This is a genomic window from Neobacillus solisequens (assembly GCF_051233465.1).
GTDB lineage: Bacteria > Bacillota > Bacilli > Bacillales > Cytobacillaceae > Neobacillus.
This window is the reverse complement of the sequence record NZ_JBKFGJ010000022.1, coordinates 57672-115342: the sequence shown is the minus strand read 5'-3', so window position 1 is coordinate 115342 and position 57671 is coordinate 57672. Positions and strand designations below refer to the sequence as shown.

Annotated in this window: 55 protein-coding genes and 1 riboswitch (2 of these 56 cut by a window edge); of the genes, 17 read left to right on the top strand and 38 right to left on the bottom strand. The window is 38.2% G+C overall.

The window, feature by feature from the left end; all coding sequences use genetic code 11:
• Positions 1 to 410: the 3' portion of a hypothetical protein gene (locus ACI3K6_RS20690; RefSeq protein ID WP_435556319.1), read on the top strand. It extends 73 nt beyond the left edge of the window; the window shows 410 of its 483 coding nt (coding positions 74–483); the start codon falls outside the window, past its left edge; it ends in the stop codon at positions 408 to 410.
• Positions 407 to 934 carry a permease gene (locus ACI3K6_RS20685; protein ID WP_435556318.1) on the top strand — a complete coding sequence of 176 codons (528 nt, stop codon included), beginning with the start codon at positions 407 to 409 and terminating at the stop codon, positions 932 to 934. Before ACI3K6_RS20690 ends, ACI3K6_RS20685 begins: the two co-directional genes overlap by 4 nt.
• 158 nt (positions 935 to 1092) lie before the next feature.
• Here ACI3K6_RS20685 and ACI3K6_RS20680 read toward each other — a convergent pair whose 3' ends face one another.
• From ACI3K6_RS20680 to ACI3K6_RS20625, 12 genes are all read right to left on the bottom strand, one after another.
• A complete protein-coding gene (locus ACI3K6_RS20680; protein ID WP_435556317.1) occupies positions 1093 to 1686 on the bottom strand; it encodes a dienelactone hydrolase family protein in 594 nt (197 codons plus the stop codon).
• 240 nt (positions 1687 to 1926) lie between these two features.
• Positions 1927 to 4533, bottom strand: a complete 2607-nt coding sequence (gene ppsA / locus ACI3K6_RS20675; protein WP_435556316.1) for a phosphoenolpyruvate synthase — start codon at positions 4531 to 4533, stop codon at positions 1927 to 1929.
• A 686-nt stretch (positions 4534 to 5219) separates the two neighbouring features.
• Complete coding sequence (locus tag ACI3K6_RS20670) at positions 5220 to 7109, bottom strand: ABC transporter ATP-binding protein (RefSeq protein ID WP_435556315.1); 1890 nt, start codon at positions 7107 to 7109, stop codon at positions 5220 to 5222.
• Positions 7106 to 8833, bottom strand: coding sequence for an ABC transporter ATP-binding protein (locus ACI3K6_RS20665; RefSeq protein ID WP_435556314.1), 1728 nt, complete (start codon positions 8831 to 8833; stop codon positions 7106 to 7108). The genes ACI3K6_RS20670 and ACI3K6_RS20665 overlap by 4 nt, the downstream gene beginning before the upstream one ends.
• Positions 8834 to 8854: 21 nt before the next feature.
• Positions 8855 to 9295 carry a MarR family winged helix-turn-helix transcriptional regulator gene (locus ACI3K6_RS20660; RefSeq protein WP_335481624.1) on the bottom strand — a complete coding sequence of 147 codons (441 nt, stop codon included), beginning with the start codon at positions 9293 to 9295 and terminating at the stop codon, positions 8855 to 8857.
• A 131-nt stretch (positions 9296 to 9426) separates the two neighbouring features.
• Positions 9427 to 10182 carry a hypothetical protein gene (locus ACI3K6_RS20655; RefSeq protein WP_435556313.1) on the bottom strand — a complete coding sequence of 252 codons (756 nt, stop codon included), beginning with the start codon at positions 10180 to 10182 and terminating at the stop codon, positions 9427 to 9429.
• Between the two features lie 97 nt (positions 10183 to 10279).
• Positions 10280 to 12718, bottom strand: coding sequence for a DNA topoisomerase IV subunit A (parC, locus tag ACI3K6_RS20650; RefSeq protein WP_435556312.1), 2439 nt, complete (start codon positions 12716 to 12718; stop codon positions 10280 to 10282).
• Positions 12715 to 14694 carry a DNA topoisomerase IV subunit B gene (gene parE, locus ACI3K6_RS20645; protein WP_435556311.1) on the bottom strand — a complete coding sequence of 660 codons (1980 nt, stop codon included), beginning with the start codon at positions 14692 to 14694 and terminating at the stop codon, positions 12715 to 12717. Before parE ends, parC begins: the two co-directional genes overlap by 4 nt.
• Before the next feature lie 288 nt (positions 14695 to 14982).
• Entirely contained in the window at positions 14983 to 15396 is a 414-nt protein-coding gene (locus tag ACI3K6_RS20640) for a CoA-binding protein (protein WP_435556310.1), read from the bottom strand.
• A 94-nt stretch (positions 15397 to 15490) separates the two neighbouring features.
• Positions 15491 to 16333 carry a sensor histidine kinase gene (locus ACI3K6_RS20635; protein ID WP_435556309.1) on the bottom strand — a complete coding sequence of 281 codons (843 nt, stop codon included), beginning with the start codon at positions 16331 to 16333 and terminating at the stop codon, positions 15491 to 15493.
• A gap of 90 nt (positions 16334 to 16423) precedes the next feature.
• Positions 16424 to 17329 (bottom strand): diguanylate cyclase, encoded by a 906-nt coding sequence (locus tag ACI3K6_RS20630; protein ID WP_435556308.1) that lies wholly within the window; start codon positions 17327 to 17329, stop codon positions 16424 to 16426.
• Positions 17330 to 17568: 239 nt separating this feature from the next.
• The gene (locus ACI3K6_RS20625) at positions 17569 to 19302 is read right to left on the bottom strand and encodes a glycosyl hydrolase family 18 protein (protein ID WP_435556307.1); all 1734 of its coding nucleotides are present in this window, start codon (positions 19300 to 19302) and stop codon (positions 17569 to 17571) included.
• Between the two features lie 425 nt (positions 19303 to 19727).
• Here ACI3K6_RS20625 and plsY point away from each other — a divergent pair, with 425 nt between their 5' ends.
• Positions 19728 to 20342: a glycerol-3-phosphate 1-O-acyltransferase PlsY gene (gene plsY, locus ACI3K6_RS20620; protein ID WP_435556306.1), complete on the top strand. Its 615-nt coding sequence runs from the start codon at positions 19728 to 19730 to the stop codon at positions 20340 to 20342.
• A gap of 106 nt (positions 20343 to 20448) precedes the next feature.
• Positions 20449 to 20619: a hypothetical protein gene (locus ACI3K6_RS20615; protein ID WP_435556305.1), complete on the top strand. Its 171-nt coding sequence runs from the start codon at positions 20449 to 20451 to the stop codon at positions 20617 to 20619.
• A gap of 36 nt (positions 20620 to 20655) precedes the next feature.
• Here ACI3K6_RS20615 and ACI3K6_RS20610 read toward each other — a convergent pair whose 3' ends face one another.
• The 10 genes from ACI3K6_RS20610 to acnA form a co-directional block, all read right to left on the bottom strand.
• Positions 20656 to 20823 carry a hypothetical protein gene (locus ACI3K6_RS20610; protein ID WP_335480457.1) on the bottom strand — a complete coding sequence of 56 codons (168 nt, stop codon included), beginning with the start codon at positions 20821 to 20823 and terminating at the stop codon, positions 20656 to 20658.
• Positions 20824 to 20974: 151 nt separating this feature from the next.
• Positions 20975 to 21268 (bottom strand): hypothetical protein, encoded by a 294-nt coding sequence (locus ACI3K6_RS20605; protein WP_435556304.1) that lies wholly within the window; start codon positions 21266 to 21268, stop codon positions 20975 to 20977.
• Between the two features lie 24 nt (positions 21269 to 21292).
• Positions 21293 to 21721 (bottom strand): acyl-CoA thioesterase, encoded by a 429-nt coding sequence (locus tag ACI3K6_RS20600; protein ID WP_335480453.1) that lies wholly within the window; start codon positions 21719 to 21721, stop codon positions 21293 to 21295.
• A gap of 14 nt (positions 21722 to 21735) precedes the next feature.
• The gene (locus tag ACI3K6_RS20595) at positions 21736 to 24012 is read right to left on the bottom strand and encodes an AAA family ATPase (protein WP_435556303.1); all 2277 of its coding nucleotides are present in this window, start codon (positions 24010 to 24012) and stop codon (positions 21736 to 21738) included.
• Between the two features lie 124 nt (positions 24013 to 24136).
• A complete protein-coding gene (gene tlp, locus ACI3K6_RS20590; RefSeq protein ID WP_335480449.1) occupies positions 24137 to 24367 on the bottom strand; it encodes a small acid-soluble spore protein Tlp in 231 nt (76 codons plus the stop codon).
• A 129-nt stretch (positions 24368 to 24496) separates the two neighbouring features.
• Positions 24497 to 24637: an acid-soluble spore protein N gene (locus tag ACI3K6_RS20585; RefSeq protein ID WP_173068168.1), complete on the bottom strand. Its 141-nt coding sequence runs from the start codon at positions 24635 to 24637 to the stop codon at positions 24497 to 24499.
• 66 nt (positions 24638 to 24703) lie between these two features.
• The gene (locus ACI3K6_RS20580; protein WP_335480444.1) at positions 24704 to 24835 is read right to left on the bottom strand and encodes an FbpB family small basic protein; all 132 of its coding nucleotides are present in this window, start codon (positions 24833 to 24835) and stop codon (positions 24704 to 24706) included.
• A 170-nt stretch (positions 24836 to 25005) separates the two neighbouring features.
• The gene (locus tag ACI3K6_RS20575) at positions 25006 to 25542 is read right to left on the bottom strand and encodes a redoxin domain-containing protein (RefSeq protein WP_435556302.1); all 537 of its coding nucleotides are present in this window, start codon (positions 25540 to 25542) and stop codon (positions 25006 to 25008) included.
• Positions 25543 to 26055: 513 nt separating this feature from the next.
• Positions 26056 to 27750 (bottom strand): ribosomal protection-like ABC-F family protein, encoded by a 1695-nt coding sequence (gene abc-f, locus ACI3K6_RS20570; protein WP_435556301.1) that lies wholly within the window; start codon positions 27748 to 27750, stop codon positions 26056 to 26058.
• Positions 27751 to 28439: 689 nt separating this feature from the next.
• Positions 28440 to 31145 (bottom strand): aconitate hydratase AcnA, encoded by a 2706-nt coding sequence (gene acnA / locus ACI3K6_RS20565; protein WP_435556300.1) that lies wholly within the window; start codon positions 31143 to 31145, stop codon positions 28440 to 28442.
• A 331-nt stretch (positions 31146 to 31476) separates the two neighbouring features.
• Between acnA and sspO the strand changes: the two genes are divergently transcribed.
• On the top strand, positions 31477 to 31626 hold the full coding sequence (sspO, locus tag ACI3K6_RS20560) for a small acid-soluble spore protein O (RefSeq protein WP_335482552.1): 150 nt from the start codon (positions 31477 to 31479) through the stop codon (positions 31624 to 31626).
• 40 nt (positions 31627 to 31666) lie between these two features.
• On the opposite strand, the gene ACI3K6_RS20555 is transcribed toward sspO, so the two are convergent.
• Positions 31667 to 31936, bottom strand: coding sequence for a hypothetical protein (locus tag ACI3K6_RS20555; RefSeq protein ID WP_435556299.1), 270 nt, complete (start codon positions 31934 to 31936; stop codon positions 31667 to 31669).
• 110 nt (positions 31937 to 32046) lie between these two features.
• Here ACI3K6_RS20555 and ACI3K6_RS20550 point away from each other — a divergent pair, with 110 nt between their 5' ends.
• Positions 32047 to 32187, top strand: coding sequence for a small acid-soluble spore protein P (locus ACI3K6_RS20550; RefSeq protein ID WP_435556353.1), 141 nt, complete (start codon positions 32047 to 32049; stop codon positions 32185 to 32187).
• Positions 32188 to 32243: 56 nt separating this feature from the next.
• Here ACI3K6_RS20550 and selA read toward each other — a convergent pair whose 3' ends face one another.
• Positions 32244 to 33653 (bottom strand): L-seryl-tRNA(Sec) selenium transferase, encoded by a 1410-nt coding sequence (gene selA / locus ACI3K6_RS20545; RefSeq protein ID WP_435556298.1) that lies wholly within the window; start codon positions 33651 to 33653, stop codon positions 32244 to 32246.
• Between the two features lie 102 nt (positions 33654 to 33755).
• On the opposite strand from selA, the gene ACI3K6_RS20540 reads away from it, so the two are divergent.
• Positions 33756 to 34163, top strand: a complete 408-nt coding sequence (locus ACI3K6_RS20540; RefSeq protein ID WP_435556297.1) for an Hsp20/alpha crystallin family protein — start codon at positions 33756 to 33758, stop codon at positions 34161 to 34163.
• Positions 34164 to 34247: 84 nt separating this feature from the next.
• Here the strand turns inward: ACI3K6_RS20540 and ACI3K6_RS20535 are convergent, their stop codons facing one another.
• Positions 34248 to 34487 (bottom strand): Rdx family protein, encoded by a 240-nt coding sequence (locus ACI3K6_RS20535; protein ID WP_435556296.1) that lies wholly within the window; start codon positions 34485 to 34487, stop codon positions 34248 to 34250.
• 135 nt (positions 34488 to 34622) lie between these two features.
• On the opposite strand from ACI3K6_RS20535, the gene selD reads away from it, so the two are divergent.
• Positions 34623 to 35675 (top strand): selenide, water dikinase SelD, encoded by a 1053-nt coding sequence (selD, locus tag ACI3K6_RS20530; RefSeq protein ID WP_435556295.1) that lies wholly within the window; start codon positions 34623 to 34625, stop codon positions 35673 to 35675.
• Between the two features lie 34 nt (positions 35676 to 35709).
• Here the strand turns inward: selD and ACI3K6_RS20525 are convergent, their stop codons facing one another.
• From ACI3K6_RS20525 to ACI3K6_RS20500, 6 genes are all read right to left on the bottom strand, one after another.
• Complete coding sequence (locus ACI3K6_RS20525) at positions 35710 to 36672, bottom strand: L-threonine 3-dehydrogenase (RefSeq protein WP_435556294.1); 963 nt, start codon at positions 36670 to 36672, stop codon at positions 35710 to 35712.
• A 22-nt stretch (positions 36673 to 36694) separates the two neighbouring features.
• On the bottom strand, positions 36695 to 37885 hold the full coding sequence (locus ACI3K6_RS20520; protein WP_335479908.1) for a glycine C-acetyltransferase: 1191 nt from the start codon (positions 37883 to 37885) through the stop codon (positions 36695 to 36697).
• 283 nt (positions 37886 to 38168) lie between these two features.
• On the bottom strand, positions 38169 to 39716 hold the full coding sequence (locus ACI3K6_RS20515; RefSeq protein WP_435556293.1) for an acyl-CoA carboxylase subunit beta: 1548 nt from the start codon (positions 39714 to 39716) through the stop codon (positions 38169 to 38171).
• An 86-nt stretch (positions 39717 to 39802) separates the two neighbouring features.
• The gene (locus ACI3K6_RS20510; protein WP_435556292.1) at positions 39803 to 40801 is read right to left on the bottom strand and encodes an NAD(P)H-dependent flavin oxidoreductase; all 999 of its coding nucleotides are present in this window, start codon (positions 40799 to 40801) and stop codon (positions 39803 to 39805) included.
• 100 nt (positions 40802 to 40901) lie between these two features.
• Positions 40902 to 41117, bottom strand: a complete 216-nt coding sequence (locus tag ACI3K6_RS20505) for a spore germination protein (protein ID WP_435556291.1) — start codon at positions 41115 to 41117, stop codon at positions 40902 to 40904.
• An 83-nt stretch (positions 41118 to 41200) separates the two neighbouring features.
• Positions 41201 to 41677, bottom strand: coding sequence for a hypothetical protein (locus tag ACI3K6_RS20500; protein WP_435556290.1), 477 nt, complete (start codon positions 41675 to 41677; stop codon positions 41201 to 41203).
• A gap of 314 nt (positions 41678 to 41991) precedes the next feature.
• Between ACI3K6_RS20500 and ACI3K6_RS20495 the strand changes: the two genes are divergently transcribed.
• Genes ACI3K6_RS20495 through ACI3K6_RS20485 form a run of 3 tightly spaced genes read left to right on the top strand, consistent with a single transcriptional unit; the run spans position 41992 to position 45303 of the window.
• Positions 41992 to 42897, top strand: a complete 906-nt coding sequence (locus tag ACI3K6_RS20495) for a putative selenate ABC transporter substrate-binding protein (protein ID WP_435556289.1) — start codon at positions 41992 to 41994, stop codon at positions 42895 to 42897.
• Positions 42898 to 42913: 16 nt separating this feature from the next.
• A complete protein-coding gene (locus ACI3K6_RS20490) occupies positions 42914 to 43672 on the top strand; it encodes a phosphonate ABC transporter ATP-binding protein (protein WP_435556288.1) in 759 nt (252 codons plus the stop codon).
• Positions 43669 to 45303 carry a PhnE/PtxC family ABC transporter permease gene (locus tag ACI3K6_RS20485; protein ID WP_435556287.1) on the top strand — a complete coding sequence of 545 codons (1635 nt, stop codon included), beginning with the start codon at positions 43669 to 43671 and terminating at the stop codon, positions 45301 to 45303. The genes ACI3K6_RS20490 and ACI3K6_RS20485 overlap by 4 nt, the downstream gene beginning before the upstream one ends.
• 656 nt (positions 45304 to 45959) lie before the next feature.
• On the opposite strand, the gene ACI3K6_RS20480 is transcribed toward ACI3K6_RS20485, so the two are convergent.
• A complete protein-coding gene (locus ACI3K6_RS20480) occupies positions 45960 to 46805 on the bottom strand; it encodes an arginase family protein (protein ID WP_435556286.1) in 846 nt (281 codons plus the stop codon).
• A gap of 423 nt (positions 46806 to 47228) precedes the next feature.
• On the opposite strand from ACI3K6_RS20480, the gene ACI3K6_RS20475 reads away from it, so the two are divergent.
• Both ACI3K6_RS20475 and ACI3K6_RS20470 read left to right on the top strand, forming a co-directional pair.
• The gene (locus tag ACI3K6_RS20475; protein ID WP_435556285.1) at positions 47229 to 48395 is read left to right on the top strand and encodes an MFS transporter; all 1167 of its coding nucleotides are present in this window, start codon (positions 47229 to 47231) and stop codon (positions 48393 to 48395) included.
• A gap of 66 nt (positions 48396 to 48461) precedes the next feature.
• The gene (locus ACI3K6_RS20470; RefSeq protein ID WP_435556284.1) at positions 48462 to 48803 is read left to right on the top strand and encodes a hypothetical protein; all 342 of its coding nucleotides are present in this window, start codon (positions 48462 to 48464) and stop codon (positions 48801 to 48803) included.
• A gap of 36 nt (positions 48804 to 48839) precedes the next feature.
• Here ACI3K6_RS20470 and ACI3K6_RS20465 read toward each other — a convergent pair whose 3' ends face one another.
• From ACI3K6_RS20465 to ACI3K6_RS20455, 3 genes are all read right to left on the bottom strand, one after another.
• Complete coding sequence (locus ACI3K6_RS20465; protein ID WP_435556283.1) at positions 48840 to 50315, bottom strand: methyl-accepting chemotaxis protein; 1476 nt, start codon at positions 50313 to 50315, stop codon at positions 48840 to 48842.
• A gap of 125 nt (positions 50316 to 50440) precedes the next feature.
• Positions 50441 to 51469 carry a spore photoproduct lyase gene (splB, locus tag ACI3K6_RS20460; RefSeq protein ID WP_435556282.1) on the bottom strand — a complete coding sequence of 343 codons (1029 nt, stop codon included), beginning with the start codon at positions 51467 to 51469 and terminating at the stop codon, positions 50441 to 50443.
• A complete protein-coding gene (locus tag ACI3K6_RS20455; RefSeq protein ID WP_435556281.1) occupies positions 51466 to 51711 on the bottom strand; it encodes a transcriptional regulator SplA domain-containing protein in 246 nt (81 codons plus the stop codon). Before ACI3K6_RS20455 ends, splB begins: the two co-directional genes overlap by 4 nt.
• Before the next feature lie 182 nt (positions 51712 to 51893).
• Positions 51894 to 51996, top strand: a riboswitch (purine riboswitch).
• A gap of 111 nt (positions 51997 to 52107) precedes the next feature.
• On the opposite strand from ACI3K6_RS20455, the gene ACI3K6_RS20450 reads away from it, so the two are divergent.
• Positions 52108 to 52704 (top strand): xanthine phosphoribosyltransferase, encoded by a 597-nt coding sequence (locus ACI3K6_RS20450; protein ID WP_435556280.1) that lies wholly within the window; start codon positions 52108 to 52110, stop codon positions 52702 to 52704.
• Positions 52701 to 54008 (top strand): nucleobase:cation symporter-2 family protein, encoded by a 1308-nt coding sequence (locus ACI3K6_RS20445; protein WP_335481280.1) that lies wholly within the window; start codon positions 52701 to 52703, stop codon positions 54006 to 54008. Before ACI3K6_RS20450 ends, ACI3K6_RS20445 begins: the two co-directional genes overlap by 4 nt.
• Positions 54009 to 54036: 28 nt before the next feature.
• On the opposite strand, the gene ACI3K6_RS20440 is transcribed toward ACI3K6_RS20445, so the two are convergent.
• On the bottom strand, positions 54037 to 54180 hold the full coding sequence (locus ACI3K6_RS20440; RefSeq protein WP_435556279.1) for a hypothetical protein: 144 nt from the start codon (positions 54178 to 54180) through the stop codon (positions 54037 to 54039).
• Between the two features lie 135 nt (positions 54181 to 54315).
• Here ACI3K6_RS20440 and ACI3K6_RS20435 point away from each other — a divergent pair, with 135 nt between their 5' ends.
• Both ACI3K6_RS20435 and ACI3K6_RS20430 read left to right on the top strand, forming a co-directional pair.
• The gene (locus ACI3K6_RS20435) at positions 54316 to 54588 is read left to right on the top strand and encodes a DUF2642 domain-containing protein (protein WP_335481276.1); all 273 of its coding nucleotides are present in this window, start codon (positions 54316 to 54318) and stop codon (positions 54586 to 54588) included.
• A gap of 96 nt (positions 54589 to 54684) precedes the next feature.
• Positions 54685 to 54786: a YjcZ family sporulation protein gene (locus ACI3K6_RS20430; RefSeq protein WP_335481274.1), complete on the top strand. Its 102-nt coding sequence runs from the start codon at positions 54685 to 54687 to the stop codon at positions 54784 to 54786.
• 57 nt (positions 54787 to 54843) lie between these two features.
• On the opposite strand, the gene ACI3K6_RS20425 is transcribed toward ACI3K6_RS20430, so the two are convergent.
• A complete protein-coding gene (locus tag ACI3K6_RS20425; protein ID WP_435556278.1) occupies positions 54844 to 56364 on the bottom strand; it encodes a pyruvate kinase in 1521 nt (506 codons plus the stop codon).
• Positions 56365 to 56483: 119 nt separating this feature from the next.
• Positions 56484 to 57671: the 3' portion of an arsenic transporter gene (locus ACI3K6_RS20420; protein ID WP_435556277.1), read on the bottom strand. The gene runs 171 nt beyond the window's last position; only the last 1188 of its 1359 coding nucleotides appear in the window; its start codon lies off the right edge, out of view; its stop codon occupies positions 56484 to 56486.

Below are 57671 nucleotides of genomic sequence, written 5' to 3'. Positions count from 1 at the left end.
AAACAAAGACAGCCATCTTAGGTTCATGGAAAATGTTTCGAAATGTTTTGCCAGATATTTTAGCGATTATGCTATTTATTGGGCTAACATTGTCTATATTGACACCCTCCCTAATATCTTCCATAATCGGTGAAAATTCAGGCTTACTAGGTATCATTTATTCCACCATTATTGGCTCAATAGCTTTAGTTCCAAGCTTTATTGTCTTTCCTCTCGGGGATACATTAGTTCAAAATGGTGCTGCCCTTCCACAAGTAGCTGTATTAATGTCGACATTGATGTCTGTCGGTTTTATAACTTTACCCATTGAACAAAAAACATTTGGACGAAGTTTTGCATATACTCGAAACTTATCGGCCATAGTGATGTCTCTTCTTTTCGCATGGATGATTGGGGTGATCATGACATGAAAAAGCTAAAAAGATATCGGTTCTTTTTCATCTTATTACTTGCACTGTTAGTAACCACATTAGTGAATCAAACCACTGCTATAAAAGCAGTTCAATTAACTGGAAAAAGTATATTTGATATGCTATTACTTCTTCCTCCAATATTTCTATTAGTGGGGTTACTGGATCAGTGGGTAAAGAAAGAGACATTGATTCGATATATGGGTGAAAAATCCGGTATATATGGAATCTTCTTAACCTTATTATTAGCAACAGTAGCTGCTGGCCCCCTTTATATTGCATTCCCAATTGCTGTTCTTTTATTGAAAAAAGGAGCAAGCGTTCGGTACATGGTGTTTTTCTTAGGAGCTTGGTCAACGGTGAAATTACCTGTTTTAGTGTATGAATTCACTTCATTTGGTCCTCGATTTACACTTATTCACATCTGTTTTGGCCTTGTGTTCTACTATTTAACTGGAATTCTTTTTGAAAAAGTTTACAGCAAACAAAAAATATTAAAATATGATTTAAAACAAGAAGTTTAAAATATATATATTTTACTTTTACTAGCAGAATTTACTCAAAAAATTGAAAAGCAGTGCGATTTCACTTGTGAAATACACTGCTTTAATACTTTTATGTATAAATATATTTCCATCAAGGTTACGCCAAAGAGAGACTTACATGTCCCTAATTGTTTTGATTAATGATTATTAATAAATTCTACTGTTTCACAAAATGCTTTTTGGGCTGATATTTCATTATATTTGATAGAGTAAGGGTCACTAAAACCGTGTTTTCCATTAAATTTATGTATTTCTATTGTTTTGTTATCTAAAGTTGAGATCAACTCGTCCACATCAAATGTTGCTTCTTCTTGTGGAAAGAAAAGCTTTGTAGGACAGACTGGCGTTAATTCAACATAATTCCTAATACGCGATCCATAATATCCAACTATTCCATCTACACCTTCTACCTCACTACACAACCAAGCAACAGTTGCCCCAACACTAAAACCAATAATAAATAATTTTTTATACTCATTTTTTGTATCTGTTATGATATTTTTTATTTTACGAAAAGCTTCAGTGAATCCTATGTTTTCCTTAAAATAACGATAAGCTGCTTCCTCTTCAGAATAATCAAAAGGTAATACTTGTTTTAATAAATTGGGACAAATCACATCAAAACCCTGTTTTGATAATAGTTCACAATAACTTTGCATATGCTGGTTAATCCCATAAATTTCGTGTATTAATATGATTACAGTATCAGACTTATTTTTAAACTGAAGCATTTGTACCCCCCTTGCCTTCTATAATCCCATTTTTGTTCTTTTTATCCTAATTCGTTATCAAAATTAATTATACCTTCTTAAACCTACCTATTGTTGAACAAGTTTTATTTAATTAAATTAGTCATGACTGGAAAAAGGCAACGGATACTCCGCTGCCTTTTCATTATTGCACCCGCTCGTATTTTAAGATTAGCCAGATTTTTCGGAAGAGTATTTGAAATTGTATTGCGGTACTAAATTTTACAATTTGGTGATATACCCTTCAGTTCCATGCACCCGAATTCGTTGCCCATCTTTTATCAGTTTGGTGGCATTTTCCACTCCCACAACTGCGGGTAAGCCGTATTCGCGTGCAATCACTGCTCCATGAGTCATTAATCCGCCAACTTCGGTAACTAGACCTTTTATAGATACAAACAATGGTGTCCAGCTAGGGTCAGTAAAGGTGGTAATTAAGATATCTCCATCTTCTAAATCAGCATCTTCCATGTTCAGGATGACACGTGCTCTTCCCTCAATCACTCCAGAAGAAACCGGTAGACCAACGATAGCTTCGGCTGGGAGATTTTCTCTCTTGTACTTACCTGAAGGTGTTTCACCATCAGACGTGATCACACGTGGTGGAGTTAGCTTATCATATAACTTGTACTCATCTTTGCGATTTCCGATTACCTGATAATCCAGTTTATTTGTACGGATGAATTCGTGAAGTTCTTCAAAGGTGAGATAGTATATATCTTCTATCTCATGAATAACGCCCGCTTGTACGAGTTGTTCGGCTTCTTTCAGTAATGCCTGCTTGTAAACGAAGAAACGACTAATCATGCCGTATTTTGGATATTCCCGGTATCCGATGAAATTCCTGACTAGATCAATCATGCGTTTTGTTTCTTTTGCCTTTTGCTCACCATCCGGTAATTGCTTCAATCGTTCTATAATCTCTTGTTCTTTCTCCAAAGCTTCCTTTAGTCCTTGCTCAAATTTCCGTTTGCTAGCATTGGGCTCAAAGTTTTTTATGTTACCCAGAATCATAGGGACAAGTGTAGAAGGTTTTTCGCTCCAACGAGTTTTTGTAAGATCGATTTCTCCACTACAACGCATTCCGAATTTGTTAAGATAAGCATAGATGGCGTCTCGGGTTTTTTGTCCACCTTCAAACCCAACCAGTTCATCTAAAAAGTGTTCATCTTTTACATGATGTAAATAATCAATTACTTCCGGATAAGGTCGAATCACATCTGCGACATCCAATAGCGCTAGACCCATTTCCGAAGTAATATTGTTTGGTACAGATTGAGAAAGCGTGTCTGCTACGTTTTTTTCACCTAACCACTTATTTATGTTTTCATTGATCCAAGCTGAAGCCTTCATAGCTGACATAAATACACGCGTACTCTGTGGGTTAAATAAGATCTTCTTTAATTCCTTGATATCTTCTAAGATAAAATCAATTAAATTCAATCCTGATTTTGTTTGGATGTTTTGTTTTAACTCTTCTATGGAGGTTTGATTACATTTAATCAACTCAACAACAATGGCCGGATTGTTTTCGATTCCTTCCAGCATATCAGAATTGTTTTCGCTGTGAATCGGTGCTTTTTGTTTTTGATCATTTGGTATCATTTTTATAAAATCTCTTCGATCTAGGACAGTCATAAGTGCGTCTTTCATGAGCGGATCGTGTTGCTCCATGTTTTTTAAAAACATGTTTCTGCTATCCTGTGAAGCCAGCATACGTGTGACATCCACAAACAACCTTCCGCCTGCTTTACGCATAGGCGCAGGTGTTATTAAAAGGTAAAAAGACAATCCCAGTGGTTTCATAGTATCGGTCATCATCTGTTGATGACCGACAGATACATAGACGTGATTTTCTTGATCACTCGCTTCTGGGATCGGGAAAATCGTAGTGATTGGACGATTCTGGACAATATAAAAAGTATCATCAACCAAACACCATTCGATATCTTGCGGACTGCCGAAATAGGCTTCGATCATTCTTCCTATTTGTGCTAGTTGTAAAATTTGTTGATCCCTAAGGGTTTGAGTATTTTGCTGGTCATGTTTGATCTGTACGGTCTCTGTTCCGCCTTCTTTACGTCCATAGATCGCTAACTTTTTGGTGGCTATCATCTTATCGATGATTTCTCCATCCTTTACTTTATAACAATCCGCAGAGACCAAGCCAGAAACTAGCGCTTCACCAAGTCCAAAACTCGCATCGATTGACAGCAGCTTTCTGTTAGAAGTAATCGGATCAGCAGTAAATAAAATCCCTGAAGCTTGTGGGAATACCATCCTTTGAATGATCACGCATAAAGAAACAGTAAGATGGTCAAATCCGTTTTGAATTCGATAAATCACCGCGCGATCAGTAAACAGGGATGCCCAACATTTCTTGATATGCTGCAAGATGGCTTCTTTTCCGATAATATTTAAATAAGTGTCATGTTGACCTGCAAACGAGGCATGAGGTAAATCTTCAGTGGTCGCACTAGAACGAACAGCATAAGCATGTTCAGCTCCAAATTCGGAGAGATAATGAGTAACTGCATTCACAACGTCGGAAGGAATTTCTGTTTCATAAAGGATTTGTCGAATCTTACTGCTGATTTCACTAATTTGATCCCGATCCTCTACTTTTAGCCTTGTTAATTGATCCAACAACGCTCGTATCATCTTGTTTTGTTCGATAGCTTTTTGAAATCCCACGGTTGTAACACAAAATCCTTCGGGTACGTGAATTCCTTGAATTTTTGATAATTCGCCTAAATTGACTCCTTTTCCACCCACTAAGAAAAGCTGCGTTGTTTCCATTTCTTGAAAACCGAGAACCAAAGAATTCATACTTGATCTCTCCTAACTATCGAGTCTCATTAAAGTTCTATTGAATTTTAGCAGGTGTAGCTGAAAACAAAAAGTCTATATTGTGCATTTTTTATATGATATAATTATAGTGGGAAGAAGTATATTTTTAATAAGAACTCAACTTTACCTATACATATTGTCTTTCATCGCTTTGATGAAAGACATTTTTATTATTGCTCCACTTGATTTTGTCTTTCATCACCTTTATGAAGAACATTTTTCTTTGCGTCCCGGCTAGTTTTGTCTTTCACCACTTTGATGAAAGACATTTTTCTTTGCGTCCCGGCTAGTTTTGTCTTTCATCCACCTTATGAAAACCATTTTTCTTTGCGCCTCGCCTGGTTTTGTCTTTCATCCGCCTTATGAAAACCATTTTTCTTTTTGCTCCACTTAATTTTGTCTTTCAACACTTTTATGAAAGACATTTTTCTTGTTACTCCACTTAATTTTGTCTTTCACCACCTTGATGAAAACCATTTTTCTTTGCGCCTCGCCTGGTTTTGTCTTTCATCCACCTTATGAAGGACATTTTCCCATCCCCCAAATCAAGTATTGTCTATCACACATACTACTCAATAAAAAAACGCATTAGAATCCAAAAGAGAATTCCAATGCGCTTACGATTACTACTTTTAAAGTGAAACCTTTTCGTTTATCTTGAATTATTAACCGGCATTTTTAATTTGTTTTCCAGTAAACTGACTATTATATAAATCGGCATAAAAACCATCCATAGCCAGTAATTCCTCATGGGTACCTTTTTCAATCACTCGTCCGTGATTCATAACGAGGATGAGATCGGCATCACGAATCGTCGATAATCGATGGGCAATGACGAAGCTGGTACGGTCATTCATTAACCGATCCATTGCTTTTTGAATTTGAACTTCTGTCCTGGTATCAACGCTGCTGGTCGCTTCATCAAGAATTAAAATGGATGGATTGGCTAGAATGGCCCGAGCGATTGTCAATAACTGCTTTTGACCTTGGGAAATGTTTGAAGCTTCTTCATTTAAGACCGTGTCATAGCCGTCTGGCAGCGTGCGAATGAAGTGGTCCGCATTCGCAGCTTCTGCGGCAGAAATAATTTCTTCTTCGCTAGCTCCTTCTTTTCCATAGGCGATGTTATCACGAATCGTACTATTGAATAACCACGTATCCTGAAGCACCATCCCAAACAAGCCTCTTAGGTCTTCTCTTTTTAAATCACGAGTATCGATGCCATCGATCAAAATCTTACCTGAGTTAATTTCGTAAAACCGCATTAATAAATTAATCATGGTGGTTTTGCCAGCTCCTGTAGGACCAACGATCGCCACTCTTTGCCCAGGTTTTACCTCAATATTCATATCTTCAATGAGCGGTTCCTCCTCTTTATAACTAAAGGAAACATGGTCAAAGGAAACTTCTCCTCTTGGAGCAGAAATAACCTTCGCGTTAACAGTTTCCGGTATTTCCTCTGTTTCATCTAAAATTTCAAACACACGTTCCGCACTTGCAATGGTTGATTGAATGACGTTGGCAATATTGGCAGTCTGGGTAATTGGTTGACTAAATTGTCTGGCATACTGGATAAATGCCTGGACATCTCCAATTTCGATCGTTTTTTTCGTCACCAATATACCTCCCGCTACGCTGACCAGGACATATCCGATATTATTGATAAAACCCATTAATGGCATAATTAATCCTGCCATAAATTGTGCCTTCCAGGCGGATTGGTAAAGTGCTTCATTACTTTCCTCAAATTTTTCAATGGACTGTTTCTCACGGCCAAAGACCTTGATCACCTTGTGTCCGGTATACATTTCTTCCACGTGTCCATTTAGTTCACCCAGCGCTTTTTGCTGCCCCATAAAATAGCCTTGCGATTTCTTGGCTATTTTCGTTATGGATATAAAACTTAAAGGCAGAGTTACAATGACAATTAGGGTCATGAGCGGGCTAATAGTGAGCATCATGACAATGATCCCAATCAGAGTAATGACAGAGGTAATTAGCTGAGTTAAACTTTGCTGCAAAGTTGTACTGATATTATCAACATCATTTACCGCGCGGCTGAGAATTTCACCATGGGTACGGGAGTCAAAATATTTTAATGGCAGCCGATTCAGTTTTTCCTCCACCTCTTTACGTAGATGGTACACCATTTTTTGGGCAACTCCGGCCATGATAAACTGCTGAAGGTAAGAAAAAATCGCACTGATTATATACAGGCCAATCAGAAGTATGATTATCTGACCGATATAGTCAAAGTCAATTTTCGCACCTGGAATGCCTTTGAACTTCATCATTAACCCTTCAAACAATTTCGTTGTCGCCTTACCCATAATTTTCGGGCTGACAATTGAAAACACTGTACTGATGATTGCGGTAAGCAGTACTGCAAACAGCTGTAATGTATACGGTTTTAAATAACCAATTAAACGGTTAAGTGTCCCTTTGAAATTTTTAGCTTTTTGAGGGGGCATTGCCATGCCCATAGGGCCGAAGCCACCACCTGGTCTGGGGCCGCCGCCTGGTCCTGGTCCATGTTGTCTAGATTCCTTACTCATGCGATTTCCTCCTCCGACAGCTGCGACATCACAATTTCTCGGTAAACCCCACTCGTTTCCATTAATTCCTTATGCTTCCCGATCCCGGCAACTTCACCATTATCCAAAACAATAATTTGATCAGCATCCATAATGGTGCTTACGCGCTGAGCTACAATAAGGGTGGTTGCTAATGAGGTTTCGTCTTTCAAGGCCGCTCGCAATTTCGCATCAGTCTTAAAATCGAGTGCGGAAAAACTATCATCAAAAATATAAATCTCTGGTTTTCGTACGAGAGCCCGAGCAATAGATAAACGCTGTTTTTGACCACCTGAAACATTTGTTCCCCCTTGGGCAATCAACGTATTAAAGCCATCAGGCATGTTAGAAATAAACTCGGTTGCTTGAGCAATTTTAGCCGCATGCTCCACATCAGCATCTGTTGCATTTTCCTTGCCATAACGAATATTCTCAGTGATGGTTCCAGTAAATAGAACAGCTTGTTGTGGTACAAAACCAATTTTTGATCGCAGACTCTCCTGTGACATTTCCCTAACATCGACACCATCAATCAGTACTTTCCCACTGTCAACATCATAGAATCTCGGAATTAAATTGATGAGCGTCGATTTACCCGAACCGGTGCCGCCAATAATGGCCGTTACTTCACCAGGATTCATCGTAAAAGAGATATTGGATATTGCAGGCATCTCAGCCCCAGGATAGCTAAAAGTAACGTTTTGAAATTCAACATACCCTTTTTGCCCAGTAACTGGGGAAGGGGCATTTGGGTCCTGAATATCGGCAATTGTTTCAAAGACTTCATTTATACGAACAGCCGATACGGAGGCTCTTGGAATCATGACAAACATCATCGATAGCATGACAAAGGAAAACATAATTTGCATCGCATACTGAATAAAGGCCATCATGTCGCCAACTTCCATATGCCCATTGTCTATTCGGATCCCGCCAAACCATATGATTGCTACAGTGGTAAGGTTAAGGACAATCATCATAATAGGCATCATAATGGCCATTAATTTATTGACTTTAATTGCCGTTTGGGTTAAATCCCAGTTTGCAGCATCAAAGCGTTTCTTCTCATGATTCACTCGATTGAAAGAGCGAATCACACGAATTCCTGTTAAGTTTTCTCGCAGAACACGATTTAATTTATCGAGTTTTACCTGCATGGCCTTGAACAATGGGATTCCCATTCGAGCCACAATGACAATGGTTATGATCAAAACAGGAATGGAGACAGCTAAAACCAAGGTTAATTTTGCGTCCTTGGAAAGGGCCATAATAATACCGCCAATACACATCATCGGAGCCATGGCCATCATTCGAAGCATCATAATCAGTACCTGCTGTACCTGTGTAATATCATTAGTGGTCCTTGTAATAAGGGACGCGGTCCCTAGTTGATCAAATTCATGTAACGAAAAATTGCTCGCATGACTAAAAAGTTTGCTTCTTAGTAATTTACCAAACCCAGATGCTGCCTTTGAAGAGTAGAAGCTTGCAATAATGGAACAGATCATTCCACCTGCCGCAACCAACAGCATGATCCCGCCAATTTTCCAAATATAATGAGTATCTCCTGTTACAACACCCTTATCTACGATATCTGCCATTAAAGTTGGCAAATAAAGCTCTGAAAGGGATTGAGCTAAGACGAGGATCAAAACAAGAATAATCGGCATTTGGAAGGGTTTAAGAAATCTAGTCAGTTTTAACAACGTAATTCATCTCCCATCCACTTAGCGGTTTAAACCATCAAAATATTGATGAACTTTTAGTAGTAATTCTGCTAATTGATCACTGTCTTCTTCTCCCAAGTAATCAATTAACCCTTTAAAATTTTCTACAAAAGTCTTCCTTGCCTTTATCACAGCTTCTAACCCTTCCGCGGTAAGTTTGATTTTAACAGCCCGACGGTCATCCGGATCTACCTTCCGTTCTACCAACCCGGATTTTTCAAGACCATTAATCATCTGCGTTACAGTAGGCGGGGTGACTTTTAATATTTGACTAATTTCTGAAACTTTCACCTCGGTGTTTTTTTCATTTGCTTCTTGATAAATCGTGGCCAACACTTTGAATTCACTTGGGTTAAAGCCATTGATTTTTTTCTCGTGCCAACCCGTTTTTCTAAAGTGCATAAATGCTTTTAGTAATTTTTGGGCCGTGGCGCTCTCCATATCTGCCAATTCTACTACCTCCACTTTGTTTACCTACTAAATTATTAGGTTGCTTATTAATTTGCATACCTAATTATATTCCTCCATATAACCAACGTCAAATCAAAATGAAAAAACTAGGAAGCAGTCTCCTAGTTTTTAGCTTTATTCACATTCACTTTTAGTAAATTCCACTGGTTGTTACTATAACGCCAAGTTGATTCTACATAAGCAATCGTATCAGCATTGGCAATGCCTGTAACTCTTTGCATCCCTTTTAATCCTGTAGTGCCATCCGATAAAATGATGGGAATAAGACTGTTAAAGGGATTTACATGTAATTCAGTCGGTTCATTTATGTTTCCATTATAGTAAAGGCCCAATTTTTTGTAATATTTTTTTCGATCCTTTAAATCAAACAAATATGTTTTACCAGTTGCTAAAATTTTCATCTCAGCTCTATAGTCATTCATAAATTTCGTTTCCAATTCTAGTGGTTCGGGTACTTTTAGGTCGGTCTTATGAAAATCCTTCAGTGTATATAGATAATGAAGGGAGATACCGCCACTACCACCCGTCTCTACTGTTGCAAATAAGTCTTTTATACCGTCATGGTTTAAATCGATTAACTGCAAAGCCGCTTTTGAACCACTCTCTAATGGGAAATTATATTTCTTACTGTTTGTCGCCATAACTACAAGCTCTATTTTCTTTAAGTAACCCTCTTCACCATGGTAAGGGAACCCTTTTAGCATAACTATTTCATTTTGCCCATCCCCTGTGACATCCGCCGTTTTCTTGGTAATCGTAATTGATTTAGAACCTTCCTCAATCGCATTGACCCCTGTAATTGCTGTTAGCGAAAAAATAAATAAGGCAACTAATGCTAGCCCATATTCCTTTTTCATTCTGATTCCCTCCCCACTTCTAGTATTTGGTAGTATAACCAAATTTGCGGGAAAAGATGAAAAAAGACTCCCAAAATTATGGAGAGTCTTTTTTTGTTTATTCAGTAGTCGGAATCGTCGACTCCACTTTCCATACAGTAGAGACTTTTCCGTTTTCACCTTCATCAAGAATGAAAGAGCCATTGGAATAGCGGTCACTAAAGCGAATATCTCCTGCCTTTAGAGTCTCGATTGAGCCTTTTTCTGTTTGGATAAATAATGCATCTTGATCATTAGCAATGACAAATCCCATAATTCGGTGCGGATTTGCTTTTAGTTCGCGAAGAATGACAACGCCTCGCTTAGCACGTGTTGCTCTTTCAAATTCACTGAGTTTCATCCGTTTCACAGAACCACGTTGTGTGGCAATCACTACTGAACCAGTTGGATTAGTAGAAAGGAGTTGACCGCTAACAACATAATCATCATCCTTTAAGTTGATTCCTTTCACACCCGCAGTCCGGACACCAACGATACTGATTTCTTCCTCAGCAAACCAGAGAGCATAGCCTAGATGGGTAACTAAGAACAGATCTTTTGTTCCATCAGTCAAATGAACGTCAATGACCTGATCATCGTCTTTCACATTAATTCCGACAAGAGGCTTAGAGTACCTTTGAGCTTTATATTGCTTAAGCTCCGTTTTCTTAACCATGCCATTTTTAGTGACAAACACTAGGTAGGCATCAGATTCAAAATCTTTTATTGGAATAGCTTGGACAATTTCCTCATCGCGATCAATTGGAATAATGTTCGCAATATGCTGTCCAAGGTCTTTCCAACGAATATCCGGAAGTTCGTGGACAGGGCAATATAAGTAATTTCCTTTGTTCGTAAACAACAGCACAACATCCTGGGTATTCACATCTAACTGTGCTAGAAGTCGATCGGATTCCTTCATTGCAAAATCTTGTCCGTTTGAGGCAGCAAAGGAGCGTTGGCTTGTCCGTTTGACATAGCCATGCTTCGTCACTGTAACAATAACATCTTCACTTGCCACAAGGACTTCAAGGTTAATTTTTAGTTCTTCAATTTCGGCCTCAATCTTGGAACGACGCTCGTCTGCAAAGCGTTTTTTAACGTCTCTTAATTCTTTTTTAATCACTGAATAAAGCTTTTTCTCACTTTCCAAAATGCTGGTTAGCTCGGCAATCTTGTTAGCTAATTCTTCAGCTTCATTTCTTAATGCTGTAATATCTGTATTCGTTAATCGGTATAACTGCAATGAAACGATGGCTTCCGATTGCAGCTCGGTAAACCAAAATTTTGAGATTAGATTATCCTTTGCATCACGTTTATCTTTAGAAGCGCGGATAGCCGCTATTACTTCATCGAGGATTGACAAAGCTTTGATTAAGCCTTCAACAATGTGCTGGCGTTCCTTCGCTTTGCGTAGATCAAACTGAGTTCTTCTCGTTACTACCTCTTTTTGATGGCTGATATACGCATCTAACATATCAGAGAGTCCCATTAACTTCGGTCGTTTTTGATGAATAGCGACCATATTGAAATTATAGGTAATTTGTAAATCACTATTTTTATATAAATAGGTTAGTACACCTTCAGCATCGGCGTCTTTTTTAAGTTCGATCACTATGCGAAGTCCGGTACGGTCTGTTTCATCGCGAACCTCGGAAATTCCTTCGACTTTACGGTCAAGGCGAAACTCATCCATTTTTTTCACGAGATTGGCTTTATTGATCTCAAAAGGGATCTCTGTAATGACAATTTGCTGTTTGCCGCCACGTACCGTTTCAATTTCTGCTTTTCCACGGACAATAATTTTACCTTTACCGGTTTGATAGGCTTTTTTAATCCCTTCAAGCCCTTGAATAATACCACCAGTTGGAAAATCTGGTCCTTTAATAACCGTCATTAAATCATCAACGGTTGCTTGAGGGTTTTCCATTTTCATAATGACACCATCTATTACTTCACCAAGGTGGTGTGGAGGGATATCAGTCGCATAACCCGCAGAAATCCCTGTAGAACCGTTAACAAGCAAATTGGGGAACATGGCTGGTAATACAGTTGGTTCAGAAGATGTATCATCAAAGTTCGGAATAAAATCCACCGTTTGTTTTTCAATATCCCGCATCAACTCAGCTGCAATCGCAGAGAGTCGGGCCTCAGTATAACGCATCGCTGCAGGTGGGTCACCGTCTACACTACCATTATTCCCGTGCATTTCCACGAGAACATTTCGAACCTTCCAATCCTGACTCATCCTTACCATAGCCTCATATACGGAGGAATCACCATGAGGGTGGTAATTACCGATTACGTTACCAACTGTTTTGGCAGCCTTACGAAACCCTTTTTCATGGGTATTTCCTTCCACATGCATGGCATATAATATTCTACGCTGTACAGGCTTTAAGCCATCCCTAGCATCAGGCAAGGCTCGTTCTTGAATGATATATTTACTGTATCGGCCAAACCGATCCCCTATGACATCCTCCAGAGGTAAGTCCCGAAATTTTTCATTCGTACTCATCCTTCAGAAACCTCCCCTGTGATTGAAATATTTTCATTTTCTAGAATCGAATCATCTTCTTCCAAGCCAAAAGCGACATTACTTTCAATCCATTTACGACGTGGTTCTACTTTGTCACCCATTAATGTGGTCACACGTCGCTCCGCTCTGGCAGCGTCATCGATTTTCACACGGATTAAAGTCCGTGTCTCCGGATCCATCGTTGTTTCCCAAAGTTGATCAGCATTCATCTCTCCAAGTCCTTTATAGCGTTGGATAATATAGCCCTTACCAACCTTTTTCATTGCAACTTGAAGTTCATCCTCATTCCATGCATACTCGATAATTTCCTTTTTTCCAGTACCTTTACTAACTTTATAAAGTGGTGGAAGGGCAATAAAGACCTTACCCGCTTCAACCAACGGCTTCATATATCGATAAAAGAATGTTAGTAATAGAACTTGGATATGGGCACCATCCGTATCAGCATCAGTCATGATAATTATCTTATCGTAATTGATATCCTCTACATTAAAGTCAGAGCCTACACCACCGCCAATTGCATAGATAATGGTATTAATCTCTTCATTTTTAAAAATATCCGATAGCTTTGCTTTTTCAGTGTTTATTACCTTACCCCTTAAAGGCAGAACGGCTTGAAAACGTCGGTCACGGCCTTGTTTAGCTGAACCTCCTGCAGAGTCACCCTCAACCAAATAAAGCTCATTTTTTTGTGGGTTTCTGGATTGAGCCGGTGTTAATTTACCAGAAAGGACCGTTTCGGAGCGTTTGCGCTTTTTACCGCTTCTCGCTTCATCTCTTGCCTTACGGGCAGCTTCTCTTGCTTGGTACGCTTTAATTGATTTTTTAACGAGCAGGGAGCTAATATCAGGATTTTCCTCTAGAATGTAGGACAATTGCTCTGACACAACGGCATCAACTGCGGAACGTGCCTCGCTAGTGCCTAACTTGCCTTTTGTTTGTCCTTCAAATTGCAGCAGTTCCTCAGGAATGCGCACGGAAACAATGGCAGATAATCCTTCACGAATATCGGAACCATCAAGATTCTTATCCTTTTCTTTCAGTAAACCCACTTTTCGGGCATAATCATTGAACACTCTAGTCATGGCTGTTTTGGCCCCGACCTCATGGGTGCCGCCATCTTTTGTACGAACGTTATTGACGAATGACAGCACATTTTCGGAATATCCGTCATTGAATTGAAAGGCAAAATCCACTTCAATTCCATTTTGAACCCCTTCAAAACTAAAAACCGGATGAAGTGAATCCTTCTCTTCGTTCAGATACGTAACGAATGCCTCAATTCCGTTTTCATAATGATATACATCATGGAAATCATTTCGTTCGTCTATGAGATCTATTTTTAAACCCTTTAGCAAAAAGGCAGATTCTCTTAGGCGCTCACCTAATGTTTCAAAATTATAGGTAGTGGTGGAAAAAATGGTTGGATCAGGCTTAAAGTGAATAGTTGTTCCAGTTTGGTTGGTTTTTCCTGTTTTTTCAAGAGTCGTGACAGGTGTGCCACCATGCTCAAACCGTTGTTGATATACAAATCCATCTCGTTTAATTGTAACCGTTAACCATTCTGATAAGGCGTTTACGACTGACGCACCAACACCGTGAAGACCGCCGCTTGTCTTGTATCCGCCTTGACCAAATTTACCGCCTGCATGCAGCACCGTTAAAATTACCTCTGGTGTGGGTTTACCCATTTTATGCATGCCAGTAGGCATACCTCGCCCTTTATCGACAACACTTATAGAATTATCTTTGTGTATTTTTACAATGATTTGCTCGCCAAAGCCAGCTAATGCTTCATCGACGGCATTATCCACAATTTCATAAACTAAATGGTGGAGACCACGTGTGTCAGTACTGCCGATATACATACCTGGGCGCTTTCTGACAGCCTCCAAACCTTCTAGTACCTGTATGGCATCATCATTATATTCAAAAGCTTGCTGATTTCTTGCCACTTACATTCCCCTTTCATACCTTGCCAAAAGAACAAACCTTCTAATTTCGATTATAACCAAATTTAATTATCTAAAATATTGTATCATGAATTTAAAAAACATTAGAACGGATGTTCGTTACTTGATTTTACCATATTTTCTTTGAGCGTCTATGCTTTATTTTAGCGATTTATTTCGATTTGGCAAACAAGTATTTTTAAAACATCATTACTTTGTCATACAATGGGCAAGGATTTATGGAGAAAAACAAAAAAAGCTGCCAGTTTTTAGCAGCTTTTCATTCATATTTTATTTTGTTAATGCATGCATGACTTTAATGCACCGGTCCATAATGACCGTATAGTCTTTTTCTTTCAAAAAGTGGTAAGCATCTTCGTTGACGAGTCCTTGTTGGGCCCAAAAGACATCCGCATCGATTTCAACGAATTCTTGCGCAACATCCATCAATTGTTCGGAGCGGCGGAATACATTGACTATATCAATACGCCCTTCAATATCTTTTAATGTTGGTACAGCCTTCACCCCAAGCGCTTCATCGATTGTAGGGTTTACCGGGATAATTTCATAACCGGCTTGTTGCATCACTTTAGAAACCTGATAGGAGGTGCGATCAGGGTTATTGCTTAACCCAACCACAGCGATACGTTTTGCTTTTTTTAAAATCGCGCCAATTTCTTCTAAACTTGGATTTTCAACTGCCATATTATTCACTCCTAATCATCACATTACCTATATTTTACCTGTTTCCGAAAAAAATATATATTAAAACGCTTCCGGACATTACGGAAGCGTTTATTCATACAGAAATCAATTCTCGTTTAACGGCGGAATGAACCTTTGGGACAGAAAGACATAAACAGGTGCCGTCACCGATATTTTCCATTGTTACAGTCCCATCCATACTTTCTAAGATAATCTTGGTCATATAAAGACCAAGGCCCGTTCCATGCATTTTCGTTGTAAAATATGGATCGAATACCTTATCAATTACCTCTGGCTTAATTCCACCCGCATTATCTCTGAACTCAGCCATGACAAACTCATTTGATTCATGGATCGTAATGTAAAGAATCCGTTCTTGGATATCTTTTTCAACAAATGCATCTCGTGCATTGGTTAATATATTGAGTACGACCTGACTAAATTCATTTGGATAACCAAAGGCGGTTTGCTGTCCTCGATATTCAAATTTGACTTGAATCCCGTGTTTTTTTAGATTTAAAGAGAAAATAGCAAGCGCATCCTCAATGCTTTCAGCTACTGAAAAAGCACTTTTTTCATTGCTCATTTTATAAAATTTCCGGAAATCATGGAGTGTTCTCGACAATAGATTAATTTGAATCATGCTCTCTCTGGTAAATTGATCGATATAATGATGATCAACCTCATCAAATTCCAATGCTTCTCTTACGTCTTGAACCAGTAATGACAAACTATTTAGAGGCTGTCTCCATTGGTGTCCGATACTGGCAATCATTTCACCCATTGCCGCAAGCTTAGAATGATGGAGTAAGATATGATCCTTTTCCCGATTTTTGGCGACCTCTTCTTGGATTCTGTTTTCTAAATTGTGAATCTCCATTTCATATTTTTCTGACAGTTCCCGATATTTTTTTTCACTTTCGTTTAATTTCTTCATAAATCCACTTCCCCTGAATATGACCTGGGATAAGCCAAAACCAATTAAGAGGGAGAGGGAAATTGCAAGATAGATCATGATGTCACCTTCTTAAAGTTCCTTAGCATGTAATGATGTCTGATTTCTCCCATCCTTTTTAAATTGGGTAAGCGACTCCTCTGCGAGAAGGAGCAATTCCAATTTTGATATTCCTTTGGAAAATTCTACTGCTCCAACCTTGCAGAAAATCTTTCCAATGTTTTTAAAAGGGTATTCTTCAATAATCAAACGTATTGATTCGGCTAACGCAACGGCGCCTTGCGAATTTGTTTCTGGGGTAAGCAGGATAAATTTATCCTCTTCCCATCTAGCGAGAATATCACTTTCTCGAATTCGTTGTTGAATGATGGTGGAAACAGTTGTAAAAACCTCATTTTCAACATGCTGATACACTGTATTGTTTGCTTCTTTTTCTTCTTCGATGCCTATGAGGATGATAGAAAAAAAATGATCATATCTTTCCGCCCTGTTGATCTCATTTTCAATAATTTCCATAAATTTCTGACGATTATACGTTCGTGTTAATGGATCAATCATTGCACTTTTCTTATTAAGCTGAATAGCACTAACTGCTTTTTGGACACCTTGTAAAAAAAGCTCTAAATTAATCGGTTTTAAGATAAAATGATTGACTTTATGTTCAATGGACTGAATAAAACAATCATTATCATCTTGAGCTGTTGTCACAATAATCTGCACTTGATCGTCTAACTGTCGAATTTTTTTGATCATTTCAAGCCCGCCGATTGGGTTCATCTTAATATCTGCAATAATTAAATCTGGGTGATATTTTTGAAATAAATCAAATCCCTCCGTACCGTCTTCCGCCACATAAATTTGTGAAAAACGCCTTTTAAGCACCCGGAGAAGTTTTTCCCTAAAATACCTTTCATCCTCTACATATAAAACTTTAATATCTGGATATCTGTGACAATATCGTTGATGCTTTGTTGCCAATCTAATCACCCCATTTCTACAAAAGAATACTAGTAAAACCGGCCTACAAACATTCCTAGGCCGTTATTCATCTGGTATCATATATGGATTTTACCTCATTATAAGAGTCCACTCTAATGCTTTCAATCAGTTTACAAATGGTTTGAAAATTCTCCATATTTTTGTAATAAATTTGACTTTAATTAGACCAATATTGTTTACAAATGAAAATAGACCGGTACTTTACCGGTCTACAAACACTATTTTTGAACAACCATTTTACTAATATCCAAAGCTGTCCAGGCCGTTGGGTCTCCAAAGGATCGGGACCAACTAGCTACCCCTGCCAATTTATATTTAAGTGACAAATCAATTCGTTTTTTTAAGGACAGCTCATCTTCAATCCAAATTTTATAGGTTGCATTTTCATTGGTAGCAACATATTCCGCATAATTTTGCCCTGTCTCCTCGTCATATACAGGGTGGATTCCCTTTTCAGCAAGCCACGTTTTAACCTGTTCCATTGTCAATGCCTTTGAAGTTAATTCTGTGCCGCCATTGGCGGTCGTTTGTTCCTTCCAGAGTCTTGCATATAATGGAACTCCGAGGATTAATTTTTTCTCAGGAACCTCCTGCAATAATTTCCGCAAATTATTTTCTACCCATGGCAAACTGGCCACACTTCCTGGCCCATTTGCCGCTGTATGCTCGTCGTAAGCCATAATAACTAAATAGTCAACGACATCTGAGAGCTTGGCACGCTCATAAAAACTAGACCAATTGTTCGAGCTACTCCCTGTAGAAAACGTAACATCCATTGATACAACTAGGCCGGCTTCATGAAGATATGGAACCGCTTCTCTGATAAATTGAGTGACAAGCGGTCCGTCTTCAGGATTTACATTTTCAATATCGAAATTAATCCCCTGCAACTGATACATCTGGCTATATTGAAGTAATCTCTTGATGATATTTTTCCTAGTATCAAAGTCTTTGAATACTTTACCAGTCAGTTCCGGATCAAAGGAATTGGAAAAAAGCCCCCACACCTGATAGCCTCTTTGTTTCGCCCAATGACTATAATCAATTGATGCCAAATTGTGAATGGATCCATCTTCCCCACCTAAAGAGAACCAAGTAGGTGAAATCACATTGAGACCGGGCATTTCCGTTATTTTAGCTACATCCGGATTTCGGGTATAAACAGCCTCCCATGTTAAATTAATGGGCCCCTTCATGTTCGGAAGTTGATAGTTTCTTATCTCATTGGTAATGGTAATCTTATGTACCTTACCCTGTTTAACATAATTTTTTTGAATGTATCCACTCATTCCATTCCTTTTCCGTACAAAATAGAAATGATCTTTTTCACCTTCGATATAGACTGCTTCTTTTTTCGATACATCTGCAGTATATGGTGATCGGAGTGTTGGTTCTGTCCTTAGTCTTAGCTTTTCACGATTAATATCCTGATCTTTTACTATGCCATCACTATATTTGTCTCCATTCTGTAGAATCCAAATGGCATTGCGATCTGACAGTATTTTATATTGAATCGGATAAAAAGAAAGAAGCGGTTCAACTGCAATATAAAGCTTACTGTCCGAGTTCTTGATTGGTGAAAAGGGTAAAGATACTGGTTGATCATTTATAAAATAGGTTAATGAATCACTAGGCATTTGGACAACTTTATCCTTAGTGGTGATGATGATAGAGTTTGACTTTTCATCCAGCCGAATATGGCTATCGATATTTTTTTGTAAAAAAGCTAAAGAGACATAAACCTTGTCTCCATCTATTATTGCATTTCCTGCTTGCCTTCCATTGAACAAAATGGGATGATTCCCTTGAAAAAAGGCCACTTTCTCTTTCGACGCAAACGGATATAATAATAGAGTAATGGCAGAAATAATAAGCAATAACCCTCCAATCAATCCGCCCACTACCCAAGTTTTTCGTGGATGATGCTTTCGTCTGTAAACTACTTGTGTCATAAACGTTCCTCCCCACATATTATCCTAAGGGATGAAGCAAATTTTAGAAAGATATTTTTCTTATTCAAAAGCTATGTTAAAGAATACTGTTGATTTTAAACCCTGTTGATTGGAGCGGAAGGCACGAAGACTCCTCGAAAATGCTAACGCATTTCCTTCGTGCGTGGGCAAATTCTAGGAAGAAAATCAATGTCCTGTGGGAATACGGTTCTGGAGAGACCCCGCAGGCGTAAGCGCCGAGGAGGCTCGCCGAAACGCCCACGGAAAGCGAAGTGCCTGGAGTGGAAATCAACTTACAAGTTCAACAGAGCTTTTTATAAGAACAATAAATAATTACGATGGTTTCGAAAAGTGTCTATAGTGTTTTTTTACATATACGTGATAAAATAAAGGGACATGATTTTTATTTGAAGGAGAATTTTTGAATGGTTCAACTGATTTTTGTAATGATACTTGCCTATTTACTAGGCTCCATACCATCCGGGTTAATTGTCGGGAAGGTATTTTATCAGACGGATATACGTCAGCACGGGAGCGGAAATTTAGGAGGAACCAATACATTCCGAACACTAGGGGTAAAAGCGGGATTAGCGGTTACGTTAGCTGATATTCTGAAAGGGACTTTAGCAGCATCTTTACCAGCACTTTTTTCTTTGGTACTTAATCCTTTGGAAATCAATCCATTGATCCCTGGAGTAATAGCTGTACTTGGTCATACATATCCGATATTTGCCGGATTTCGCGGTGGAAAAGCGGTGGCAACTTCTGGAGGAGTTATATTATTCTGTGCACCCGTTCTTTTCGTTACCATACTTATAGGTTTTTTTATCAGCCTTTATATAACGAAATATGTATCCCTTTCGTCAATGATTGCCGGTGTTATTGCTATTCTTTATGTCATTATTATGGGCCTAGTTAAAACGTGGGATATACCACTATTAATTGTGATAAGCCTTCTTTCTTCATTTGTCATTTATCGGCATAGAGCAAATATTAAACGAATTATGAATAAGACGGAACCAAAAATTAAATGGCTATAAGGTTATAGCCATTTTTTCATGAAAAGTTCATAACCCCGAAAGCTAAGGAGTACATATTTACAGTAAAATTAAGGTAAGAATATGAATTTCTCCTGGAGGGGTACGTATGTTTAAGGTAAAACAGGAATATCTATTTTCCTCTGATGTCTCCGATACTACAGATGTAAACGAATTTATCGTAGAGTTTTATTGCGATGACCTTGTAGATAGTACACCCGTTATAATAACGAGAAATTTTGATGACTTAATTGAATTTTTTGATGCAATAGAAGAATAGCAGAGCCGGCGTGGCTCTGCTTTTTTATGTGATGTCTTATAGTTTAATCAATTGGAACTTCCATTTTCCCATTACATCTTGGACGTAATCCAGTTTTGTATGGTCAAAGTAGACAAAATCCCGTTCGTGAATAATGACACACACGTCATCGAATTCAAAGGTGAGGTCGCCCTGTATTTTCCGCTCTTCCAGAGACAGATTCATTTTTGGCCCCCCTCAGCCAACTCCCATACTTAGCCGCAAAAACAATTGCTCATCATCGGTCTTTTTTTCTTTGGTAATGGTACTCTGCAATACCCGATAAGCACTTTCCGTCATTTTAAACATACTTTCACACACCTTTTAAAAATTGCTCTTATTCCCATATGTGCTCTAACAGACCCTCTTGCTTTAGAATTTCCTTCTGTCTCGCACCAATTAAATCAAAATGAGAATATCCATCCTTGCGATGATGAATCCATTCTTTTTTCAAGCCATACTTCCTGCCCCATTCAGCCAACTTATCAAAATCATGGGAACCTACTTTCGTAACGGTCTTATAGCCTGGAAATCGGTCGTCCAGCCAATAGTGTGTCAAAAAGGCGATTTCACCTTCATCTATTTTTCGCTTCCAATCTAGCAATTCACGTCTTTTAATCCCAAACGCCAATCTATTCACCTCGAAGCCTAAAGATTACTTCTTTTTAATATCCTCATATTTGAGGTACCACTCTGGAAACGCTTTTTTAAATGCCGCCGGTTTAAAGTTTTCCTTTTTCACGATGATATGTGTGGTCGTTCCCTCTGCACATACCTCATCTGCCCCATTTACGACCATATAAGCATAAATCGTTTTAATACCATCATTGTATGCAACCCATGTTTTTACAAATGCTTTGTCCCCATAACGCAATGGCTTCTTATAAGTTACTTGAACATCGTAAACAGGAGCAAAATAACCGGATTCCTCCATCGCCACATAACTGTAACCTATATCTTCAATTAAGCCTGTCCGACCCAGCTCAAAAAACTTTAAATAATTGGCATGATAAATCACACCCATCATATCCGTATCCGCGTAGTAAAGTTGAATTTCTCTTGTAGAAATAAAATGATTTTCCATTATTAACGTTCCTTTCACATTTTCCTAAAGGCTTTATCAACATCTATTGATTCCAAAATGCCGGCCTTTTCCAATAATGTCCCCTCTGCCTCATCTCCCATTAATCGAGTAGCTTGGGTTAAGATAATTTCATCCACCAAATTAGTGGCAAAACGGCCATTTCCTTTATAACGATTGTTCTCTATTTCTTGCACTAGAAGGTTCAGCGCATCTTCGGTAAACCGGTATTGGTAACTTGCTGCATACGATTCCATTATTTCCAGCAATTCTTCCGGTGTATAATCAGGAAAGAAAAAGAACTTTTTAAATCTGGACCTGAGCCCCGGATTACTTTCTAGCAGCTTATCCATTTCATTAGGATAGCCTGCCAATATCACCACGAGGTTCTCATTCTGCTTCGTCATTTCATCGACAAGGGTATCAATGGCCTCTTTGCCAAAATCACCAGAGGTTTGACTAAGCAAAGAATAAGCCTCATCAATAAACAACACTCCACCCAGGGCTTCACGTATTTTTTTCTTTGTTTTACCGGCTGTCTGCCCAACGTAATTAGCCACTAAATCAGCCCGACTGGTGATGACCAAATGACCTCTTTTTAAAATACCGCACTCCTTCAAAAATTCCGCATAAATTTTCGCTACCGTTGTTTTTCCGGTTCCAGGATTCCCGGTAAACACAGAATGAAGCTGGATCGGCACAGCGGAAAGGCCTTGATTTCTTCTAAATTGCTGCATCTTCACAAAAGATATTAAGGATTGCAATTCTTCCTTTAAGGTGCCTAATCCAACAAGCCGGTTAAGTTTAAACTGTGGTGATTCAAGCTTTTCTTGCTCTTCCTCTTTAAAATCCTCATCTGATAGGAGCAGGTATTTTAAAATATCTGGATCTGTATCCAAGTTGGAACCCTTTTTGAAAATCGCGTCCAACACAATATTATGAACTGTTCGGGCATTACCGAAGGTCTCATCCACCCTTTCTCGATCAACACGATGGGCAATCTCAAGCTTTGCAGTCGGCGTTAAAAAGTAATCATTTTCAGCAGCTACTTTTTCAGCAATTTGAATCAACTCTTCATTTGTGTAGTTGGGAAGATGGATAAAATTCGATTGAGGAAAACGACTCCGTAGCCCCGGATTAGCTTCCAAAAAAGTTCGCATTTCTTCAGGGTATCCAGCTAAAATGACTGCAAATTTGCCTCCAAACTCCTCGCCTGTCATTAAAGATACAAGCGTATCAACTGCAGCCTGTCCATAATCATTTCCAGATTGCCCTTCCCGTTTCAAACTGTAGGCCTCATCTATAAATAACACTCCTCCAATAGAGCGTTCCACAACGGCACGAACGTTTTCCTCTGTTTGTCCAACAAAGGAACCTACCAATTGTGAACGATTGGTTTCAATTACTTCAACCCGTGGAAGGACTCCCAGCTCATGATAAATTTTCGCCAATAAACGGGCTAACGTGGTTTTACCAGTACCTGGATTTCCTGTTAAGATCATATTTAAACTTAGCTCATCTTTAATTTGGAAACCAAGTTCTTTTCGCTGCTTTTGGTATTTGAGGAACCGATAAAAATCATTGACACGCCTCTTTACCGATTCCATCCCTACCATCCCGTTTAATTCTTCAAGGGTATTTTTTTCAGCTTTTTGTTCTGTTCCCTCAAGAAAATTTTCCTTCCATTTGGCTTTAACTTCTTCAACTAGCTGTAAATGAGTCCGTAACTCATCATAATAGGCAGCTGTATGAAAAACGCCAGTGATGGATTCATCATAATCGTGGGAGGCTTTCAACAGTTTTTCTGTCGCTTCAACAGCATCGGAAAATAGTTGATAAAGCCGCTGATACTTTTGAAAAAGTTCTTGGTCGAACATGGTTGAAGTTAGCTTAATATTGGACTGTAATTCGGCTATTCGATCCTCTGAATCCGTTAAAAAAGCCTGACACACTTCTATGTATTGCTCCGCAGTCTTCTTTTTAGCAGTTCGATTATCTGTTTCTCTAATTGGGGGAAAGTGTAAACTTGATAGCGCATCTTTTAACTTAACCCAATCCCATCGAATCAAATGTTGTTTGGCAAGTAAATTATTAGGATCTAACTGAAGTGCTTTTTCAAGCAAAGTGTTGGAAAGTGTGATCCCATCAGCTGTTTTGGACAACGCTAATAAAGTAATCAATTTTGAAACAATAGTGGGGTCAGAAGCGCCTGATAGTGCTTCTATTAGTAATTCATCTCGAATGATTCCTGTTTCGTTCCATTCATTTTCTATGTAGGTAATTATGTCGTTCATATTATTAAATCCCATCTTTATCGTAAATTCTTACTTATCTTATCATAAGGGCTCGGTATAGATAAAATGAGAGGTCTTGAAGTGAAAAAGGACTTGTCCGAAAAGAACAAGTCCCTAAGCCTGATTATCTCTGATTATTGTGAGCTTCATCCTTAATTTCAGATCGGAAAGATTCGATACTTTCACGTCTACGTTCATTTTTTTCCTGGATCTGGCGACGTTGGGTATCACTGTCTGTTAACTTCAAGGATTCCTCCGCAGCCTCCATATTTTGTATCGTATCTTCAATCATATTCTGTAATTTTTCAACGTTATCACTGCGGTCATCTGGATTTGGTTTGTTATTATAAGCCATCTGAAATTCCTCCTAGATAAATGTATCGTTACAGATATAGTTTGTATCGTCTCCGATAATTTAATCACCAAAATTTTTATAACAAAAAGACCCAATGCTTTACGCAAATGGGTCTCCATAATCTAAGGTTTATTCACCTTTAGTTTGCATTACTTGGGCATGTTCACCTGATTTGTCTTGCATTTGTTTTCCTTTGTTACCGCCAAAGCTGCGTGGTTGTGTGCCAATATGTGTTGGTCTAAAGCGTTTTGTTTGATATCCTTTACCCATTTTAATCCCCCCTTAGTAAACAGTTTGTCCACTGGGGAGGAAAACAATGAATGGTAATCTTTTGTCTTACTCAGCTTTGCCGAGGCGTTTAGCTTCAATGCGTTGTTCAATTTTTTCCAATGCAGCGCTATCTTTCAAAAGTTGTGATTTATTTTCAGAAACAAGTTCGGCAAAAGAACGTTTTCTTGGTTTTCTCATTGATATCACCTTCCTTATTACCTATTTTAACAGTAATTATGCCCGGAAACGCTTACAATTATTACAACTTTTTGAAAATTTAATTGTTTTTTATGTTTTTAATATTTTATTCATTAAAAATTGGGTGTTTTTTCATTATAAAAAGACATTGGAATTCCCAATGTCTTCTATCATTTTAATTGATCGGTATATTCTTTCATGTCTTCCAGTTTCATCGAACCAACAAATTTTTTTTGAATAATCCCTTTGCTGTCAATAAAATACGTAGTAGGGATCGATAAAACCTGATATTTCCCGTTTACACCATCATCTGTATCGAGCAAAATCGGGAATGTAATTTTATATTCGTTCACAAACCCCTTGACGTCCAATTGAGGATCAATATTCACTGCCAGAATCGTTACTTTGTCGCCCACTTCACTATGAAATTTCTCCATATCAGGCATTTCAGCCTTACATGGTGGACACCATGTCGCCCAGAAATTAAGCATCACTTTTTTACCTTTTAATTCTGAAAGCTTTACCGTCTCACCGGTCAATGTTTTTAGTTCAAAATCTGGTGCTTTTGACCCTACTGCAAGTCCTTCTTGAGCTGCAGCCGGTTCGCTTGCGGTTTCGGGTTTATCCGTCTTCTTATTCACTGCTTGTACAATTGCCACTGTAAGTAAAGAAATCAATAGGACTGCGGCAATGACCTTTTTCCACATCCCGAATCACTCCTTTGTTCATAATCCGCTACATAAGATTTTACACTATAAGCCTCTTAGAAACAAAGAATGGATATGCCAATCTTGTGACAACCTTTTAAAAAAGTAAGCAGCGAAAACCAAGCGTAATTCAGTTTTACGTTCAGAATTTGCAAATGATCAGAGGAAATCAGACTTCGGACAAACGCAAGTTAAATTGCATGTTTGTTGTCCGAAGTTAGGCATCTTCGGACAACACAAGTCAAAATCATTACATTGCTGTCCAAAGTCAAGCCATCTTCAGACAACGAAAGTCAATATCACTGCATTGCTGTCCAAAGTCAAGCCATCTTCAGACAACTAAAGTCAATATCACTGCATTGCTGTCCAAAGTCAAGCCATCTTCAGACAACTAAAGTCAAAATCATTGCATTGCTGTCTGAAGTCAAGCCATCTTCAGACAACGAAAGTCAATATCACTGCATTGCTGTTCGAAGTCGGAGCAACTTTTAGAACACCCAATTAGAAAAGTAGCTATAGTAGTGATTTCTTCTTCAATAATAATTGCTTAAATTCTTGATCCAATTTAGCATATTTAGGATTGGATTGATCGATTAGGGAGAGTTCACCCAAAATCGAAACAATCTTATTTTCAATCACCATTAGCTCTTCTTCCTTGTTACCATGTATTTGCTTTTTGGGATTAAAGTATTCGTCAGGAGTCATTTCCTTACGATGAATTTGTTGATTTTCAAATACTAGTATTTGATTACATAGCTTATTTAAAAAATAGTAATCATGAGATACCATAATAATCGTACCAGAAAATTCATTTAAAGTTTGTTCAAGCTGTTCCCTGGTTGGCAAATCGAGGTGGTTTGTAGGCTCATCTAAAATAAGCACATCATAATCCTTCATTAAAATATCCACCACTTTGACACGTGTTCTCTCTCCCAAACTTAGCATACCAATTGGCTTGGAAAGATGTTCTTCCCTTAAACCTAAATTGGCAAGATACGTTCTCGCTTTATAAATATCCTCTTTATCCGTATAACCGAGAGCATCCATAATCAACTTATTAACAGGCATATCCGCAACATCTTGACTGAGATAAGCAATTTTAAGGGAGTCGCTTTTCCAAAGATCTCCCTGGTCAATTGACTCTTCACCAAGAATCAGCTTAAGTAGCGTTGTTTTTCCACAGCCATTTTCACCGATTATTCCGATTCTTTCACCATGATTAATGTAGAAATGAGTTGGTTGAAATAGAATTCGATTACCAATTGATTTTGTAAGTTTCTTGGCTTCTATAATCCGTTTCCCTCTTTTCCCTTGGCTTTCAAATTGAAACCGGACCTGAGCTTCTTCATGTGGTCTATCGATTTTGTTTTTTTCAAGTTCGCTCTCAAGACGTTTCATTTTAGACTTCACTTGTTTATCGAGCCTTTTCGCTTTTACACGATGATACTCCTTGAACCCCTCTTCTTTAGTGGAAGTGCGATGGGCCTTTTTAGACCAAGACTTAAGCTGCCCCATTTGCCTTTCGATATCTTGTTTTTTTCTTTGTTGAACTTCGTATTGATACTGTTGTTCTTCGCGAAGCTTTTTTTTCTTTTCTATATAATCACTATAATTCCCATTAAAAAAGTGGATCTTGCCATGTTCTAACTCATAAATCCTATTTACAGTCTGATCTAGAAAATGACGGTCATGAGAAATGATGAAAACAGGTCCATTGAACTTTTTAATTTCCTCTACAAGCCATTGAATGCCTGTAAAATCTAAATGATTGGTCGGTTCATCTAGAATAAGTACATTCGGTTTCGTTGTCCATATCATTGAAAGTGCCAGTTTTAATTTTTCCCCACCGCTAACATGCTGCAAACGCTGATTTTCCCATACTTTTACTCTTGTCAGTCCCAATTCACTGGTAAGTTGATAAAAATCAGAATGATCAGTTGCCGTATGGTGAAAATCATTTAATTCATAATCACTAGATTGACTTAGATAGCCAATTTTTAGATTGATGGAGGATTCAATATGGCCCTGGTCCGGCTCTTCTTTTCCAGAAAGGATTTTTGCTAAGGTTGTTTTCCCAGTACCGTTGTAACCAACCAGACCAATTCTATCGCCATACTTAATATCAAAATCGACATTTTTAAATATGTTTTGTAAGTTATAGCTTTTCGATAATCCTTTCACTTTTAACACAACTGTATTTTTGTTCATAAAAAAACTCCCTTCAATTGAACCTGAAGAGAGTTTTTATATGTCATTTACGAAAATTGGATGCCATAGACAAATAAACCCAAAAATGAGCATAGGGTAATTGGCATTTCTCGATCAGGACATAAAAAAGGACATATTAATCCTATTCTTCAGGTTCAACATTTATTCGTTTATTCGAATCATGTTCTGAAAAATAAGATTATAATTTCATCGGCCCTTGGTTCATTCCTTTTCGTTTAGTACTTTATATTTTATTAAAATTGGAATAAATATGTCAATGGTTTCGGAAGAAAATTACCAAGAACCCTTATTGAATAACTCTTCTTCATGTAATCCTTCTTATTGGTCGCCAAAAGGACTTATTGAAGACTTTTTCTTTCAAACTTCGATCTGACTGATTGCCAAGAGGCCTTATTAAATACATCTTCATCCCATTCTCTATCTGAACGGTCGCTAAGAGGACCTCTTGAAGACCTCCTCTCACTATTTCTATCTGAACGGTCGCCAAGAGGACCTCTTGAACACCTCCTCTCACTATTTCTATCTGAACGGTCGCCAAGAGGACCTCTTGAACACCTCTTATTCCCATTCTCAATTTGAACGGTCGTCAATGCAGAACTAAACGCTGAAAACTTAAACAAAAAAACCCACCATGCAATTAAAAGCATGATGGGTCTTCCCTAAGGATATTATCCCTGTAATTTTTCGCGAAGTACCATTTGCAGGATACCGCCGTGACGGTAGTAGTCAATTTCAACTTCTGAGTCGAAGCGAACAATTACTTCGAATTCTTTCTTGCCACCGTTTTCATCAACAGCTGTTACTTTTATAAGATCGCGTGGTTTTACATTTTCATCCACTTGAACTTCAAAGGTTTCTTTACCAGTTAAACCAAGTGATTCTGCACTGTCACCATCTTTAAATTGAAGTGGAAGCACACCCATCAAAACTAGGTTTGAACGGTGAATACGCTCGAAACTTTCAGCAAGAACTGTCTTGATTCCTAATAGGTTTGTACCTTTTGCTGCCCAGTCACGGGATGAACCCATACCGTAATCTTTACCTGCAAGAACCATTAAGCCTGTTCCTTGTTCTTTATACTTCATGCAAGCATCAAAAATGGACATAACTTCGCCTGTTGGCCAATAAGTTGTGACGCCACCTTCAGTGCCTGGTGCGATTTGGTTACGGATACGAATGTTTGCAAAAGTACCACGCATCATAACTTCGTGGTTACCACGACGAGAACCGTAAGAGTTAAAGTCACGAAGTTGAACACCTTTTTCTAACAGATATTTTCCGGCTGGAGTATTTTTACCAATAGCTCCTGCTGGTGAAATATGGTCAGTTGTAACAGAATCTCCGAACTTACCAACAATACGAAGTCCTGCTAATGGCTTCACTTCGTCTGGATCTGGTGATAGGCCCTCGAAGAATGGAGGATTTTGGATGTAAGTAGAATCCGCATCCCAAGTATATAACGGCTCATTGCTTGTTTTGATTTCATTCCAACGTTCATTGTCACCAAATACATTCTCATATTCTCTACGGAACAATTCTGGTGTAACAGTACGTTTTACAACATCATTCACTTCAGCAGTTGTTGGCCAAATATCATTGAAGAATACATCTTTTCCATCTTTATCTTTACCAATTGGCTCTTTAGCAAAATCAATGTTAACGGTACCAGCTAATGCATAAGCCACAACTAATGGTGGTGAAGCAAGGTAGTTAGCTTTTACAAGTGGATGAATACGTCCTTCAAAGTTACGGTTACCTGAAAGAACAGATGTAACTAATAGATCATTTTCTGCGATTGTTTTCTCGATTTCTTCTTTTAATGGACCAGAGTTACCGATACATGTAGTACAGCCGTAACCTACAAGATTGAAGCCGATTTGCTCAAGGTATGGTAGTAAGCCAGAATCACGTAGGTAACCAGTAACAACCTTAGATCCTGGAGCCAATGAAGTTTTAACAAACTTTGGAACTTCCATGCCTAATTCCACTGCTTTTTTCGCTACTAATCCAGCACCTACTAGTACATATGGGTTAGAAGTGTTTGTACAGCTAGTGATAGAAGCAATTGCTACAGCACCTGTTTTAATTTCAGTTTCGTCGCCATTATTAAATTTAATAGTAGCAGACTTTTCAAGTTCATCAGCCTGTAAGCCGAAGCCTTGGTTTCCTTGAGGAGCAGAAACAGCCTGAACGAATTCTTCTTTCATTTTTGAAAGTGGAATTAAATCTTGTGGACGCTTAGGGCCAGACAGATTTGCTTCAATTTCTTCAAGGTTAATTTCAATTACATCTGTATACACCGGTTCTTCAGATGGATTGAAGAATAAACCATTAGCTTTACAATATTGTTCAACGACTTTAATACCTTCTTCGTCGCGACCAGTTAAACGCATATATTCAAGGGATTCATCGTCAATAGGGAAGAATCCGCAAGTTGCACCGTATTCTGGAGCCATGTTGGCAATTGTTGCACGGTCAGCAAGTGGAAGTGAAGATACTCCAGGGCCGAAATACTCAACGAATTTACCAACTACACCATGTTTACGAAGAATTTGAGTCACTTTAAGCGCAAGGTCAGTTGCAGTGGCACCATTTGGAAGTTCGCCAGTTAATTTAACCCCAACAACTTCTGGAACTGGGAAATATGAAGGCTGGCCAAGCATTCCTGCTTCTGCCTCGATACCGCCTACGCCCCAACCAAGAACACCTAGACCATTGATCATAGTTGTATGGGAGTCAGTTCCTACTAAAGTATCTGGGTACGCTTCTAATTCGCCGTCTACTTCAGCAACATGAACAACATCAGCCAAAAACTCAAGGTTAACTTGGTGAACGATCCCAGTTGCTGGCGGAACAGCACGATAATTGTTGAATGCTTTTTGCGCCCAGCTTAAGAACTGATAACGCTCAGCATTACGCTCGAATTCTAAATCCATGTTTACTTTTAATGCATTGTCAGAACCATATGCATCAACCTGTACAGAGTGGTCGATAACAAGATCTACTGTTTTTTCAGGATTGATTTTATCAGGGTCGCCACCTAAGTCAGCCATTGCTTTTCTTAAGGAAGCAAGGTCAACAACTGCTGGAACTCCAGTAAAGTCTTGCAGAATAACACGGGATGGCTTGAATGGTACATCAACCTCTTTAAGCTCATCTGTTCCCCATTTTGCTAAGTTTTCAACATGTTCTTTTGTAATGACACGGCCATCATATTGGCGAAGTACTGATTCAAGCAGCACTTTTACAGAGTAAGGTAATTTTGAAACCTTGCCGATTCCTGCTTCTTCTAAAGCATTCAAACGGTAATAGTGATACGTTTTTCCATCCACATCGAAAGAAGAACGTGCGTGAAACACATCGTTTTTCACCATGTTTAAATAACCCCCTTATTCGTTTTAAAAAAATTTTAATAAATGTAAGTCGAAAAGTTTGAATATTCCCATCTGGTAAAACTTTTCTCACAATTCAATCTTAATACAACCGATTACATAAGTAAATAACAAGAAAGTTATTGCGATTGATAAGTTTTTCTTATGACTTTTATGTATTTCATTCGAAATATTGCGAAAACATTATTATTACCTATGTTATGTTGTATTAGTTCCACCACGGGATTTCAACTATTATTATGGCAAAAAAATTATTATTTGTCATTTATTTCGCACAAATGGAAAAAGTAAATTTATCAGGAGGTGAAGGATGATGTCGAAACGTAGAGCAAACCATATTATCCCTGGTGCAAACGCTGCCAAGTCCCAAGGAATGGGTACAGGCTATAATGAGGAAATCGCCAGTGAACCCTTAACGGAAATGGAAAAACAAAACAATAAAAAGAGAAAAAAGAACCAATAAAGTAAAAAAAAGCGGGTTTGATTTACCCGCTTTTTTCCATTTATTCGTATTGATTTACTTCTGATACCATCTGTCTTAAATCCTGCTGAAATCTTTCAAGCTGGGCTCTTTGATGGTCTGATGCTACTTCAAGTGCATTTTCGATTTGCTGATAAGCTTCATTCACTTCATTTTTTAAGTGTTTTAATTGATGGCCATAGCTGGCACTATCAGTAACGATGGTTTCATAAAGTCCCTGTGCCTCTTCGTATCCCTGCTGGGCAGCATGAAACGCCTGTTGTTTGTCTTTGTTGTATGGAAATTTTTGCATTGAAACAAGTTCCTCCTTCAATTTTGTTATCTTTTAAACTGTACAGAAGTGAAAAAAATATTCAGCATAAAAAGACTTAATCACTGCATTCTAACTAATGAGGAGGGATGATCATGAACAAAAACGATGGTACAGATATGAGAAAAAATGCTCCGAAGCAATCTGGACAGCCGGAGCCATTAAGCGGTTCGAAAAAAGTAAAGAACCGTAACCACACTCGTCAAAAACATAATTCACATCACGATATGTAATAACCAGAAGTTTAAAGTGAAAAAACGCTCCCTGCGATTGCGGGAGCGAATTATTTCTATTGAATTGTAACTAATGCTTCCAGGAGAATTTTTTCCTCTTCAGGAGTGACGGTTCGTAAATCAATTAAATATTCATCCTTTTGAATCCTGCCGATGATGGCAGGTTTTGTTTCGGTACGAAGGTTACGGCCTAATTGTTCTGCTGTCAGTTTGTTATGTATCAAAGCGATTACCTTTGTAGGCAGTTCAACATCCGGCATGGTGCCGCCGCCGACTTGACTCATATCCTGAACAATTTTTGTCACATAACTACCTGTTCTTTGTAATAAATTTGTAACAAATGTTTGAGATCTTTCGTCTAATTCATGAACGGATTTAAGCAAATCTCGAATGGTTGGGATATTCTGCATGGCTTTTTCTCCCCGGGCATAATCTATTAATGTACCCTCTAGTGCCGCAAGAGTCATTTTATCCACTCTTACCACCCGGGCCAACTGATGTTTTTTTAGTTGATCAATAATCACTTTTTTCCCTACAATAATTCCTGCCTGAGGGCCGCCTAACAGCTTGTCTCCACTAAACGTAACAACATCTGCCCCCATTTCTATAACCTCACGTACAACCGGTTCGTCACCAATACCATGATTTCTGAAGTCATATAAGACGCCGCTGCCCAAATCCTCATAAAAAATAACATCTTCTTGTTGATGCGCAAGTTCAATCAATTCTTCCGTTTCAACTGATTTTGTAAAACCAATCACTTTAAAATTACTTGTATGTACCTTCATGATAATAGCCGTGTCGGGACTAATCGCTTTTTCATAATCATATAAATGAGTTTTATTGGTTGTCCCAACCTCAACCAGGTTCGCACCGCTTTCCTCCATAATCGATGAAATTCGGAATGATCCACCGATTTCAACAAGCTGACCTCTTGATACAATGACTTCTTTATTTTTCGCAAGTGCTCTCAACACTAAATACACTGCAGCAGCGTTGTTATTAACCACCATTGCTGCTTCAGCACCTGTGATTTTCCGCACCAAAGCTTCTACATGACTGTGTCGCGAACCACGTTCTCCTTCTGGCAAATTATATTCTAAGTTGGAATAACCTCGTGAGATGTCCGCTACATGTTGAATCGCCGCTTCACTTAATCTGGCTCTGCCAAGATTAGTATGTAAGATGGTTCCAGTTGCGTTGATTACTTTTTCTAATGTAAAGGAGAATTGCTGAGTCACTTTATCTTTTAAATTGCTAAAAATGATGTCAATAAAATGTTCCGTTCCTGGAAACGAATCTTTCCATTGACCAGTGATAAGGGACTGTCTGATTTGTTCTAGTACCTCTTTAAGATGCCTGGTAAGTTGAACATAATCTAGATTAGACTCTTCTAAGATCATTAGAAACTTCTGGTGATTTTGCAATTCATGGACAGGGGGGATGGATCGCAAGTATTCCTTCAAAGTGATAACTCCTTTACTATTGTTTCAATAGGACTATTATATCACTTTTTCACCCTTTTTCGTCTCCAAGAATAAACTGAACCTATCAAGGGGGAAATAGATTTGAAAAAGAAAAAAATGATACCTCAATACGATTGGGTTGATCACGAGCGAATGGAACAGTGGCTAAAAAAATATTTTTTAGATCCGCTAACTACCTATTATGATCAAAACCAATTTCGCATTGATCTATATGAAACCGACCATGATTGGATTGTGGAGGCTTCTTTAAATGAATTTTGCAGCTCTGAAATACTTGTAAAAGTTGAAGGCACACAGTTAATGATTACTGCCCAAAAGAACGGCTATTCCACTCCATCTCAGTTCCCAAAACGAGTTCGAATTATTACCCTCCCCTTTCTTGTCATCCATCATGATGTTCATGCCGCTTTTCAAAATGGAACATTGGAAATCTTCATTTCCAAATTAAATAAAGGTTTAGGAAAAAATCGCTATATTACGTTGCCATAGCTTTCTTTTTTTATTGTAGTTTACATAATAATATTATTAGTCCAAAAATAAAGGCCCTCATTTCCGTTATGAAGGGCCACTTTTTTATTTTTTTGAGATGATTTGAATCATTTCTTCTGTATCCGGGAAAATACCCGTTTCATGTTTGGAGTATATTTTTTCCCCATTCACTGTTACTTCAAAGACTCCTCCAGATGCTGGGATCAACTCCAATTTTTCAATGTCTCTCCGAAAATGATTGAATAGCTCTTCCGCGAAACTCGCAGCTTTAGGTGCATAATTTCATTGCATACAAAACTCAACAACAATATGATAGTTCTTCATGTTATCCTCCTATATTTTGTTAATATTGTTATGGTAGGAATAGTTTATCCATTTCTGTTATTTTCCGCAAATCTTTTGCTCCTATAGTGCGGATTAGGGTAGACAAGTGTATACTACTATAATGGAGGTGTACTTATGAGTGAACAAGAAAAAATCCGCTTAACCTCTCTTTCAACAAAAGCTGGCTGAGGTTGCAAGATTGGTCCAGAGGACCTGACGCAAGTATTGCGTCTTTTACCAAAACAAGAACCTGTACCGGAATTACTTGTTGGAAATGAAACAAGTGATGATGCCGGAGTCTATAAACTGACTGATTCCATAGCACTAATACAAACCGTTGATTATTTTACACCAATAGTTGATGACCCTTATATGTTTGGGCAAATCGCTGCAGCGAACTCATTAAGTGATGTGTATGCAATGGGCGGTGAACCAAAGACAGCTTTAAATATCGTGGGTTATCCCATTAAAAAGCTTGGTCCCGATATGTTAGCAGAAATTATGCGCGGTGCTGCAGATAAAGTAAAAGAAGCGGGAGCCATCACTTTAGGTGGCCATTCTATTGATGATCAGGAGCCAAAGTTCGGTTTATCTGTTACTGGGCTTGTACACCCTGAAAAGGTCTGGAAAAATGTTGGGGCCAAACCGGGAGATTTATTGATTTTAACTAAGCCGATCGGGGTTGGCATTCTAACAACAGGAATCAAAAGAAGTGCCGTTACTCCTGAACAGGAAAAAGAAGTGACGGATACGATGGCGATGTTGAACAAGACAGCTGCTCAAACCTTATTCCCTTACCACCCTCATGCTGTAACGGATATTACCGGATTTGGTCTGCTTGGACATAGCAGTGAAATGGCTCGCGGCAGTGAGGTTAGCATTGAAATTTCCCTCGCCCAGGTTCCGATACTTGATGGAACTCTTGAATTGGCAAAAATGGGAGTCGTACCAGGAGGATCTAAATCCAACCATAAATGGTTGCATGATGATATTATTTACGAGGGTATTTTACCTGAGGAACAACTGGTGCTATGTGATGCTATCACATCGGGTGGTCTTTTAGTTTCAATTAGTGAAGAAGAAGCTGTGCAGTATGTAAATGACATGCATGCGAAGGGTTTAAACCATGTATCAATTATTGGGCGAGTAATCGAGAAACAGGACAAACTAATTTATGTAAAAAAATAACAGCGAGGCATTAGCGCCACGCTGTTTTTTTCATTCAACCCGGAATTCTCATTTGCATGTTTGGACGTAGTTTTTCAATCATGTCCATAGTCATTTTGTCTAAATCATAATCGAATTTAAAGCCCCACTCTTCTTTTGCAGCAGTCGAATCAATAGAGTTCGGCCAGCTCTCAGCAATCTTTTGACGGACTGGGTCCACCTGATATGAAATCTTAAAACCTGGTATATATTTAGCAATGCTCGCAGCAATTTCTTCCGGATCAAAGCTCATGGCACTGACATTGAAGGAATTGCGATGAATTAATTTGGTTGAATCGGCTTCCATTAAGTCAACAATGGCCTGTAACGCATCTGGCATATACATCATGTCCATGTAAGTACCTTTATCTATATAGGAAGTATATCGGCCATTTTTAACAGCTTCGTAATAAATTTCAACCGCGTAATCGGTTGTGCCGCCGCCAGGAGGTGTAACATAAGAAATTAAGCCTGGGAAACGTAATCCCCTGGTATCTACCCCAAATTTTTGAAAATAATAATCAGCTAATAATTCTCCTGCTACTTTGTTAACCCCATACATCGTAGTAGGACGCATGATTGTATCTTGCGGAGTATCATCTTTAGGAGTAGTTGGTCCAAATGCTCCAATTGAACTCGGCGTGAAAAATTGCGCCTTCATTTCTTTTGCGGTCTCTAACGCATTTAATAAACCGCCCATGTTCAAATTCCAGGCAAATAACGGCCTTGCTTCGGCTGTTGCTGATAAAAGTGCAGCTAAATGCATCACCGTATCAACTTTATATTTTTGGGCTACTTCACCCATTCTATTTAAATCTGTGACATCTAAGACCTCAAATGGTCCGCTTTGTGCGGCCTCACTGTCATTCTTTTTGATATCTGTGGCAATAACATTATCGGCTCCATAAATCTCTCTTAGCTTTAAGGTTAGTTCAGAACCAATTTGTCCGAGTGCACCGGTAATTAAAATTCGTTTCATGTTGATTCTCCATCCTCTGCTATTAAATAATACCCATTTCCTTGCCTACTTTTTCATAAATAGAGATGGCTTTGTCAAGCATTTCCGTGGTATGAGCGGCTGTTGGCATATTTCGAACGCGGCCTGTTCCCTTTGGTACAGTTGGGAAAACGATGGCTTTGGCATATACCCCTTCTTCATTTAAACGTCTGCTAAATTGCTGAGCGATCGTTTCCTCTCCAATTATACAAGGAGTGATTGGGGTTTCACTTTTCCCTATATTAAATCCAAGTTCTTTAAGTCCCTTTTTCAAATAGTTGCCATTTTCCCATAGTTTTTGGTTCAATTCAGTGCTTTCCATTAGGATTTCAATGGCACGCTTACTTGCAGCCACATCTGCAGGTGTCAAAGAGGTCGAAAATAGGAATGGACGGCTTCGCACCTTTAACCAGTCAATCAGATTCCTTCTACCTGCCACGTATCCGCCAACAACCCCGATTGCCTTTGACAAAGTCCCGATTTGGAAATCAATTTTATCAGACAAGCCAAAATGTTTAACGGTTCCTGCTCCATCGCCAAGAACACCGGAGCCATGGGCATCGTCAACATATGTAATCAAATCAAATTCTTCAGCAATTTTCACAATTTCCGGCAATAAAGCAATATCCCCATCCATGGAGAAAACTCCATCTGTAATCACCATAATTTTATTATATTGCCCAGATTCCTTTGCTTCCTTCGCTTTTGCGCGTAAATCTGCCATATCAGAATGGTTAAAACGAATGATTTTTGCTTTTGACAGACGGCAACCATCAATAATCGATGCATGATTTAATTCATCAGATAAAATCGCATCATGTTGATCCATTACCGCAGAAATCGCTGCCATATTACAATTAAAACCAGATTGATAAGCTATTGCTGCTTCTGTATGCTTAAATTCAGCTAATTTTTCCTCTAATTCTACATGAAGTTTAAGTGTTCCGTTAATGGTCCGTACGGCACCGGCACCAACCCCATATTTTTCAATTGCTTCTGTAGCGGCTTGTTTCAAACGTTCGTCAGTGGCTAAACCAAGATAGTTATTTGAAGACAAGTTCACTAAATCTCTTCCATTTATCTTTATAATAGGACCATTAGGGCTTTCTAATGGGTCAATAACATTGTAAAGACCCTTTCCCTTCAAATCTTCAAGATTCTCATTTAAAAATTGCTCCAAAATATGACTCGACACACCCAGTTCCCCCTTTATTTATGTTCTTCAAAAATACATTTGTCCATCTAGGGCGGACAGTTAAAACACCTTTAAATGGCTATTTTAAAGGATTTCTTACCTATACTTTATCATATTTTTTCAATAGTGTTCATGTCAAGTGGACAAAAGCCTAAAATTTTTTTGTTATAATTAGATTATCCATTTCCTAATGGATTAAAATGAAAAAAAGTTCGTATACAAGAACAAAAAATAAGAACCTATCCAACAATTCTGGATAGGTCCTTATTTTATATTTTATATTTTATATTCCTGTAGGCCAGTTGGCTAATAACCGTTCGCTTTTTTCCCTTTTTGTCGTTAATAAATACTCAATCGATTGACAGAGAAATTTACGGGTTTCATGAGGTTGAATGATATCATCAATTAGATGTTTTGCTGCGGCTATATAAGGTGAGGAGTCGAATGACCAGAGCTCGAGCAATTTTCTTCTCTCTTCCGCAGGATTTTCTGCACGAGCCAACTCACGACCGAATACAACATTCACGCCCACCTCAGGACCGGTAAAATTTATTTCGGCTGTTGGCCAAGCCACGATTAAATCTCCACCCATCCCGGGACCGCACATATTTCCATAGGCTGCACCAATACTTTTCCGGATGACGACGGATATTTTCGGAACTGTTGACAAAGCTAAAGCTTGATTCCACACCATAATTTTTGTCGGCATTTTTGCCTTTTCTGCTTCGCTGCTGATTCGAAAACCTGGGGTATCATGAAGAAAAATGAGTGGTATATGGTAGGAGTCGCAAAGGCAAATAAATTCGGTCGCTTTTTGACATTCATGCGGCCCTGGAGCCCCTGCAAATTGATTTGGCTGGTTGGCAATAATCCCAACCACATGGCCATTCATATGAGCAAATGCTGTAATGAGCCCCCTTCCGAATTTCTGTTGAAACTCATAGAAGATTCCCTCATCAACCAACACTTTGATGATTTTTTTCATATCATAAACTCGATTACTTTGCTGCGGTAAAATTGAGTATACTTCTTCTATACTCCTATAAGGGTCATCTGTTGAAGGTTTCATTTGTGGTCGTTCACTAGCATTTTGCGGCATGTAGGAAAAATAGGTCTTTAATTGTTCCATGCACTCCTCTTCAGTCTCACCATCATCATCAATTTGTCCTGTAAAACGATGGTGAATGTCCACTCCTCCCAATTCTTCAGGAGTTAATTTTTGACCGTTTGCCAGTTCAAGCATTCGGGGTCCAGCTATGGCCATACAAGTTCCCTGAAGTTGAGTCACAAAGTCAGATGAAACAGCCCACCAGGTTGGACCACCAAAACTATCACCTAATATGGCCGACATCGTTGGCACCTGACGATGAACGGTTAACATCTCACGCGGGAACAATTTGTCACTAATCCCATCAGAGCCCATTCCATCTGGCATCCTTAACCCCCCACCTTCATTAAGCGAGAAAATCGGGAGACCGTTTTTCAAAGCAAATTCATGTATGCTCTTTGATTTTCTGATATGAACATTGCCTTCCGTTCCGGCAAATACCGTTTTATCCCCTGCAATAATGACTGCTGATCTACCGTTCACCTTGCCAATTCCACCGATTAACCCATCACCATAGCTTTTATTCTCAGACCCTTTTACATCAGAAGTATTTAACATTCCTAGTTCCATAAAACTATCCTGGTCAACAAATTGATGGATTCGTTCTCGAGCCGTTAACAAACCGCGCTCATGCTGGGCAGCTATTTTATCCGGTCCTCCTCCTAATAAAGCCGCCTCTTTTCTGGATTGTAATTCATCCGCCATCCGCTTTAATTCGTCCATCCCCATTCCTCCAATTCCCTTATCATCTACCTTATTAAACAAAAAGAGAAAGAAAAAGGCCCAAATCTGAGCCTTTGCATCTATCTTTACTTCAAGCTCACTTTTATAAATCGTAAAGCTTGGTTATTAATATTTTCAATTGCCTCCAGATATTCTGTTTCTAATCGAGTAATAATATCAGCCGCAGTTTCAATCCGATTAATGGCTCCAACACCATGTCCCGCAGACCAAATATCTCTCCAAGCTTTCGCATTGGTTTCCTTCTGCATGTCATTAAAATCAACTTTTTCTTTTTTTACTAGTTGTTCAGGGTCAAGGCCTGCTTTTCGAATACTCGGTTTCAGCATATTAGCTTTTACACCAGAAAACGCATCAGTTAAAATAATGTCCTCCTGAGTAGACTCAACCAGCATTTGTCGATAATCATGATTTGCCATGCTCTCTGTCGCCACAATAAATCTTGTCCCCATGTAAGCAAGGTCAGCTCCTGCAGCCTGAGCGGCAAGAATTCCTTTCCCCGTTGAAATGGAACCTGCTAATACGATAATTCCATCCCAGAAAGTTCGAACCGTATCAATAAAGGCAAACCCATTCAGTTGGCCAGCATGGCCGCCTGCTCCACTTGAAACAAGGATTAGGCCATCAACACCTGCATTTGCTGCTTTTTTGGCGAAATTGATATCGCTTACATCTGAAAAGACAAGTCCACCATATCCATGAACCATTTTTACCACCTTCTTAGGATTTCCTAGTGAAGTAATGACTAAAGGAGGCTGATGTTTTTGAATTAAAGATAGTTCTTCTTCAAGGCGACCATATGAGCTATGTACAACCATGTTCATTGCCCATGGTGCTATTCTTTGTTGAGGATCCTTTTTCTGGGCCTCTTCAAGCTCTGTTTTTATTTCTCCCATCCACTGATCAAGGACTTCAATCGGCCGCGCATTTGGCGCTGGAAACGAACCAATGATCCCATTTAAACAACAGTTTTTAACTAAATCGGTGCCTGACACCAAAAACATCGGTGCAGAGATGACAGGTAAGCGAAGTTGATTTAACCATTCCTCTGGAAGTGATCTTTTCATTCTTTCACTCCTTAATTTAGAATTTTCAGAAACATTAACAATTTAATAGTACTGGATAATGAATGAATGTTCAATCACTTTTTTTAAAAATAAAACGAAGCTACTGTGAGCTTCGTAGTAAATTATTAAGTAACTCAGCAACATTATTTGAAACAATGGCACGAGCATTTCTTGCAACTGCCTGTCCAGTATTAGTTCCTCCAGAGCCTGTTTGAGAATTCGTAATTGAAATCGGAGATATACAGATAGCCCCGCCAAAGTTTACAATACCGCCTGAAATCGTTCCGATCGACACTCCATCTCGGTTTAAAACCACGATTCTCCCCCTTTATATTATTTTTATTATCATATGTACAAGTTCAGCTGGTTGCATAAACAAATTCATTAATGAAGCACAGTTTATTTTTCAAATTGCATTGTGGCTGCCTTTTCAATTTGACAGATCCATTTATAGTATCCCAACAGAATGAGCAAAAGAATCGGGTCTAAAATGGCTGCATGCCACAGCTTCCACCAACCATAATGAAAATATCCCCATGGTGAAGGAAGCAAGGTTACCAATTCGTAAAGTAAGATAAAAATATAAAAACAAATGAAATATATCATTTTATGAAGAAAGGTCTTATGAAATGGAAACAAACTTAAAAAAACCGTATTAACCGGAGGGACTAAAATGATATGGGGCAATAACCCCGAAAAATCAATTTCTTTATCAAAGTACCAGTACCCATGATATTTAAATTCAACAAATAGATCAAACAAAGACTGGGAAGTAATGGTAAACATCCAGATATGAACCAGTTGATTGGTCGAAAGGCGATTTTTTTTTATGGCGACAATATTAAAAATAATGATAGCGATTAGTAATCCTAGCATAGTAAATTCCTTTTTATTATAAAAATTCCCATAAATCCTCTCTACTATGCATATTAAAAGATTCAAAAGTTTGAAACAAAACCTTTCTGATTTCCTATAAAAATCTAGCCGTAATTGGAAAAACTCTATTATGATTTTAAACAAATGAATTTGTATTTATCGGAAATTCATTTGATTTGTCATATAACTTATCGATAAAATCGATTTAATGACAATGAACAAATAGATAAATTGAATTTAAACTAGGTATAGCTCCATTTATAATGAGTAAGGTTATGATTATATTCTAATATACAGCTAAGGAGAAATTGCATATGAAAAAATGGCTTTCTATTCTCGTTCTTGCGATGCTTGTCTTTCCATTAGCCGCTTGTGGCCAAAAAGATGAAAAGAAAAGTGAAGGTAAAAAAGAATCCACTCCAAAAACGGACGAGGTCTTCAAAATTGGAGCGATTCCTGACCAAAATGCAGCTGACCTTGATAAAGGAATGACTGCAACTGCTAAATATTTAAGTGAAAAAACAGGGTTAAAAGTTGAATTTGTCCCTTCTGTTGATTATTCAGCCTTGGTTACTGCTTTCCAACGCGGTGAAATTCATATGGCTTGGTTTGGCGGCTTAACGAGTGTTCAAGCAAGAAACCTGGTCCCAGATGCAGAATCGATTGTCCAACGTCCTCGCGACGCGGAATTCCATTCCGTATTTATTACTAAGGCAAATTCCAATATTACAAAATTGGCGGATTTAAAAGGTAAATCGTTTACCTTTGGTAGTGAAAGCTCCACCTCAGGCCACTTAATGCCACGCTACTACCTTACTGAAGCAGGTATTAATCCGGATCGTGACTTTGACGGTAAACCTAATTATTCTGGTTCCCATGATGCAACCTACAAATTAGTTGAATCCGGTGCATTTAAAGCAGGTGCTTTAAATGAAGCTGTATGGCAGGCTGCTGTTAAAGAAGGAAAAGTTGATGGTAATAAGGTGAAAGTATTTTATACCACACCAGCTTATTATGATTACAACTGGACTATAAACAGTAATGTTGAGGAAGTATTTGGAAAAGGCACAAAGAAAAAAGTAAAAGATGCTCTGTTATCAATCACCAGCGAGCAAACGGACATTGCAAATTTATTCCAAACCGATCAATTCGTGGAAACTAAAAATGCTAACTATAAAAAGATTGAAAAAGTTGCAAGAGATTTGAAGATTATTAAATAGAAGGATGAAGTTACAAATGTCTTCAAAAAATAGGATTGAAGCGAAAAACTTAACAAAACACTTTGAGCGGAAGATAGCTTTATCTTCCCTTTCTTTTTCTGTTAAACAGGGTGAATTAATCGCCTTAATTGGTCCAAGTGGTGCCGGAAAGACTACTCTACTGAATTCTATTGCCGGAATTGAACCCCTCTCTAACGGAGAATTGCTAATTGATGGCTTCCCCCTTTCCTATTATAAAAAAGGAAAGATTTTCGCAAAAAAAGTGGGGGTTATTCGTCAACAATTCGACCTAATTGGTTCATTGGCTGTCATTCATAATGTATTAGCGGGAAAATTATCAGAATGGAGCACGATCAAATCATTATTTTCTTTGTTGGTTCCCCAGGAAAAAGAGACAGCATTAAAAGCCTTGCAACGAGTGGGATTACAAGGGAAAGAATACGAAATGACTTCCACCCTCTCTGGTGGAGAACAGCAGAGGGTTGCCATGGCCAGATTAATGGTTCAAAATCCGGAAATTATCTTAGCCGATGAACCTGTTGCTTCCCTTGATCCAGCGCGTTCTGAAGATATTTTAGCCATGCTGACTTCTATTGTAAAAGAGAAACAGCTGACCTTAATTACTAGCTTGCATTCAGTGGAATATGCCAGAAAATATTTTACAAGAATTATCTCTATGAAGAACGGAGAAATTTTCTTTGATTTGCCAACGGAACAAGTAACTGATCATCTTTTGACACAGCTGTACCACATAAGAAGCGGTGTTAATGAATGAAATTAACTTCTGTTATACGACATCATAACCGCTTTTTACTTTCATTATTGCTAAACGCCGTATTTGTGTGGAGTCTATTTTCAATAAAATGGAATTCAGATTTAGTCCATTCCGGTGGCATTCCAACCCTTTTACAAATCTTAAAAGGTCTTATTCATCCTGATTTAACCCTTGAAGTATTAGCACTTGGACTGAAATCTGCATGGATTACGCTTGCCTACGCAGTTGCCGGAATGTCACTAGCAGTTGTTTATGCGTTTATCGTAGGTACTCTGGCTTCAGGGGTTATCACATCAACCAAAACTTCACGGATCGTATCAAAAATCTGCTTTAGGGGTATTTTAGGATTCACCCGATCCATTCATGAGCTGATCTGGGCATGGCTCTTTGTTGCGGCAATCGGTCTTTCTCCCTACGCGGCGATTTTCTCCCTGGCCATTCCCTATGGGGGAATCCTCGGGCGCATTTTTTCAGATATGTTGAATGATGTTCCTGAAGAACCCATTAAATCCCTAAGATCCGCTGGGGCTTCTAAAATTCAAACGTTGATTTATGGATATTTTCCTTTAGTATGGGCTGACATCATCAGTTACACCATGTACCGATTTGAATGTTCCATTCGATCGTCTGCAATCATGAGCTTTGTCGGACTTGGCGGGCTCGGTTATCAAATACAACTGTCCCTCCGAGATTTAAAATATGACCGGGTATGGACCTTTGTCTTTTTCTTGATTGTCTTAGTCATTTTAGTAGATATTTGGAGTAATGTTGTTCGAACATCACTTATTGAACAAAGAAAACAACGCGGCTTCAGTTATACTTGGGGCTCAGCGATTTTTGCACTTTTATTAATCATTGGTTCCTGGTTGTTTATTTTATTGGGAGAACATGCACTATTCTTTGATTTATTTTCCGATAAAAATTATGAAGCAGCAAAACGGTTTTTTGAAGGTTTAATCGGTGTTAATAATCAGCAGCCCGCTTTTTTAGAAAGAGAAAGTTGGTCTGCTGCATTAAATCTTACTTTGGAAACATTGGAAATGAGTATCATGGCCATCGGCTTCTCCACCATTGCAGCATTTCTTACCGTTATCCCGGCAGCGAGAAACATTGCCAACGGACAATTGACTGGTGATAAGAAATGGTACAATTGGATTTTATATGGAATGGTTCGAATAATGTATATTTTCTCCAGGTCGGTACCCGAGCTTGTTTGGGCGATGATGATCATATTTATTTTTAAACCAGGGCTGTTACCGGGTGCCATTGCCCTTGCCTTGCATAACTTTGGCATTCTCGGCAAGCTGTGGGCAGAAGTCATCGAGGATATGGATGCACAACCCATTCGCAATTTAGCTTCGGCCGGGGCTTCCAAACTAGCGGTTCTGTTTTATGGGATCCTCCCCACCGTTTTACCAAGATTTCTGACTTATATTCTTTATCGGTGGGAAGTCATCATGAGAACAACCATAGTGGTTGGTTTTGTTGGTGCAGGAGGTTTGGGAATGGAATTTAAACTGGCAATGAGTTTTTTCCATTACACAGAAATCACTTTGTTGCTCCTTTGTTATATGGTTCTCGTGATAATTGCCGATTTTGCCTCGGAAAGCACGAGAAAGGCTGTCCGATAAAAAAGTACTAATAAATTCATGGTCTTAATTAACGTTTCAGTCTTGTTAACCGTATTAGAATTCAATAATGAGTTCTAATGCGGTTTTTTGTTGCTACAGTATGATGCGTAGCTAGAAATATGCAATATTATGGAAGATGAAAGACAATACATAAGCCATGAAATTGAAAAAGCGTCATTCATCTTGGGGATGAAGGACTTTTCTCGTTTGCTCAACTAGGAAAGTGGTTTTCATCTTGGGGATGAACGACATTTCTTGATTGCTCAACTAGATAAGTGGTTTTCATCTTGGGGATGAACGACATTTCTTGTTTGCTCAACTAGAAAAGTGGCTTTCATCTTGGGGATGAACGACATTTCTTGTTTGCTCAACTAGAAAAGTGGCTTTCATCTTGGGGATGAAGGACATTTCTTGATTGCTCAACAAGAAAAGTGTCATTCATCTTGGGGATGAAGGACATTTCTTGATTGCTCAACTTTAAAAGTGGCTTTCATCTTGCGGATGAACGACATTTCTTGATTGCTCACCTAAAAAAGTGGTTTTCATCTTGGGGATGAAGGAGATTTCTCATTTGCTCAACTAGAAAAGTGTCCTTCATCGAGTTCTTTTTATAAATTCGAACATATAACCTTCTCTTTCAATTACAAAAGAACTCTTTATTCCTCACGTTTTGAAATACAGCAAAGTAAGTCAACAATTGTGTTAGCACTGGTACCATCATTCTCCTTGTTCGCAGCAAATTCCGTTACTTCCATCCCTTTTACCCTAGGATCACTAAGAATGATGGAAAGTAATTCTTTAGCGTGTTGAAAAGATAAACCTGTCATATTTGGAGAATAAGCGGATGGCATGATGGATTGATCTAAAAGATCGACATCGAAATGGACAAGAATTTTCGCATCTGGTGACATTTCATGTAAAAGGGCAATCACTGGTTCCATATTAGTGTGTTCTAGAATCGGAACCACTTTGAAACCATAATGATTTTGTGTGTTTGAGTTAGGTCCAATGATTGATACATCGGAAGCATTAACCGGCTCCTCCTTCCGCCATACTTTTCGATCCTGAGTTAAGAACCAAAGACCCATTCCTGCAGCTCCTACACAACGGTCCCCGTTAGGTTCAATGCTATCGATATGAGCATCCAATACTAAAAGATGGCTTTTATCGCCAAATACTTTTTGAAAAGCTGTAAACGTCCCTACCTCGATACTGCAATCCCCGCCTAATATTATTGAAAAAAAGTCGGGATCGAAAATCTCATCTGACTTTTCTAAGATGGCATCCCAAACCATTCTTGGAGCTGGCCAATTTCTTATCGGTTCAACATTATGTCTAGGGAGATTACTGAAATCACCAATATCGCCCATATTTTGAACCTGTAATCCTCTTTCTTCTAATTTACCCACTAAATTTCTCTTCAATAAAACCTCTGGAGCCAATTCGGTTCCTTTATATAGGGCACCGGCATTGCTGGGAATGGAAAATATATTTATTTTCAAAAATATCACCTCATATCTAATCGCTATATAATAAGTATATAATTGCTAGCAAATTGATATATTTTTAATATATTAAAGTAGCTGGGTCTTTTATCAAGATTTGTCGGTTGTTGTCCTTTCTTACCAATTTCCCACCATCAAAATGACGCCCAAATGTGGTAACAATTTCGGTAGCTTCTTCATAAGTAAGAGTGCGGACATCTGCTTTCCATGTTAGAAAATAGAATTGAACCTTACCACTATGAGCATGTTTATCATACCAACTTTTTTAAAAATTTTGAATAAAAATTTAATTTTTTAAGGATTTATTACCTGAACACTACTTGCAGGTTGCATAGATTTACCAGACTAGGTGATAATTGTAGTTGGACTAATGAATTAAGTACATAATGATATGGAAGAATTCTGGAGGTGTGAGAACCCTTGCAAACAAAAACTGCTTTACCCATCCTTTTTGTTGTCATGTTTTTGGTAATGGTAGGGTTTGGAATTATTATTCCTGTCTTACCATTTTATGCGGAGCAAATGGGAGCAAATCCAACTGAACTTGGTTTATTAATGTCGATATATTCGTTAATGCAATTGATTTTTGCGCCAATCTGGGGTCGGGTTTCTGATCGCATTGGTAGAAAGCCCGTAATGATGATGGGAATTGCCGGACTATGTTTATCTTTTTTTATTCAAGCTATTTCAACGCAGCTTTGGATGCTATTTGCAGCCAGAACAATCGGAGGGATCCTATCCTCAGCGAATATGCCAACCGCAATGGCGTATGTAGCAGACATTACAACGGATGAAAATCGTGCTAAAGGGATGGGAATTGTTGGTGCTGCTACAGGTCTTGGTTTTGTTTTTGGTCCTGCCATCGGGGGGATTTTCTCTAAGATCAATCTGAATATGCCGTTCTTTCTTGCTAGTGCTTCTTCCTTTTTAACATTGGTTCTTGTATTTATTCTTTTGAAAGAAACTAAAGAAAAAACTAGTGGGGAATCCCTTAAAAATAATTCTATTTGGAAAGCGTTTAATCGCCATGTTTCGGTTTTATTTTTTGTTCAACTATTAATATCCTTGTCTCTATCGGGTCTAGAAGCTACCTTTGCCTATTTTGCCTCGAAACGAGCCGGTCTCAGCCCTTCTCAGCTTGGCTATATTTTTATGATTATGGGTTTTGGAAGCGCTTTGGTACAAGGTGGTTTAGTGGGGAGATTTACAAAAAAATATGGAGAAAGAGCCGTAATCCTTGGTGGCATGGTGGTGTCAGCGTTTGGATTTGGCCTCATTCTCCTCGTGCATAGTTTTACAACTGCGGCCATTTTCTTAACGATATTTGGACTTGGTAATGGTGTGATTCGACCAAGTGTTTCATCATTATTAACCAAAACAACAACCTCCGGCCATGGTAGTGCAACCGGGCTTCTTTCATCTTTTGACTCGTTGGGTCGGATCATTGGGCCGCCACTTGGCGGATGGCTTTTTTCACTATCAGTCGGACTTCCCTATATTTCAGGAACTATCATTACGATCATAGCATTTATACTATTTCTGCGGTTCCGTTCCCAAAGTCATGTAACAAATTCAATGGAGCATTAGTTGTCATACCCGTCTCGGACATGCATAAAATGAGTTATAAGGATTCATTGATAAGGAGACGAGCCGATGAAACGAAGAACCTATATTAGTGCCGTTTTATTACTATCTAGCCTAGTATTAGTGGCTTATCTTGATTCGCCATACTCAATATTAAATAAAAATTATTCCTATACTGCCGGTCAACCGGCAACAGTTGAAGCTGTTAATACAGAACCCCCAGCGGATTTACCGGAATTAATGGAAAAGAAGGTTAAGAGTGAGAAAGTAGGCGACTATATAGTCGAAACCTATGAGGAATACGAAATCCTGCGGGATAAAGATGGAAAAATCATTGATCATGAGCCAACTGGTAAAACTGAAACACTTCGCTATTGGAATTATAATCAAAAAACAAAAAAAGACCAATAAAAATACTCCCATGTTGCTTGGGAGTATTTTTATAAATTAAGCTTTAAAGCTATTTCTTATTGTTTCAGCACTACGTGTTAATTCATCCATATAATTCGCAATTTGACCATTATCCTCACTAATGGATTGAATTGTGTTGCTCATTTGTTGCAGTCCTGCAGAGGCTTCTTCTATTACAGCTGCCAATTCAGTCGTGGACGATTCAACAACCTGTGTTTTTGTATTTACATCATTCATTAGTTTTTCATAATTGGCAATTTTGATATTTAATTGATCAACCGTCTGGTTTAGCTGGCCAAAGTAGTTTGATACTTCATTTGTTGCGCTAACACTTTCATCCAGCTTATCAGCACTTTTGTTCATATTTTCCCATGCAAGCAGATTTGTTTCGATGACGTCCGCAAGGTTTTCTGTGATATTTTTAGTAGTAGTATTTGTTGTTTCAGCGAGTTTCCTAATTTCCTCAGCAACAACAGAGAATCCTCTTCCAGCCTCTCCTGCACGGGCTGCCTCAATACTGGCATTTAATGCAAGGAGATTCGTTTGATCCGTGATCCCTTTAATAATTCCAGCAAAATCATTTGTTTCTCGAATTTTTTCGGAAAGAGATTCAAAATTCTGGTTTAACTGATTCACCAATTGTTTTAATTCAGCCATATCCTTATTTAAGCTGTTGATCTTTTCTAGTCCGTTATTGGCTATCACTTTTGTATTTTTTGAATCAGCGTATAATTCTCTTGTCACATCTTCCATCGTATTGACTGCTTGAACAGTGGTACGAGCACTATCTGCGATATTTGAAACCTGATTGCTTTGTACCTGACTTCCGGCAGCAACCTCTTGAATTGAATATTTCATTTCTTGCTGGAGATTCACATGCTGCTGGATTTGGTTGTTTACATTATTGATTTGTTCTACGATACTTGAAATCTCTCGCTCTAAAATAGCACTCTGGGTTTGTTTTTCATCGGTATTCTTTTCAGAATCTAAGAGCAGCGAATTAACGGTGTTTTGTTGTTCACCATTTATTTTGATTAATAAAAAGAGGGAAACTCCTGATAAAATATATGTTAATATTCCAGATGAAAATGCCTCTTTAGCAGCCTGGTCTACAGCAAACAGGTAATTTAAAACAAACAATACCAATCCTACACCAAAACCAACTAAAAATAACCTGCTTTTAAATGGCGTTGCTATAAAAACTAGTAAAAACGTAAGAACTTGAAAATTAGAAATCGTTCCTCCGCCAGTTACTAATTGCAATGAAATAAAAATATAAACTAATATTAAACTTAAGTATGGAAAGAGTGATTCCTTTTTAACTAAATATCTAAACGAAACATACATTGCAACAAATAAAACAATTTCACTGCTATAGAGTATGATGTCTGTTGTAGTTTTATTTATGAAGCTATAAAGCAATCCAACAGTAAGTGAAACTAATAAAGAATAAAACATGATTGTATTTTTATGCTTTGTTGCTTTGTTTATCATTTCTGAAACCGTTTCCATGTTGCAATCTCTCCCTTTAATCAACTTATATCCTATATCGACATTTTTGAAGATTAGTTTAGGGATTTAGGCAGGAAAGTTAGGAAAAAAATCACAGGAAAAAGGCACTTATGGCAAAGTACCTTTTATGTAAAATATTCTAGTTTTGCTTCAGGGAAAAACTTCTTCATATAACTGTGCAAATGGTCTTTAATTTCCTCTTCCTCTTCTTTTTGGTAAATATATTTACCAATACCGTATTTCCCCCATTTATATCTTCGTTTTTCTTCGTCCAATTCCAGCTTGGTCATGGGGTAGTTCTTCTCAATTACTTTTTTCGCTGGTTTAGTAAAGCGGTGTTGAATGAATTCAAAGGTTAAATCTTTTTTAGCTTCGCTCGGTAATTCTCCCTCTAATCGTTCAAACATGTGGTAGTATCCATCCTCCCACCCCTCATGCAGGTAAATCGGAGCGACGATAAATCCTAAAGGATATCCAGCTCTGGCCACTTTACCTGCTGCTTCAATCCTTTTTTCCAGCTGAGACGTGCCTGGCTCAAAATTTTTTATCACATAATCAGCATTGACACTAAATCGGAATCTCGTTTTTCCGTTGTGTTTCGCGTCCAAAAGATGGTCAACATGATGGAATTTGGTTACAAATCGTAATTTTCCATATTCGGACTCTCCGAAATGCTCAATTGCCCGCTTTAGTGAATGTGTCAAATGATCAATTCCAACGATATCCGACGTACAGGATGCTTCAAATCTGGTTATCTCAGGTGCCCGTTCTTTCATGTACTGATCGGCTGCTTCGAGAATTTCTTCCACATTTACATAGGTACGAATATACGGTTTACTTCCCATTGTTGTTTGTAAATAACAATAATGGCAATGCCCCATGCAACCGGTGGCAAACGGAATCGCATACTCAGCTGAAGGCTTGGAAGTATCAAACTTGAGCGTTTTTCGGATTCCCACTACCAAGGTCGATTTTGCCACTCGATATCGTTGAAATTCTGTATCTCCTGGCAGGTTCCTTACTTGATTATGAGAAGTTGTATAACGAATCTCAAGGTTCATCTTTTCAAATTTTTCTTTAAGTTCTTTTCCCAATGGATATTCTAAAGCATCCGGTTCAAAATAAACAAGCCTAGGGACAAATGGTTGATTCATTCCAATATTCCTTCAGCTGCATGACCGAAATAATAACTGTACGCCTGTTCTGCCTCTTCAGCAGATGTATAGACAGCCATATCATTCGTTAATGGATAATAAGTCTCATATAAAAATACAGCTAATTCACCAGGATTTTCCGGATTCCTTACCACGGCAGCCTCCTGAATATTGGCAACATCCTGGGTGTGGGGGTTCCGATAAAATACATAAACAATATCTCCAGCATTATAAGAATTCAAAAGATCACCTTATTTCTATAAATGTAATAAGTTTAGTTTTCCTAGATTTTTTTTAATTACTCATTGGATATCGATTGAGTTGAATCGTTTTCAAACACGAACGTTAAATAGTTTGAAAATTAAATCATTCGTATATTTTAGAAAAAAACATTGCCAACTAAATTTCCAGTCAGTATAATGTGATTAAATTAACACGTTTCACTCATATAATCGCAGGGATATGGCCTGCAAGTTTCTACCGGATTGCCGTAAAACGGTCCGACTATGAGTGGGTAATGGAAATACACATATACAGTGTTTATTTCATTTTCCTTTTGGACACACGCCCAAAGGTCATTGCCTCACTCTAGTTTGTGAGGAATGATCTTTGGGCTTTTTATTTTTTAGGAGGTTACTATGAAACTACTTGAAGAAAAAATTATACAAGATGGACGGGTTCTAAATGACAATGTGTTAAAAGTGGATTCATTCTTGAATCACCAAATCGATCCCCAATTGATGCTTGAAATCGGTAAAGAATTTGCCAAGCGTTTTGCAGCTGAGGGAGTAACCAAAATCGTGACAATCGAATCTTCCGGGATTGCCCCTGCTACTATGGCAGGTTTATATATGAAGGTCCCAGTGATTTTTGCAAGAAAAAGGAAATCACTCACGTTGAATGAAGATTTATTAATAGCACCGATCCATTCTTTTACTAAAAATGAAACTAATGAAGTTTCCATCTCTAAAAAGTTTCTTAAATCTAACGATCGTGTATTCATTATTGATGATTTCCTGGCAAATGGTGAGGCTGCTCTTGGCTTGGCTGAATTAGTTAAACAGGCGGGAGCAGAGGTCGTGGGTATTGGCATTGTCATTGAAAAATCATTTCAGCCTGGTGCGCAAAAATTGCTGGCACAAGGCTATCGAGTAGAATCACTTGCACAAATTGCCTCGCTAGAAAATGGTAAGGTAACTTTCTTAAATGAACAAGAGGTGGTCAAAGTATCATGAAACAAAACGCATTTAAAACAGCATCATTAGGAATACAACATGTATTAGCTATGTATGCTGGTGCTGTCATTGTGCCGCTGATTATCGGCAGTTCCCTTCATCTTTCTGGAAAAGAACTTGCCTATCTGGTATCCCTTGACATTTTAACAAGCGGAATCGCTACACTCCTTCAGGTTTGGCAAAATCGATACTTTGGTATAGGTCTTCCTATTGTTTTAGGTTGTACTTTTACCGCCGTTGGTCCGATTATCGCCATAGGCAATCAGTACGGACTTTCCGCAATCTATGGGTCTATTCTGGTATCGGGGATCATCGTGATTCTAATCGCAAGGTATTTTGGAAAATTAATACGCTTCTTCCCTCCTGTTGTCACAGGTTCAGTTGTCACGATTATTGGTCTAACCTTAATTCCGGTTGCAATGAATAATGTGGCTGGTGGTCAAGGAAGTGCTGATTTCGGTTCTCTTTCGAATATTTCCCTTGCTTTTGGCACACTTCTATTTATTATCATTCTTTATCGTTTTTCCACAGGTTTTGTTCGTGCCATTTCCATTTTATTAGGTTTACTGACTGGAACGATTGCCGGAGCTTTTATGGGAAAAGTAAACTTTTCTGCGGTTGGAGATGCATCCTGGTTCCATCTAGTCACACCATTGCATTTTGCAACTCCATCCTTTGAACTAGCTCCTATTCTTACGATGACACTAGTAGCAATTGTTAGTCTTGTTGAATCGTCTGGTGTTTACTTTGCTCTAAGTGATATAACTGGGAGAAAGCTTTCCGAGGATGATTTGGTCAAAGGATATCGGGCTGAGGGACTAGCGAGCATCATTGGTGCCCTATTTAATTCATTCCCATATACTACCTACTCTCAAAATGTTGGACTTGTTCAATTCTCCGGGGTAAAAGAGAAGAAAGTCATTTATACAATGGCAGGAATCTTGATATTCCTAGGTTTTGTTCCAAAAGTTGCTGCACTGACAACAGTGATCCCTACTTCCGTTTTGGGTGGTGCAATGATTGCCATGTTCGGGATGGTGATTGCCTCTGGAATCAAAATGCTCAGTAAAGTGGACTTTACTTCACAGGAGAATCTGTTAATTATTGCTTGCTCATTAGGGATGGGACTTGGTGTTACAACGGTTCCGACATTATTTGACCATTTGCCTGAGGGAATAAAAATTATTACGAATAGTGGTATTGTAGCAGGAAGTATTACAGCTATTTTATTAAATATTGTTTTCAACGTTGCAAAAAGTGGAAAGAAAAAACAGGTAGTATCACCTAGTTTAAAAGCATCTTAAAAAACAACCGGGCATCCACCCGGTTGTTTTATGATTGTATAGAATTTTCTTTATTGTTTTCTTCTAACATACCTTTTACATCCTGTACCATTTTATCATAAGTTTGATTGACACGATTCATAATCTCTTCTTGTTCCATTTCGTTGTTCTTGAATTTCTGCTTTCTTTCCAATTTTCAACACCTCCTAGTTGTATAGTGTGTAATAAAGAATTGATTATTTATTAATAAGTAAATTTAAAAAGTTTTTTAAAATTTATCTCCTTTTTTCGAATTTTGCATTTACTATCCCTAGAGGAGGTAATAAAAATGAGTGAAAATACATTTCATCAATTAGCACATGAGCATCTTAAAGAAGAGGTAAATGTAGTAACGACACAGGGCAGCTTTGAAGGAAGGCTTCTTCACGTGGGGACTGATATAATAGTACTGGAAAATAGAATGATGAGACAACGTCCATTACGTTTAATTATTCGCATCGCAGAAATCGTTGTCCTCTTCCGGGCAGAGTTAGCTCCTAGAGGTCCATTTGGATTTATGCCACAGGAATTTGAAGAGCATCACGAAAGCCAAGACCATTAATTTGCTTATGAAAAATTAACGCAAAACAGCATGATTGTCTATACACATCGCTTACCTCCAACATAATCTATAGTAAATGGGTTGGAGGTGAAATCTATGAGCGGCGGTGCAGCAGGTGCAGGTTTTGCGTTAATCGTTGTTCTCTTTATTCTTCTAATTATTGTGGGAGCTAGCTTTATGGGTGGCTACTACTATTAATGATTGGACTGAATAACAGAGTAAAAAATTAAAAAGAGATCAGCTGTCCACACATGGTTAAGGCAGCTGATCTCTTTTATTTTGCCCATCAAATATTCCATATTGAGCAGTAAGGAAACTAATTGAAGGCCTCTGTCTTGGAAGTTCCACATGTTCTACATTTAATAATTTAGTTAACATTTTTAATGAGTCAAGAACGTATGGCCCTTTATTTAACATGATGCAATTCGCCCGGGCCGCCTGACCTGCATCTGTAATTTCAGCTCTTGCGGGAATCCCCTTTTTAGTGAGCTTTTCCAACACACCTGTAGCCCAAATGACAGGTATATGGGATGCCTTGCAAATGTTGATAATTTCTTCCTGAACGAATAAGAGGTTTTCAAGACCCACTTCGACCGCAAGATCCCCTCTTGCAATCATAATCCCGAAACGATGAAAATTTAACCCCTCCAAAATAATTCTTGATAATTGATGAACAGCGTCCTTCGTTTCAATTTTCGCAACGACGGCCAGATTTTGTGCATCCAGTCTTTCCAACTCGTTTCTCAACTTCTTCAGATCAAGGGGTGAATGAACAAATGAAATTCCGATTATATCGGCATTTTTTGATATAAACTCTAAATCATGAAGATCTTTTTCTGTTAAGGCAGGAACATTTAAACTGAGTAAAGAATCAGGCAAGTTTAACCCTTTCCCTGTTTTAATTCGAAGCGGATGTACGATTGGACTGTGGATTTCACTTTCAACAAAATCCTCAGTAATTTGTGAAACGAACCCGCTTATTTTTCCATCATCGATAAAAACCCGGTCATTCTTTCTAACATTTCGGAACGCTTTTTCAAGGGTAACAGGAACTCCAGCAGGTTCTTGCTCCGTTGCAGCGTAACCTGGCTTCTGTGAACCCGGGTATAAACGCAGTCGGTCTCCCTTTTTTACAAATATCTCTTCGTTCCCAAGATCTCCAATTCGTATTTTTGGACCAGCTAAGTCCATATAGATTTTACACGAACGATCACGTTCATATTTTCCATTTTCCTTTAAACGTTTCTCTGCATTTCGCAAGCTGTTGATTAATTGTTTCCAGACAGTTTCATGATTATGTGCACAATTGATCCGTACTATATTCATTCCATTCATTAATAATTCATCTAGCAGTCCCGGCTGGTAAAGGGTATGACTATCCAAGGTTACCATAATGGATGACTGGAGATGGCTGTTTTTGGGTCCAAACAAATCTTCACTATGTTTTCTCGAAATATGTCTTGATTCTGAAGGAGTAATGATCTTTTGGTCTTCTAATGGATCTGTCACTATGTTTAAATAGTTGATGATTTTTTGAAAAGTATAAAGAACATTTTCCTTCGAGTAATCGAGAGGTGCAAACCCGTTGTCAACTAATTGCTGACTCAATATAGAATTGGTATTCTGGAGCAGTGCTAAATAAGCCAGTAAATTATTCCGGCTAAAGACCTTATCGGCTATAAAAAATTTGCCCTCTGCCTCTTTACACTCCTTCATCACTTTTTGATAAATATGACATATTTGTTGTTTAAATTCTTGCTCATTACGTAATGACACTACCAAAACACTCCTCGGTTTGCTTGCGAATTCATTTAAGTATATGCTGGTGATGGATTGACAGTGTATTTTTCTAAACCCAAAAAAGGACTCATCAATTGATGAATCCTTTCTTAGGTTTATGGGACAAACACCAGTAATAACCAAAGATACAAGCATAATAGAGTAAAAATCAAGGTCAGTGGAATCACTACTATGGTAACTTTGATATACTCCAGCCATGTTATCTTAATTTTATTTTTATTTAAAATATGCATCCATATTAATGTAGCTAAAGTTCCAATCGGAAGAATTAACGACCCAATATCACTTCCTATAATATTCGCTAAATAAACAGTTTTCATAATTAATGGGTCTAATCCCATACCTGTTAAGGAGAGAGTGGCCACCATAAGGGCAGGGTGATTGTTAAATATGTTTGATAGAAATGCCGTGATCATCCCCATTGTTAAACTGGCATGAAGTAAACTATCATTTACTAATGGTTTAAAATGAGTAATAACAAGATCGGTGAGACCAATATTGTGTAACCCATAAATAATGACATACATCGAAAAAGCAAAGATTAATATATGCCATGGGATTTTTTTAAAAATGTCATTTGGATTAACTTTGAGATACACCCATCTCCATAATAGTAAGATAATAGACCCTAGAACAGCAACCAAAGATACTGATATTCCGATAAATGAGGCAATAAACAAACTGATTCTGACAATAAAAACAAATACGAGCATTTTGATCATTAATTTTTTCTGCTGGTTAAAAAGATTTTCGGGATTTTTTCGTAATGGATGGTACCGTTTGTTTTTTTGTAGTGGGATTGAATATGAGTGGATTGGGATATTTTTAGGAATATCCTTTCTGAAAATGAAGTATAGTAAATAGGATAAGAAAGCTAATCCTAGAACACCTGGTATAAACATCATTTCTGTTTGTAAATATAAGTCTAATCCAATTATTTTTAGGGCAATCAAATTCACGATATTGCTGACCCCAATAGGGGCACTTGAAGCTGTCGCAATTAGTGCTCCACTTAATAAAAAAGGAATTTTTTGATGGTTTTTTAATCCAAGATTATTAAGAATCAAGATTAAAATTGGTGTTGTGATTAAAATGCTTCCATCATTATTAAAAAATAGAGTCATTAAAAAGCAAAGCAATAACGTATACCAAAATAATCGAATACCTGAACCTTTTGATAATTTTAACATCAAAGCTGCTGTCCAGCTAAAGAAACCAAAACTTTCTAGAACGATTGCCATTACGATTGTTGCTATAATGGTAATGGCGGCCCCAGTTACCTT

Excerpts from the sequence above, each read along its gene's own strand:
- ACI3K6_RS20685 (WP_435556318.1), top strand. The coding sequence starts at position 407 with ATGAAAAAGCTAAAAAGATATCGGTTCTTTTTCATCTTATTACTTGCA.
- ACI3K6_RS20680 (WP_435556317.1), bottom strand. The coding sequence starts at position 1,686 with ATGCTTCAGTTTAAAAATAAGTCTGATACTGTAATCATATTAATACAC.
- ppsA (WP_435556316.1), bottom strand. The coding sequence starts at position 4,533 with ATGAATTCTTTGGTTCTCGGTTTTCAAGAAATGGAAACAACGCAGCTT.
- ACI3K6_RS20670 (WP_435556315.1), bottom strand. The coding sequence starts at position 7,109 with ATGAGTAAGGAATCTAGACAACATGGACCAGGACCAGGCGGCGGCCCC.
- ACI3K6_RS20660 (WP_335481624.1), bottom strand. The coding sequence starts at position 9,295 with ATGGAGAGCGCCACGGCCCAAAAATTACTAAAAGCATTTATGCACTTT.
- ACI3K6_RS20655 (WP_435556313.1), bottom strand. The coding sequence starts at position 10,182 with ATGAAAAAGGAATATGGGCTAGCATTAGTTGCCTTATTTATTTTTTCG.
- parC (WP_435556312.1), bottom strand. The coding sequence starts at position 12,718 with ATGAGTACGAATGAAAAATTTCGGGACTTACCTCTGGAGGATGTCATA.
- ACI3K6_RS20640 (WP_435556310.1), bottom strand. The coding sequence starts at position 15,396 with ATGGCAGTTGAAAATCCAAGTTTAGAAGAAATTGGCGCGATTTTAAAA.
- ACI3K6_RS20635 (WP_435556309.1), bottom strand. The coding sequence starts at position 16,333 with ATGAAGAAATTAAACGAAAGTGAAAAAAAATATCGGGAACTGTCAGAA.
- ACI3K6_RS20625 (WP_435556307.1), bottom strand. The coding sequence starts at position 19,302 with ATGACACAAGTAGTTTACAGACGAAAGCATCATCCACGAAAAACTTGG.
- plsY (WP_435556306.1), top strand. The coding sequence starts at position 19,728 with ATGGTTCAACTGATTTTTGTAATGATACTTGCCTATTTACTAGGCTCC.
- ACI3K6_RS20615 (WP_435556305.1), top strand. The coding sequence starts at position 20,449 with ATGTTTAAGGTAAAACAGGAATATCTATTTTCCTCTGATGTCTCCGAT.
- ACI3K6_RS20610 (WP_335480457.1), bottom strand. The coding sequence starts at position 20,823 with ATGAATCTGTCTCTGGAAGAGCGGAAAATACAGGGCGACCTCACCTTT.
- ACI3K6_RS20600 (WP_335480453.1), bottom strand. The coding sequence starts at position 21,721 with ATGGAAAATCATTTTATTTCTACAAGAGAAATTCAACTTTACTACGCG.
- ACI3K6_RS20595 (WP_435556303.1), bottom strand. The coding sequence starts at position 24,012 with ATGAACGACATAATTACCTACATAGAAAATGAATGGAACGAAACAGGA.
- tlp (WP_335480449.1), bottom strand. The coding sequence starts at position 24,367 with ATGGCTTATAATAACAAACCAAATCCAGATGACCGCAGTGATAACGTT.
- ACI3K6_RS20585 (WP_173068168.1), bottom strand. The coding sequence starts at position 24,637 with ATGGGTAAAGGATATCAAACAAAACGCTTTAGACCAACACATATTGGC.
- ACI3K6_RS20580 (WP_335480444.1), bottom strand. The coding sequence starts at position 24,835 with ATGAGAAAACCAAGAAAACGTTCTTTTGCCGAACTTGTTTCTGAAAAT.
- ACI3K6_RS20575 (WP_435556302.1), bottom strand. The coding sequence starts at position 25,542 with ATGTGGAAAAAGGTCATTGCCGCAGTCCTATTGATTTCTTTACTTACA.
- abc-f (WP_435556301.1), bottom strand. The coding sequence starts at position 27,750 with ATGAACAAAAATACAGTTGTGTTAAAAGTGAAAGGATTATCGAAAAGC.
- acnA (WP_435556300.1), bottom strand. The coding sequence starts at position 31,145 with ATGGTGAAAAACGATGTGTTTCACGCACGTTCTTCTTTCGATGTGGAT.
- sspO (WP_335482552.1), top strand. The coding sequence starts at position 31,477 with ATGTCGAAACGTAGAGCAAACCATATTATCCCTGGTGCAAACGCTGCC.
- ACI3K6_RS20555 (WP_435556299.1), bottom strand. The coding sequence starts at position 31,936 with ATGCAAAAATTTCCATACAACAAAGACAAACAACAGGCGTTTCATGCT.
- ACI3K6_RS20525 (WP_435556294.1), bottom strand. The coding sequence starts at position 36,672 with ATGAAACGAATTTTAATTACCGGTGCACTCGGACAAATTGGTTCTGAA.
- ACI3K6_RS20515 (WP_435556293.1), bottom strand. The coding sequence starts at position 39,716 with ATGGACGAATTAAAGCGGATGGCGGATGAATTACAATCCAGAAAAGAG.
- ACI3K6_RS20510 (WP_435556292.1), bottom strand. The coding sequence starts at position 40,801 with ATGAAAAGATCACTTCCAGAGGAATGGTTAAATCAACTTCGCTTACCT.
- ACI3K6_RS20500 (WP_435556290.1), bottom strand. The coding sequence starts at position 41,677 with ATGCTAGGATTACTAATCGCTATCATTATTTTTAATATTGTCGCCATA.
- ACI3K6_RS20495 (WP_435556289.1), top strand. The coding sequence starts at position 41,992 with ATGAAAAAATGGCTTTCTATTCTCGTTCTTGCGATGCTTGTCTTTCCA.
- ACI3K6_RS20490 (WP_435556288.1), top strand. The coding sequence starts at position 42,914 with ATGTCTTCAAAAAATAGGATTGAAGCGAAAAACTTAACAAAACACTTT.
- ACI3K6_RS20485 (WP_435556287.1), top strand. The coding sequence starts at position 43,669 with ATGAAATTAACTTCTGTTATACGACATCATAACCGCTTTTTACTTTCA.
- ACI3K6_RS20470 (WP_435556284.1), top strand. The coding sequence starts at position 48,462 with ATGAAACGAAGAACCTATATTAGTGCCGTTTTATTACTATCTAGCCTA.
- ACI3K6_RS20465 (WP_435556283.1), bottom strand. The coding sequence starts at position 50,315 with ATGGAAACGGTTTCAGAAATGATAAACAAAGCAACAAAGCATAAAAAT.
- splB (WP_435556282.1), bottom strand. The coding sequence starts at position 51,469 with ATGAATCAACCATTTGTCCCTAGGCTTGTTTATTTTGAACCGGATGCT.
- ACI3K6_RS20450 (WP_435556280.1), top strand. The coding sequence starts at position 52,108 with ATGAAACTACTTGAAGAAAAAATTATACAAGATGGACGGGTTCTAAAT.
- ACI3K6_RS20445 (WP_335481280.1), top strand. The coding sequence starts at position 52,701 with ATGAAACAAAACGCATTTAAAACAGCATCATTAGGAATACAACATGTA.
- ACI3K6_RS20435 (WP_335481276.1), top strand. The coding sequence starts at position 54,316 with ATGAGTGAAAATACATTTCATCAATTAGCACATGAGCATCTTAAAGAA.
- ACI3K6_RS20430 (WP_335481274.1), top strand. The coding sequence starts at position 54,685 with ATGAGCGGCGGTGCAGCAGGTGCAGGTTTTGCGTTAATCGTTGTTCTC.